The 57,671-nt window shown below is 38.3% G+C and carries 44 protein-coding genes and 1 riboswitch (2 of these 45 only partly in view); of the genes, 23 read left to right on the plus strand and 21 right to left on the minus strand.

The window, feature by feature from the left end; translation table 11 throughout:
• The 4 genes from AC1RJ8_RS10705 to AC1RJ8_RS10720 all read right to left on the minus strand — a co-directional run.
• Window positions 1-689: the 5' portion of a zinc ribbon domain-containing protein gene (locus AC1RJ8_RS10705; RefSeq protein ID WP_057930982.1), read on the minus strand. 55 nt of this gene lie to the left of the window's left edge; 689 of the gene's 744 nt are visible here — the first part of the coding sequence; the start codon lies at window positions 687-689; its stop codon lies off the left edge, out of view.
• Complete coding sequence (locus tag AC1RJ8_RS10710; protein ID WP_492953801.1) at window positions 689-1,786, minus strand: Nif3-like dinuclear metal center hexameric protein; 1,098 nt, start codon at window positions 1,784-1,786, stop codon at window positions 689-691. Before AC1RJ8_RS10710 ends, AC1RJ8_RS10705 begins: the two co-directional genes overlap by 1 nt.
• Before the next feature lie 178 nt (window positions 1,787-1,964).
• Window positions 1,965-2,333 (minus strand): TM2 domain-containing protein, encoded by a 369-nt coding sequence (locus AC1RJ8_RS10715; RefSeq protein ID WP_057930984.1) that lies wholly within the window; start codon window positions 2,331-2,333, stop codon window positions 1,965-1,967.
• Window positions 2,334-2,338: 5 nt separating this feature from the next.
• Window positions 2,339-2,641 (minus strand): DUF2752 domain-containing protein, encoded by a 303-nt coding sequence (locus AC1RJ8_RS10720; RefSeq protein ID WP_057930985.1) that lies wholly within the window; start codon window positions 2,639-2,641, stop codon window positions 2,339-2,341.
• 231 nt (window positions 2,642-2,872) lie between these two features.
• Between AC1RJ8_RS10720 and mfd the strand changes: the two genes are divergently transcribed.
• Window positions 2,873-6,211: a transcription-repair coupling factor gene (gene mfd, locus AC1RJ8_RS10725; protein WP_492953802.1), complete on the plus strand. Its 3,339-nt coding sequence runs from the start codon at window positions 2,873-2,875 to the stop codon at window positions 6,209-6,211.
• A gap of 98 nt (window positions 6,212-6,309) precedes the next feature.
• Entirely contained in the window at window positions 6,310-6,531 is a 222-nt protein-coding gene (locus AC1RJ8_RS10730; protein ID WP_492953803.1) for a DUF3820 family protein, read from the plus strand.
• 199 nt (window positions 6,532-6,730) lie between these two features.
• Here the strand turns inward: AC1RJ8_RS10730 and AC1RJ8_RS10735 are convergent, their stop codons facing one another.
• Together AC1RJ8_RS10735 and AC1RJ8_RS10740 are read right to left on the minus strand one after the other, a co-directional pair.
• Window positions 6,731-7,447, minus strand: coding sequence for a DsbA family oxidoreductase (locus AC1RJ8_RS10735; protein ID WP_492953804.1), 717 nt, complete (start codon window positions 7,445-7,447; stop codon window positions 6,731-6,733).
• Window positions 7,448-7,635: 188 nt separating this feature from the next.
• Window positions 7,636-10,329 carry a M14 family metallopeptidase gene (locus AC1RJ8_RS10740; protein ID WP_492953805.1) on the minus strand — a complete coding sequence of 898 codons (2,694 nt, stop codon included), beginning with the start codon at window positions 10,327-10,329 and terminating at the stop codon, window positions 7,636-7,638.
• Between the two features lie 125 nt (window positions 10,330-10,454).
• Window positions 10,455-10,662, plus strand: a riboswitch (cobalamin riboswitch).
• Between the two features lie 197 nt (window positions 10,663-10,859).
• Between AC1RJ8_RS10740 and metE the strand changes: the two genes are divergently transcribed.
• The 3 genes from metE to AC1RJ8_RS10755 all read left to right on the plus strand — a co-directional run bounded on the left by metE (window position 10,860) and on the right by AC1RJ8_RS10755 (window position 14,593).
• Window positions 10,860-13,193, plus strand: coding sequence for a 5-methyltetrahydropteroyltriglutamate--homocysteine S-methyltransferase (gene metE, locus AC1RJ8_RS10745; protein ID WP_492953806.1), 2,334 nt, complete (start codon window positions 10,860-10,862; stop codon window positions 13,191-13,193).
• Between the two features lie 283 nt (window positions 13,194-13,476).
• Window positions 13,477-13,863 (plus strand): acyl-CoA thioesterase, encoded by a 387-nt coding sequence (locus AC1RJ8_RS10750; RefSeq protein WP_025141655.1) that lies wholly within the window; start codon window positions 13,477-13,479, stop codon window positions 13,861-13,863.
• A 61-nt stretch (window positions 13,864-13,924) separates the two neighbouring features.
• Window positions 13,925-14,593, plus strand: coding sequence for a class I SAM-dependent methyltransferase (locus AC1RJ8_RS10755; protein WP_492953807.1), 669 nt, complete (start codon window positions 13,925-13,927; stop codon window positions 14,591-14,593).
• A gap of 322 nt (window positions 14,594-14,915) precedes the next feature.
• Here AC1RJ8_RS10755 and AC1RJ8_RS10760 read toward each other — a convergent pair whose 3' ends face one another.
• Genes AC1RJ8_RS10760 through AC1RJ8_RS10770 form a run of 3 tightly spaced genes read right to left on the minus strand, consistent with a single transcriptional unit; the run spans window position 14,916 to window position 16,882 of the window.
• Window positions 14,916-15,725, minus strand: a complete 810-nt coding sequence (locus AC1RJ8_RS10760) for a phosphatidate cytidylyltransferase (protein WP_492953808.1) — start codon at window positions 15,723-15,725, stop codon at window positions 14,916-14,918.
• A gap of 43 nt (window positions 15,726-15,768) precedes the next feature.
• Window positions 15,769-15,975 (minus strand): putative signal transducing protein, encoded by a 207-nt coding sequence (locus AC1RJ8_RS10765; RefSeq protein WP_184466133.1) that lies wholly within the window; start codon window positions 15,973-15,975, stop codon window positions 15,769-15,771.
• Window positions 15,956-16,882, minus strand: a complete 927-nt coding sequence (locus tag AC1RJ8_RS10770; RefSeq protein ID WP_492953809.1) for a CPBP family intramembrane glutamic endopeptidase — start codon at window positions 16,880-16,882, stop codon at window positions 15,956-15,958. The genes AC1RJ8_RS10765 and AC1RJ8_RS10770 overlap by 20 nt, the downstream gene beginning before the upstream one ends.
• Window positions 16,883-16,925: 43 nt before the next feature.
• Between AC1RJ8_RS10770 and dusB the strand changes: the two genes are divergently transcribed.
• Entirely contained in the window at window positions 16,926-17,933 is a 1,008-nt protein-coding gene (gene dusB, locus AC1RJ8_RS10775) for a tRNA dihydrouridine synthase DusB (protein WP_492953810.1), read from the plus strand.
• 36 nt (window positions 17,934-17,969) lie between these two features.
• On the plus strand, window positions 17,970-18,356 hold the full coding sequence (gene apaG / locus AC1RJ8_RS10780; protein WP_029274928.1) for a Co2+/Mg2+ efflux protein ApaG: 387 nt from the start codon (window positions 17,970-17,972) through the stop codon (window positions 18,354-18,356).
• A 516-nt stretch (window positions 18,357-18,872) separates the two neighbouring features.
• Here apaG and AC1RJ8_RS10785 read toward each other — a convergent pair.
• On the minus strand, window positions 18,873-19,568 hold the full coding sequence (locus tag AC1RJ8_RS10785; RefSeq protein ID WP_029274930.1) for a zinc metallopeptidase: 696 nt from the start codon (window positions 19,566-19,568) through the stop codon (window positions 18,873-18,875).
• A gap of 84 nt (window positions 19,569-19,652) precedes the next feature.
• On the opposite strand from AC1RJ8_RS10785, the gene AC1RJ8_RS10790 reads away from it, so the two are divergent.
• The gene (locus AC1RJ8_RS10790) at window positions 19,653-20,789 is read left to right on the plus strand and encodes an NAD(P)/FAD-dependent oxidoreductase (RefSeq protein ID WP_492953811.1); all 1,137 of its coding nucleotides are present in this window, start codon (window positions 19,653-19,655) and stop codon (window positions 20,787-20,789) included.
• A 248-nt stretch (window positions 20,790-21,037) separates the two neighbouring features.
• Here the strand turns inward: AC1RJ8_RS10790 and purU are convergent, their stop codons facing one another.
• Window positions 21,038-21,877 (minus strand): formyltetrahydrofolate deformylase, encoded by an 840-nt coding sequence (gene purU / locus AC1RJ8_RS10795; RefSeq protein ID WP_492953812.1) that lies wholly within the window; start codon window positions 21,875-21,877, stop codon window positions 21,038-21,040.
• A 118-nt stretch (window positions 21,878-21,995) separates the two neighbouring features.
• Between purU and AC1RJ8_RS10800 the strand changes: the two genes are divergently transcribed.
• On the plus strand, window positions 21,996-23,372 hold the full coding sequence (locus AC1RJ8_RS10800; protein WP_492953813.1) for a DNA recombination protein RmuC: 1,377 nt from the start codon (window positions 21,996-21,998) through the stop codon (window positions 23,370-23,372).
• 274 nt (window positions 23,373-23,646) lie between these two features.
• Here the strand turns inward: AC1RJ8_RS10800 and thiL are convergent, their stop codons facing one another.
• The 3 genes from thiL to nadA form a co-directional block, all read right to left on the minus strand.
• Window positions 23,647-24,687, minus strand: coding sequence for a thiamine-phosphate kinase (thiL, locus tag AC1RJ8_RS10805; RefSeq protein WP_138819278.1), 1,041 nt, complete (start codon window positions 24,685-24,687; stop codon window positions 23,647-23,649).
• A 122-nt stretch (window positions 24,688-24,809) separates the two neighbouring features.
• Window positions 24,810-26,048 (minus strand): dicarboxylate/amino acid:cation symporter, encoded by a 1,239-nt coding sequence (locus tag AC1RJ8_RS10810; protein WP_492953814.1) that lies wholly within the window; start codon window positions 26,046-26,048, stop codon window positions 24,810-24,812.
• 132 nt (window positions 26,049-26,180) lie between these two features.
• Complete coding sequence (gene nadA, locus AC1RJ8_RS10815; RefSeq protein ID WP_492953815.1) at window positions 26,181-27,179, minus strand: quinolinate synthase NadA; 999 nt, start codon at window positions 27,177-27,179, stop codon at window positions 26,181-26,183.
• Window positions 27,180-27,629: 450 nt separating this feature from the next.
• Here nadA and nadB point away from each other — a divergent pair, with 450 nt between their 5' ends.
• A complete protein-coding gene (gene nadB / locus AC1RJ8_RS10820) occupies window positions 27,630-29,216 on the plus strand; it encodes an L-aspartate oxidase (RefSeq protein WP_492953816.1) in 1,587 nt (528 codons plus the stop codon).
• 129 nt (window positions 29,217-29,345) lie between these two features.
• Complete coding sequence (locus AC1RJ8_RS10825) at window positions 29,346-29,858, plus strand: gamma carbonic anhydrase family protein (protein ID WP_492953817.1); 513 nt, start codon at window positions 29,346-29,348, stop codon at window positions 29,856-29,858.
• Window positions 29,859-29,954: 96 nt separating this feature from the next.
• Here AC1RJ8_RS10825 and AC1RJ8_RS10830 read toward each other — a convergent pair whose 3' ends face one another.
• The 7 genes from AC1RJ8_RS10830 to AC1RJ8_RS10860 form a co-directional block, all read right to left on the minus strand.
• Window positions 29,955-31,598, minus strand: coding sequence for an Ig-like domain-containing protein (locus AC1RJ8_RS10830; RefSeq protein WP_492953818.1), 1,644 nt, complete (start codon window positions 31,596-31,598; stop codon window positions 29,955-29,957).
• Between the two features lie 121 nt (window positions 31,599-31,719).
• Window positions 31,720-33,582 carry a tRNA uridine-5-carboxymethylaminomethyl(34) synthesis enzyme MnmG gene (gene mnmG, locus AC1RJ8_RS10835; protein ID WP_492953819.1) on the minus strand — a complete coding sequence of 621 codons (1,863 nt, stop codon included), beginning with the start codon at window positions 33,580-33,582 and terminating at the stop codon, window positions 31,720-31,722.
• A gap of 146 nt (window positions 33,583-33,728) precedes the next feature.
• Window positions 33,729-35,591: an ABC-F family ATP-binding cassette domain-containing protein gene (locus tag AC1RJ8_RS10840; protein WP_492953820.1), complete on the minus strand. Its 1,863-nt coding sequence runs from the start codon at window positions 35,589-35,591 to the stop codon at window positions 33,729-33,731.
• Window positions 35,592-36,350: 759 nt separating this feature from the next.
• Window positions 36,351-36,788 (minus strand): rRNA maturation RNase YbeY, encoded by a 438-nt coding sequence (ybeY, locus tag AC1RJ8_RS10845; protein WP_492953821.1) that lies wholly within the window; start codon window positions 36,786-36,788, stop codon window positions 36,351-36,353.
• 68 nt (window positions 36,789-36,856) lie between these two features.
• Entirely contained in the window at window positions 36,857-37,150 is a 294-nt protein-coding gene (locus tag AC1RJ8_RS10850; RefSeq protein ID WP_492953822.1) for a type II toxin-antitoxin system RelE/ParE family toxin, read from the minus strand.
• Entirely contained in the window at window positions 37,150-37,389 is a 240-nt protein-coding gene (locus tag AC1RJ8_RS10855; RefSeq protein WP_492953823.1) for a hypothetical protein, read from the minus strand. Before AC1RJ8_RS10855 ends, AC1RJ8_RS10850 begins: the two co-directional genes overlap by 1 nt.
• Before the next feature lie 211 nt (window positions 37,390-37,600).
• Window positions 37,601-40,918: a DUF4175 family protein gene (locus tag AC1RJ8_RS10860; protein ID WP_492953824.1), complete on the minus strand. Its 3,318-nt coding sequence runs from the start codon at window positions 40,916-40,918 to the stop codon at window positions 37,601-37,603.
• 309 nt (window positions 40,919-41,227) lie between these two features.
• Here AC1RJ8_RS10860 and AC1RJ8_RS10865 point away from each other — a divergent pair, with 309 nt between their 5' ends.
• The 12 genes from AC1RJ8_RS10865 to AC1RJ8_RS10920 form a co-directional block, all read left to right on the plus strand.
• A complete protein-coding gene (locus tag AC1RJ8_RS10865; RefSeq protein WP_492953825.1) occupies window positions 41,228-41,776 on the plus strand; it encodes a sigma-70 family RNA polymerase sigma factor in 549 nt (182 codons plus the stop codon).
• A 99-nt stretch (window positions 41,777-41,875) separates the two neighbouring features.
• The gene (locus AC1RJ8_RS10870; protein ID WP_492953826.1) at window positions 41,876-42,934 is read left to right on the plus strand and encodes a FecR family protein; all 1,059 of its coding nucleotides are present in this window, start codon (window positions 41,876-41,878) and stop codon (window positions 42,932-42,934) included.
• 41 nt (window positions 42,935-42,975) lie between these two features.
• Window positions 42,976-46,059, plus strand: a complete 3,084-nt coding sequence (locus AC1RJ8_RS10875) for a SusC/RagA family TonB-linked outer membrane protein (protein WP_492953827.1) — start codon at window positions 42,976-42,978, stop codon at window positions 46,057-46,059.
• Between the two features lie 11 nt (window positions 46,060-46,070).
• Entirely contained in the window at window positions 46,071-47,501 is a 1,431-nt protein-coding gene (locus tag AC1RJ8_RS10880) for a RagB/SusD family nutrient uptake outer membrane protein (protein ID WP_492953828.1), read from the plus strand.
• An 18-nt stretch (window positions 47,502-47,519) separates the two neighbouring features.
• Window positions 47,520-48,281, plus strand: coding sequence for a DUF4843 domain-containing protein (locus AC1RJ8_RS10885; protein WP_492953829.1), 762 nt, complete (start codon window positions 47,520-47,522; stop codon window positions 48,279-48,281).
• A gap of 24 nt (window positions 48,282-48,305) precedes the next feature.
• The gene (locus AC1RJ8_RS10890; protein WP_492953830.1) at window positions 48,306-49,829 is read left to right on the plus strand and encodes a PKD-like family lipoprotein; all 1,524 of its coding nucleotides are present in this window, start codon (window positions 48,306-48,308) and stop codon (window positions 49,827-49,829) included.
• A gap of 30 nt (window positions 49,830-49,859) precedes the next feature.
• On the plus strand, window positions 49,860-51,242 hold the full coding sequence (locus tag AC1RJ8_RS10895; protein WP_492953831.1) for a TlpA family protein disulfide reductase: 1,383 nt from the start codon (window positions 49,860-49,862) through the stop codon (window positions 51,240-51,242).
• A 54-nt stretch (window positions 51,243-51,296) separates the two neighbouring features.
• A complete protein-coding gene (locus AC1RJ8_RS10900; protein WP_492953832.1) occupies window positions 51,297-52,478 on the plus strand; it encodes a TlpA family protein disulfide reductase in 1,182 nt (393 codons plus the stop codon).
• Window positions 52,468-53,994, plus strand: coding sequence for a retropepsin-like aspartic protease (locus AC1RJ8_RS10905; RefSeq protein ID WP_492953833.1), 1,527 nt, complete (start codon window positions 52,468-52,470; stop codon window positions 53,992-53,994). The genes AC1RJ8_RS10900 and AC1RJ8_RS10905 overlap by 11 nt, the downstream gene beginning before the upstream one ends.
• A gap of 4 nt (window positions 53,995-53,998) precedes the next feature.
• Window positions 53,999-55,132 (plus strand): thioredoxin family protein, encoded by a 1,134-nt coding sequence (locus AC1RJ8_RS10910; RefSeq protein ID WP_492953834.1) that lies wholly within the window; start codon window positions 53,999-54,001, stop codon window positions 55,130-55,132.
• A 220-nt stretch (window positions 55,133-55,352) separates the two neighbouring features.
• Window positions 55,353-56,858 (plus strand): glycerophosphodiester phosphodiesterase family protein, encoded by a 1,506-nt coding sequence (locus AC1RJ8_RS10915; protein ID WP_492953835.1) that lies wholly within the window; start codon window positions 55,353-55,355, stop codon window positions 56,856-56,858.
• A gap of 133 nt (window positions 56,859-56,991) precedes the next feature.
• A protein-coding gene (locus AC1RJ8_RS10920) for a phosphocholine-specific phospholipase C (protein ID WP_492953836.1) crosses the window boundary here: on the plus strand, window positions 56,992-57,671 show its 5' end (the start). 1,693 nt of this gene lie beyond the right edge of the window; 680 of the gene's 2,373 nt are visible here — the first part of the coding sequence; it begins with the start codon at window positions 56,992-56,994; its stop codon lies off the right edge, out of view.

Below are 57,671 nucleotides of genomic sequence, written 5' to 3' on the forward strand. Positions count from 1 at the left end.
TGCTCGCAAACGATAATTTTTTTACGTTGGCGGATATCTAACTGACGTTGAGGTGGAATCTGGTTAAAGCAGCCTGAGCAAGAATCGCGGTCGATTGTTACTACAGCTAAACCATTTACAGCATTTTTGCGTAAACGTTTGTAGGCCACCAATAAACGCTCTTCGATTTGAGGCTCAGCTTTATCAGCTTTCTTTTGTAAATCCTGCTCTTCTTTTTCAGTTTCAGCAGTAATTACATCAAGCTCGCCTTTTTTAACTTCTAAATCTTTCTTTCTGCCATCTAACTCCGCTTTAGCAGCTTCGTAGATTTCAGTTTTAGAAGTGATTTCGAAACCGTGTTCTTTAATTTTCTTTTCAGAAACCTGAATATCTAAACCTTGAATCTCAATTTCTTTCGTTAAAGCATCGTATTCACGGTTGTTTTTAACTTCTTTTAATTGAGTATCGTATCTTTTGATGGCAGCTTGCGCATCTTTAATTGTATTTTTACGGGTTACGATTGAATCCTCAAGATCATCAAGTTCGCCTTTGATTTTTGCAATTCTAGTTTCTAATCCTAAAACGTCATCCTCAAGATCGGCAACTTCCATTGGTAATTCACCACGAACCTGGCGGATCTTATCAATTTTTGTGTGGATATTTTGTAATTCGTATAAAGCCTTTAGCTTTTGTTCTACGGTTTGTTCCATTAAAACAAGTAATTTATGGGGTTTGTATTTTGCTCCGTTAAACGGATTGCAAAGTTAGTAAATTTTTTCTGAATAATTTCAAGCAATAAATTTGAGGTAAATTGTTCAGTTTCAAAGTGTCCGATGTCGGCAATGATCAATTTTTCCTCTGCATCAAAAAACTCGTGATATTTAAAATCTGCGGTAATAAAAGCATCCGCTCCGGCAGCGATGGCCTCTTTTAACAGGAAACTTCCTGAACCGCCGCAAACCGCTACTTTTTTGATCCTTTTGCCAATTACCTCGGTGTGCCTAACCACTTTGGCCTGCATTCTATCTTTTACCAAATGTAAAAAATCATAAGCATCCATATCATATTCCAGCCAGCCCACCATACCCGAACCCACCAATTGGTGTTTATTTTCGAGTTTGTAAATATCGTAGGCCACTTCTTCGTAAGGGTGGTTCTCGAACAAAGCAACCAGAATTTTGCGTTCGGCCTGTGTTGGGTACACCATTTCAATCCGCACCTCAGCCTCCCGGTGGCGAACGCCTCTTTCTCCTACAAAAGGATCAGCATCTTCATTACCTTTAAATGTACCAAAACCATCGGCATTGAAACTGCATTCGCTGTAATTGCCAATATTGCCTGCTCCGGCATAAAACAATGCCGACCTCAATTGCTCGGCCTGTGCTTGCGGGCAATAGGTAACCAGTTTTTTCAAAAGGCCCGTTTTCGGCGAAAGCACTTTGGTTCCTGTTAAGCCCAAACGCTCACAAATTCTTGCATTTACTCCTGTGTGGATACTATCAAGATTGGTATGGATAGCATAAAGAGCAATATTATTCCTAATCGCCTTTAACACTACGCGCTCTACATAATTTTTACCGTTGAGTTTTTTTAACCCTTTAAAAACGATTGGGTGGTGGGTAATAATCAGATTGCAACCTGTTGAAATCGCTTCATCTACAATTTTTTCTACACAATCTAAAGCCACTAAAGCCCCACGGATTTCCATATTCGGATTACCTACAATTAAACCAGAGTTATCATAATCTTCCTGATAATTAAGTGGCGCTATGCTTTCTAAATAGTTCGTTATTTCGGCTAATTTCATTTGATAAATATAGTTAAACCTCGCAGGTTTTAAAAACCTGCGAGGTTGGAATGTCAAACAAAAAGCCCGTCTCGATATAAAATCGGGACGGACTTGTCGTGTACGGCGGGACGAACATTAAAAGCTGTTCTGTCTTTGCTTTCCAAAAGAAATATTAAGGATCGTAAAAATGAATGGTTTACTGAAAACCGCCCATTCTTACCATCTGCAAGCTTTCGAAAACCATTTTCTGGTTATGTTCAAAGGCAAGAGTCTTGTGGTTTACCACATCGATAATCGATCCGATAAAACATAAACCTGCGGTTAAGAGATATAAAATACCCATTCCGATCTGACCGATGATAAACCTTTGCAGCCCTGGAACAGCAAATAAACCGATTAAACAGAAAATGAGCATATCTGATGGATTTTTCCTTTTGCTGCTGTAAACCATTAAGAAGTTACGCAACTGTTGCTCGGTTAATCCGGTGGTAGCTTGTTGTAAGTATGAGAATTCTTCTGGCGTTATGCCTGGTAACGACATTAGAGGTGATTGATATATATCCATGGTTGCTATGTATTTGTGGTTGAAATTTTAAACTTGTTTTTATTTTTTATCAATGTGTAAATTCTATAAACTATTATTAAAAGTGCCGGAAACCCAAACCAATGTTCGGAAAAGCTTTCGGTAAACTCGCCATGTAAAATATGACTGATTGACCTGCCTATACCGCATCCCGGACACCAGTCTTTAAAGCCCAAATTGGCTAAAGGACAAAGTGTGAAGTGATGTTCGTGGCTATTCGCTGTTGCCAGTAATACTAAAGCTGCAACCCAGAAAAAAAGTTCTAGTGGAAAGCTTTTGATGTACTTCATTGTTTCACTTTTTATATGGTTTAGAGGTTATAGCGTACCCTTTGTTACATCAATTTGCCCCCTAATCGACGAAAGAGGGATATATTTCGACAAAACGAGTAATGGAATCTAAGAATAAGAACTTATTTCTTTTCCTTTTTTGATTTTCACCTGCAACCCAGCCAAAAATAGTTAAAAAAACCTTTACACAAATTGCAGGTTAATATTAAAAGATAAGCTTATTTTTGTGCCTTGAACATTCGCGATTTAATAAACAGATACAAAACCGACGATAGGGTAACCCAATTTACCAAAGCGTTGAATAGCAGCAAAAACCCAAAGATACAATTAAAGGGATTGGTGGGTTCGGCCGATGCTATTGTTGCCCTGTCTTCTTACTTTATATTACATAAACCCATACTATTCGTTTTACCGGATAGGGAAGAAGCCGCTTATTTTCAGTCTGACCTGGAGAGCGTTTTGGATAAACAGGTTTTATTGTTCCCATCCTCGTACCGTAAATCATTTGATTTTACACAGGTTGATACGGCCAACGTTTTGGCCCGTGCGGAGGTTTTGAACGAACTGAACCACGATTCGGAATACGGAAAAATTGTGGTTTCTTATCCCGAAGCCATCGCCGAAAAGGTTATTGACCGCTCTGCTTTAGAAAAAAACACTTTAGAAATTAGTCTGGGTGCCAAGTTGGGCATCGATTTTATCAACGAATTTTTAATTGATTACGATTTCGACAGAAGAGATTTTGTTTACGAACCAGGCCAATTTTCTATCCGTGGCGGTATTGTAGATATATTTTCTTTCTCATCCGATCTTCCTTACCGTATCGAGTTTTTTGGTGATGAGGTAGAAAGTATCAGGAGTTTTGAAATTGAAAGTCAGCTTTCGGTTGCCGATGTTAAGTCGCTTACCATTGTCCCGAATGTTCAGGCGAAATTTTTAACTGAAAGCAACATCAGCATCCTCGATTATATCGATCAGGATACACAGCTTTGGTTTAAGGATGTAGAATTTACCCTCGATATTGTTAAAGGGGGCTTTAAAAAGGCTGTTGAACTTTGGAAAGCACTACCAGCGGTAGATAAAAACCAAAATCCCGAATGGATTGATCCAAAATTTGCCTTTACTGACGAAAAGTTACTGGGCGATCATCTTCAGGATTTTCCAATCATCGAATTCGGGAAGCAGTTTTTTTATAAAACCGCCGACCGTTTTGAATTTGAAACCAAACCACAGCCATCGTTTAATAAAGATTTCAACCTACTCATTCACAACCTTAAGGAAAATGAAAAAGAGGGTATTGTTAATTTTATTTTTACTGATTCACCAAAACAGGTTGAACGTTTATATGCCATTTTAGAGGATATTGATAAAACGGCCAAGTTTACGCCGATCAATAGCATGTTGCGCGAAGGTTTTGTTGATCCACAGATCCAAACCGCATTTTATACCGATCACCAGATTTTCGATCGATATTATAAATACAAGCTTAAAAAAGGCTATCAGAAAAGTCAGGCCATTACCCTAAAAGATCTTCGGGAACTAAAATCCGGCGATTACGTTACCCACATCGATCATGGCATCGGCAAATATGCCGGGCTTGAAAAGGTTGAGGTAAATGGAAAAACACAAGAAATGATCCGTTTAATCTATGCGGATAACGACCTGCTTTATGTAAACATCAACTCGTTAAACCGCATTGCCAAATACAGCGGTAAGGAAAGCGGAGTACCCAAAATGAATAAACTGGGTACCGATGCCTGGGATAAGCTAAAAAAAACTACTAAAAAAAAAGTTAAAGATATCGCCAGGGATTTGATCAAGCTTTATGCTTTGCGCAAAACCCAGGCTGGAACGGCATTTTCGCCAGATAGCTATTTACAAACTGAATTGGAGGCTTCTTTTATTTACGAAGATACCCCCGATCAGTTAAAAGCTACCCAGGATGTGAAAAAGGATATGGAATCGCCGCATCCAATGGATCGTTTGGTATGTGGTGATGTCGGCTTCGGAAAAACAGAGATTGCAGTACGTGCGGCATTTAAAGCGGTAGCAGAAGGTAAACAGGCAGCGATCCTGGTACCAACAACCATATTGGCCTTACAGCATTTCAAAACTTTTTCGTCACGTTTAAAAGATTTCCCGGTTACGGTTGATTACATTAACCGTTTTAAAACCAGTAAACAGATTAAGGACACGTTAGCCGAAGCAGCTGCAGGCAAAGTTGATATTTTAATCGGCACACACCGTTTGCTGAGCAAAGATGTAAAGTTTAAGGATCTCGGCATCATGATTATTGATGAAGAGCAGAAATTTGGTGTTACCGCAAAAGAAAGGTTAAAAGCTGTAAGGGTAAACGTTGATACTTTAACACTTACCGCGACTCCGATCCCGAGAACGCTGCATTTTTCTTTGATGGGCGCAAGAGATTTATCCATCATCAGTACACCGCCACCAAACCGGCAACCGGTGAGTACTGAATTGCATGTTTTTAATGATAAACTGATTCAAGAGGCTGTTCAGTTCGAATTAGACCGCGGCGGACAGGTTTTCTTTATCCATAACCGCGTAAATGACCTGATGCAATTGGGTGGATTGATCCAGAAACTGGTTCCAAAAGCCAGGATCGGTATTGCACATGGCCAGCTAGATGGCGACGCACTGGAAGATGTAATGCTCGATTTTATTAATGGTGAAAAAGATGTTTTGGTGGCTACCACGATTATTGAGGCTGGTTTAGATATCCCAAATGCCAATACCATTATTATTAACCATGCACATATGTTTGGTTTAAGTGATCTCCATCAGATGCGTGGCCGGGTAGGCAGGAGCAACAAAAAAGCTTTCTGTTATTTACTTTCACCGCCACTATCTACTTTAACTTCTGAAGCCCGGAAGCGCTTAAGTGCCATTGAAGAATTTTCTGACCTGGGAAGCGGCTTTAACGTAGCCATGCGGGATTTGGATATCCGTGGAAGTGGAAATTTATTGGGCGCCGAACAAAGTGGCTTTATTGCGGAAATCGGTTTTGAGATGTACCACAAAATTTTGGACGAGGCTATTCAAGAATTAAAAGAAGCCGAGTTTAAAGGCCTGTTCGAAAATGAACCTGCCCGTCCGTTTGTGGGCTTTACGCAGGTAGATACCGATCTGGAATTGTACATTCCGGATGCTTATATCACCAATATTACCGAGCGTTACAATTTATATACCGAGCTTTCTAAACTCAATAACGAAGCAGAATTAGCTATTTTTGAAAAACATTTGGCCGACCGTTTTGGTCCGGTTCCGCCACAGGTAAAAACCATGCTCAGCGTGGTACGTTTGCAATGGTTGGGCAAGAAATTAGGCTTCGAGAAAATTAGTTTCAAGAAAAACAGCTTAAGAGGATATTTCTTAAGCGATAAACAATCTGCTTATTTCGATTCGAATACCTTTACCAAGATTTTAACTTTTGCACAGAACCATCCACGTATGTGTAATTTAAAAGAGGTAAAAAACACCTTAAGGATTGCTTTCGATAACATAAATACTGTTGAAGAGGCAATAGAAACTTTAGAGCTTATCGACTAAAAACATTAATTCAGTCAATAGACTGACTCAATTAACGTTAATTTGATCAACGAACTGACTGATTTAATGTTTTTAAACTTAGTTTATCTTAAAATGAAATGTTAGACCCTACCTTATTGCTCGATTTAGTGAAAATGCAAATGCCTTACGGAAAATATAAAGGTTATCTGATCTGCAATATCCCTGAAAGTTATTTGCTTTGGTATAAGGATAAGGGCTTCCCCAAGGGTAAATTAGGCGATTTAATGGCTACTATGTTTGAGATCCGAGTAAATGGATTAGAGTATCTGTTAACGCCGTTGAAGAACCAGCCACGGTAAATATCCCGAGCGATCGTCATCCTGAGCGGAGTCGAAGGACCGAAAACGATCGTCCTCCTGAACTTGTTTCAGGATCTAATTCATAATTAACGCAATAGATGCTGAAATAAATTTACTGCGTAGCTTTCCGCTGCGCTAAAGGTCAGCATGACGAGTTGGGTAAAATCTGCGTTGATCAGCTTAATCTGCGGGAAAAAGGCTATATCTCACACCCATTTTCATCACAAACTGCATCATCATTTTTATTTAATGAGGTTATTGTGGTTTTAGGTTGAGCTTCTTTCCATTCGGTAAAACTTTGAGTAAGTGCATCGGTAAATGCCTGAACAGGTTGAGCACCCGAAACACCATACTTGCGGTCCATTACAAAATAAGGTACACCGCGGATCCCTAAATTCTGGCTTTCATAAATATCGTAACGGACAGCTTCAGCAAACTCATTTCCATTCAAAACTGATTCAACCTCATCCTTATCCAAACCTATTTCTATAGCAAGATCAATCAAAACACTCGTTTCACCGATATTTTTACTGTTTACAAAATGCGCTTCAAACAGTTTTTCTTCAGCTAAATCCTGAAGATTATGTTTTGCCGCCAAATGGATCAAACGATGAGCATTAAAGGTATTGGCAGGAATATTCGTATCAAAATCTATCTTCAAACCGGCGTTTGCAGCCATATCGACCACCTGCTTGGTCATTTGTTTAGCCTGCTCAATTGGCATTCCCTTGCTTCGCGAAAGGTAATCGTAAACGGATTCATTATTGGTATTGTGATACTCAGGATTGAGCTGATAGCTCTTCCAATCGACTTCAATTTCATTTTTGAACGGCAATTTTTCTATCGCCTGCTCAAAATGTCTTTTCCCGATATAGCAAAACGGACACATCACGTCCGACCAGATTTCTACTTTCATAACACAAAATTAAGGTGATTAAAGTTGGGTAAAGTAAGATCAAAGTAAAAAGCCACTATCGTTTAGGGTAGTGGCTTTCTATATTAATATAGAACTGTCATCCTGAGCCTGTCGAAGGATAGAAATAATACGTTTTTAAGCGTTTCGACAAGCTCAACGTGACAAATCCGAGTAATTTATAGATGTGATTACTTATACAACTGGTTAAATATCAGCTTAAAAGTGCCATGTGTTTGTGCCCTAAAAGCAATTTCAGGTCCGAAAACAAGCAGCTTGCCTTTACCAACCTTTGCCTCGAAGGCCGTTACCCCATCTTGCAGGTAAGCCTGCCCCCAGGCCCAGCCGCTGCGTAGCGGGGTGGCGTTTTCGAACCACATTAAAGGTTTAATCTTTCCTGCTGCAATAGCGTCGCCTGTGAGCTTAAAAACAGGGCTATTATCAAAGTATACATCAGCCTCCTTTTCCATGCCCCAATTGCTTGGCAAAGTTGTATCTACGCCAACATTTAAAACACTTCCCGGGACATAATATTTTTCAGCTGGCAATCTCTTTTCCTCTCCATTTACGATTTCAACCATTGCATTGCGAACAGGGAGATTTAAATGATAGGCTAAATTGGTACTGCTACCAATAGTTACAATATTGCCGCCTGCCTCCAAAAATTTCTTTAATTCAGGGATTGATTTGTCTGCGGTGATCCTTCCCAAACGGTTTCTAAATTCCTGAGGAACTTCCTCTGCCTTTGGCCCAAAAAATCTGTTTCCAGCACCTCCCTGAACCGATGGGATCGCACCACCTACAAAAATAATTACATCATACTTAGATTTTAAGTTTCCGGCATCAATATCCTGCGGATAAATTACCGTTGCAGTATAATGATATTGTTCCATTAAAAAGCGCAGCCAGCCTGAAGCCATAGAGCCTCCATAGGTATCCCAAAGCGCAATTCTGCCAGCAGAAATTTTAATCTTATCCTTTGGTACGGCTGCAGTTTTGAGTTTAATGTTTGCTTTTTCCAATATTGCTTTCCCTGCTGACGAAACATAAAAATCGCCATTTTCAGTAGAACGGTGAACTTCAATTTTATTTTTCAAAAGATCGTTCACTGCAGTATAAGAATCGTTTTGTGCTGCACTTAACACATAATTTGATCCATTAGGCCATTTATTGTCTGGCTTTAATAATTCTCCGTAAGGGTTTTTCTCAAACGGCCCTGAAAAATCATTTAAAATCCGGTCGAATTTCACATCCATTAAATAAGCTAAAGTCCATCCGGCAGCATCGTATGGTGGAATTGGTGCACCCCCTTCGTATTTAAAATCGTTTGGATGATCTTGCGGCTCGAACATATCCAAAACGTGCGGACGGAAAGCCTGATCGGTTTTTATGACATAACTTCCGGCAGGATAATTTTTTCCCGCAACGGAAAATGAAGCGGTTGCTTTTTGAACCACAATACCCGTTCTGATCAAAGCGTTTAAAAATTTAACAGCAGAGTTAAAATCCGGTTGATCGGCACTTAAAATGTATCCGCGGGGATCTCTGTTTGCAGGAGCTTTCATTACCGTATCAAAAGCTTTCATACTGATCTGCCTCCTTGCCCCAAAATCTGCATCACCTCCGGCAATTGACGCCCCTTTTTCACCTTTAGCCGCGTTATTAATGGCTTCTATTTTTTTTGGAGAAAAAGACCAGGTATCTTTTTTACCACGTTCTATCGAATTTCTGCCCATCTGGTAAATGTTGTACAACAATTCGTCGCGATAGCGTTGCGCATAGTTTAAAACGGCATAGTTTAACGATACCGAATAATCGATCGAGTTTTTAAAGTACCACTTCCTCGGGGTAATCGGGTTTGGTGAATCGCCGTTAGGCAATAATCTCGAAGGAACTAACGGAATTTCAGAAGGCGTAGGGTTCCCGATAATCTCGGTCAGGAGCCCAATCATATTATGAAAATAAGTGGTGGTTCTTAAACCGCCATTGTACCAGGTAGAGTAAACCGATCCTCCACGCTGGGTATAACCAGGTTTGTTTTCTACATTCATTCGGTTGTGCATGGCCGCACCAACGGCATCCAAACTGGTTAACAACGTGGGGTCGAAAACATAATTAAAAGGATCGCGGTAGGGAGGCCCGGCAACAACGGTTCCCGCCGGACCAGCCTGATGGTGGTTATACATAATCTGCGGAATCCATTCTACAAAAAGCTGGCGTCCGATATTCTGCGTTTCTTTAAGGTTTAACATAAAGAAATCGCGGTTGTTATCATGGCCTGCATATTTTTCATACAAAACAGGCAAACCTGAGGTTGTTCTTTTTTTAGGGTCTTTCTCTCTCATGTACCAATTGCCCAACAGTTCTTGCCCATCAGGGTTGGCATGGGTAAACAAAATGATTACGTTATCCAAAATGCGCAGGGTTTCAGGGTCTTTTCTGGAGGCAAACTCATAAGCTGTTTCAATCAGCTGATGCGCACCCACTACCTCGTTGGCGTGCAGGCCACCATCTATCCAAACTACTGCTTTACCTTCCTGGGCCAATGCTTTTGCCTGCTCCGCTGTAATTTCTGCGTGTGCCAGCTGTTGCGAAATTTCCTTGTAACGGTCTAATTTCTTGAGGTTTTCTGGTGAAGAAACGATTAACATGTATTGACTTCTGCCTTCTTCGGTTTTGCCAATATCAACCAGTTTAATGCGGTCAGAACATGCCGCGAGTTTCTTAAAATAAGCTTCTGTTTGGGTATAATTGGCCAATTGATAATCGTCGCCGATATCAAAACCAAAATGCGATTTAGGCGTTGGCACTTCCTGCGCCAGCACCGCATAGCTATTTACCATTAAAAAAGCAATAAAAAGCCTTTTAAAGTAGATTTTTATCATAATAAAGTTTAGTTAGGTAATCAAATATAATAGAGAATAAGCGCTAAAAACGGCTTGCTGTAAATTTGTTACAAGTTTTAAATCCTAATCCATACATTTGCCTTGATGTAAGTTCTTAACTTTATTTTTCATCAACCGATACAGGTTCCCGGAATTACACCCGGGATTAATAGGGAATCGTGTGCAAATCACGAGCTGTCGCGCAACTGTAAATTCTGTCTTTTATTAAAAAGACAACGGTCTTATCATTCATGCCACTGTGCCGTTTACCGGGATGGGAAGGCGATAAGATCGGGAATAAGTCAGGAGACCTGCCTATATTGAATTGACGGTGCTTTCGCGTTATAAAGTAATTGGTCAGGTCTGATTGTACACCATAAAATTAAACATTTTATATGCTTGCTTTAAGCTTTTTGCTGATGAGTAGGCTGCTTGTGCGCGAACCTTTCCTCTTTATTTCTAACAAAAAACATTATAAAATATTGCTTTAAGGGCTTTTAAACGATTTATTTACTTAATCTTTAAAAGAGATGCTAACGCAAAATCTGGGCTATCCGCGAATAGGTAGCCAAAGGGAATTAAAGAAAATCTGCGAAAATTACTGGGCAGATAAAACTGGGTACAAAAATGTACTTCAGGTGGGAAAAAACATTCGCCACGAAAACTGGAACCTTCAAAAAGAAGCTGGAATTGACCTCATTCCTTCGAACGACTTTTCTTTTTATGATCATGTCCTTGATCATTCTTTAACTTTTGGGGCCATTCCGAAAAGGTATAACGAAGTGATATTGAAAAAAGGAAATTCAGAGCTTGATCTCTATTTTGCCATGGCAAGAGGTTATCAAAAAGAGGGATTGGATGTGGTAGCAATGGAAATGACCAAATGGTTCGATACCAATTACCATTACATTGTTCCTGAATTTTACAAAGACCAGCCTTTTAAACTTTTCTCTACCAAAATTATCGATGAGTTTTACGAAGCAAAACAATTGGGCATTACTACAAAACCTGTTTTAATCGGCCCGGTATCTTACCTTTTATTGGGAAAAGAAAAAGAAGCTGGTTTCGAAAAAATCGATCTGATCAAAAATCTCCTTCCGGTTTATATCGAGATATTATCCCGCTTAGATGCTTTGGATGTTGAATATGTTCAGTTTGATGAGCCTTTTTTGACTTTAGACCTTACCGAAAAAGACAAGAAAGCTTACGAATATGCCTATAAAGAGATCAGAAAGGCTTTTCCAAGGATAAAAATTGTTTTGGCTACCTATTTCGAAGGCTTGGGCAATAATTTAGCTTTAACAACTTCATTACCGGTAAATGTTTTACACATCGATCTGGTACGTGCTGAAGGTCAATTGACTGAGGCTTTAGCTTCACTAAAGGAAGATACTATCCTTTCGTTAGGTTTGGTAGACGGAAGAAACATCTGGAAAAATGATTTCGAAAAATCTGTTTCCATCATTAATCAAGTAGTAGAAAAAAGGGGCCTGGATAAAGTATGGATTGCCCCATCTTGTTCCTTAATCCACTCACCAGTTGATTTAGACAATGAAACCAATGAGCAAAACCTTTCGGCCGAAATTAAACAGTGGCTGGCTTATGCGAAACAAAAAATTGCGGAGGTAGCTACCCTAAAAAAACTGATCACCAACGAAAGCCCTGCATCTACCCTGCAAAAACTTGAGGAAAATAAGATCGCGATTGCTAACCGTAAAGTTTCTAAAATCATCCACAATCCCGAAGTTAAACAACGTGTTTTAGGATTAAAAGAGCAGGATGCAGAACGCTTAAGTCCATTTTCGAGCAGAAAAATTAAACAACAGGAACTCAATCTGCCAAGTTACGCCACTACTACCATCGGATCGTTTCCACAAACGGCAGAGGTAAGAAGCTGGAGAGCAAAGCTTAAAAACGGAACTTTTACCGTTGAAGAATATGATGATCTCATTGCGAAAGAAACTGCAAAAGCCGTAAACTGGCAGGAAGAGATCGATCTGGATGTTTTGGTTCATGGCGAATTTGAACGCAACGACATGGTTGAATACTTCGGTGAACAGCTAGATGGTTTTGCTTTCTCTAAAAATGGCTGGGTACAGAGTTATGGCTCACGCTGCGTAAAACCACCGATCATTTTTGGTGATGTTTCGCGGCCGAAACCTATGACGGTAAAATGGACCGCCTATGCGCAGTCGCTCACCTCAAAATATATGAAAGGTATGTTAACTGGTCCTGTAACCATCTTACAATGGTCGTTTGTACGTAATGATCAACCTCGATCAGAAACCTGCACTCAAATTGCTCTGGCCATCCGCGATGAAGTTTGCGATCTGGAAAATGCAGGCATAAAAATCATTCAGATTGATGAGCCAGCCATTAGAGAAGGTTTACCATTGCGCAAAGCTGATTGGCAAAACTATTTGAACTGGGCGGTTAAAGCCTTTAAAATTTCGGCGAGTGGTGTGAAAGACGACACACAGATCCATACCCACATGTGCTACTCGGAGTTTAACGATATCATCCAAAACATTGCCGATATGGATGCCGATGTAATCACCATCGAAACCTCACGCTCGCAGATGGAATTATTAGACGCATTTGCCGATTTTAAATATCCAAACGAAATTGGCCCCGGGGTATACGACATTCACTCTCCAAGGGTTCCGAAGAGGGAAGAAATGGTTCAGTTGCTCAAAAAAGCAAAAGCTGTTATTCCCTCCGAGCAACTCTGGGTAAACCCCGATTGTGGTTTAAAAACCCGCGGATGGGACGAAACCAAAAAGGCACTAATAGAAATGGTTGAAGCCGCAAAAGAAATGCGTAAAGCCGAAGAGGTACTTGCTGCAGATCTTCAGGTGAATTAGTTCTAATTTTGTCACACAGAAACCAATACTATTAAGTTAAGAATTCGATTGTTGTCAGTCTGAGCTTGTCGAAGACCCTTATCGTGAAATAACTAAAAAGACTGTCCTTCGGCAAGCTCAGGATGACATGTTTTTAGTTATTTCGCTACTTAATTGCATTACTGAAAGCACATTTTTTACATTTCAGTATCCATTTCTCAAGGCAAATCTTTTAATTTGGCAATTTTCTACTAAAAATAGCTAGAAAGTTGCCAAAGCTTTTTACAGCACCTATATTTAACCCATGACCCTAGAAGAAAGAATAGAAAATTCTAAAACCAGCATTTTTAAAGCCGTTTTCCCCAATACAACAAACCATTACGATACCCTTTTTGGCGGAACAGCCATGCATTTAATGGACGAAGTTGCTTTTATTACCGCAACCCGCTTTAGCCGTCAGATTATGGTTACGGTAAGCAGCGACCGGATAGATTTTAAAAAACCAATCCCGGCAGGCACTATCGTAGAGCTTATCGGTAAGGTAAACCATGTGGGGAATACCAGTTTAAAGGTTAATGTAGAAATTTATATCGAGCAGATGTATGCCGAGGGAAGAGAGTTGGCGGTGCACGGCGATTTTACTTTTGTGGCCATTGATGAAAATAAAAAGCCGGTTCAGGTAATTAAATAATCTTGTAAGCTTTGGCAAAAAAGATGTAAAAATCATAATGCCTAAATTTTTAAATTTGATTATGGAACAGCAACTTTCTGAAGAAGATTTAAAAAATATTGCCAAACAATTGGGTTGTCCTGAAGGTGAACACGGCATTAAAACAGGCGAAATGATGCATGCCAATAATATCGGTATGACGACCGCCGCAATTGATTCACTTGGTCTTCAAAACAATGAAACTGTTTTAGAAATCGGCCATGGTAACGGCGGGCATATTGCTCAACTCTTATCAAAAGCCGAAAACCTCCATTATTTCGGTGCTGATATTTCTGCAACCATTATTGCCGAAGCCGAAAAGATCAATCAGGATTTCATAACAAAAGGAAAGGTTCACTTTCAGCTAACAGATGGCATTACATTGCCCTTTGATGATGATCGCTTTGAAAAAATTTTTACGGTTAATACGATATACTTCTGGACAAATCCAAGTGAATACCTCAACGAAATTAAGCGAATATTAAAACCTAAGGGCACTTTAACTATATGTTTTGCTGATAAAACTTTCATGCAAACCCTCCCTTTTACCCCTTATGGATTTACACTTTACGAGGTAGAAACCGTAAAAGAATTATTAGAAAAAGCAGGTCTTACCATTAAAAATACCCTTAAAAAATTAGAGCGGATACAAAGTAAAACTGGCGAACAGTTAGAAAGATCTTACTATGTTTTAGTTGCCTCTGCTGAATAGAATTATAAAGAATATATAGAGGGCTGTCTCATAAATTGTATTTGCTTCGAATTTGTCACGTTGTCCAAAGGACTCCTACGGAGAGCCTGTCGAAACGTCTTGTTAGACATCTAAACAGGTCCTTCGACAAGCTCAGGATGACAATCTATATTTATGATACAGTTTCTTCGCAAGAATAGCGATTGTATCGTTTTGGGTGCAGCCACACTATAAATGTAATCTCATTCATTCCCGTTAAAACGACTATAATAGATAGGCTTAAACACAGTGTTCAAATCCGTGTTTATCGGTGTCCATCCGTGGCTAAAATTTTCTTTCATCTTTAATATAAAATCAAATACAGGTAGGCATAAACTACTGGAGCAGCCAATAACAATCCATCAAAACGATCTAACAAACCACCATGGCCCGGTAATAAACCACCACTATCTTTCGTATCCAAACTGCGTTTAAGCATCGATTCTACTAAATCGCCCAGTGTACCAAAACTAGCAATCAATACAGCCATGCCGATCCAAACCCAGGCCGGACTTTCGGTAAACAGAAATGATAAGCCAAAAGCGACCAAAACACTGGTGAACATCCCTCCGAAAAAACCTTCCCAGCTTTTCTTTGGGGAGTGGCGCTCGAACAATTTGCGTTTACCATACTTTACCCCAAAAAGATAAGCGCCTGTATCATTTGCCCAAAGCATCAGTAAAAATGCCAGCGGAAGATGAAAGTTATATTCGTTCCAGTTTTTCAAAAAGCCAAGGGCGTGAAAAAAACAGAAAGGAATGGTTACATAAACAAAACCAACAAAAGTATACGAGATGTTGGCAAATGGAATTTTGTTCTTTTTGTATAACTCTGTGATAAAAACCGAGAAAATTAAAGGGATACAAAGCAGCAAATACTTCACATCGTATTTAAGGTAGTGTAAGCCAGCTGCCATTAAAAATACCAATGAGCCAGCTGCCAAACCGATATTACGGTGTGGTCTTATTCCGGAGTTTTTAATCAGTTTGTAAAACTCAAACAATGCCAAAACACTTAAAACAAGATAAAAGATGGTAAAAGTGTAGCTCCCCAGAAGGATAGAGCCAAGCATTACAATGGTAAAAAAGAAAGCGGTTATTGCCCTGGTTTTCATTTAAGGTAAGCGATAAAGGGTGTAAGGTTTAAGATCATTTCTACTATTCAATTTCGTTTTCAACGATGTATTCTATGGCTTTATCGAAATCTACCTTATTCACCAAAACATTTATTTCGCCAATATTATATGCCGAGAGCTGTTTATTTATCGTTACCGCCAGAATTCCGGCTTCTGTTAATCCCTGTTTTAATACCTCGGCCGCAAAGGCATCGCTGGTGGTATATACTTTAACCCAATTTTCGCTCACGTGTTGCGTTATCTTTAAAAATTTTGAACAAAGCTATGGTAATTATTGCACTAATTAAATAGCCATACCATGGAAAACCGATCGGTTCGTCAGCTTTATCAAGTGGCATATGGTGTTTTTGCATATAAAAAGCGGCACAAACCGCATAGGCGTTGTTTATAAAGTGCGCCAGCATGGCATACCAGATACTTCCGCTATAATAATACAGGTAACCAAACCCTGCACCCAACAACATACGTGGCACAAAACCATAAAACTGCACATGGATGGCACTGAAAATTATGGCCGATAACCAAATAGCTAGATGTGGGTTTTCAAAAGCCCTGTTTAACGATCGTTGTACACCTCCACGGAACATTAATTCTTCGCCAATTGCAGGTATTACAGCAATCATAACGAGGTTTACAATGAAATCGAAATTACTGCGTACTGTGATCAATTGAATTGTCATTTTCATTGCAATAGCTTCTTTCTCCTTCATCCACTGTTCTATCTTGTGCAAAAAATCAGGCAAAACCATTTTTTGGTTCCATATTACGGTCCATTCCATAAATGGCATACTCAGTATCATAATTGCCAGAACGAGCACAATTAATAAGAATTTTGGTTGCTTGAAAAGATAAAATTCTGTTACTTTTTTCCTTTCTGTTAAGGCCAGGGCAATTGGAGGTAAAATAAATGTTCCGATCGAACTTAATATTTGTATCACTTTAAAACCAGCAATATACTTGGTATCGCCAGCTAAAAGCATGTCCAAATTACTTACTATTCCTAAGCCATACATGAGTAAAACAATGACAATAGCTATAATCCCAAACACAAGTCCACCTGTAACTGCGTAAAATAAAAGTAAAAGTAATTGTAAGAAAGGATTGATTTCCTCCTTGTTAGGTGTTACAAAATTCATTATTTGTACCTTTGTATGTTTTATTAATCGTTGAAGATAGAAAATGTCTGTTAAGATAGGAAATATAGATTTAGGTGAGTTCCCATTATTACTGGCTCCAATGGAGGATGTAAGCGATCCGCCGTTCCGTTATGTATGCAAAAAAAACGGGGCAGATATGATGTACACCGAATTTATTTCTTCGGAGGGCTTGATCCGTGATGCTGCAAAAAGCTTACAAAAGCTCGATATTTTCGAATATGAAAGGCCAATTGGTATCCAGATTTTTGGTGGTGATATCGATCACATGCGTGAAGCCTCAGAAATTGCCTCTGCAGCAGGACCCGACCTGGTTGACATCAATTATGGCTGTCCGGTTAAAAACGTAGTGTGTAAAGGCGCAGGTTCAAGCCTTTTACAGGATATCGATAAAATGGTAAAGATGACCGATGCTGTTGTTAAAGCTTCACATTTGCCAGTTACCGTTAAAACCCGCCTTGGTTGGGATGATAACACCAAAAATGTTTACGAAGTGGCCGAGCGCCTTCAGGATGTAGGCATTCAGGCACTTACCATTCATGGCAGAACAAGAGCGCAGTTATATAAAGGCGAGGCCGATTGGTCACTTATCCGGGAGATTAAGCGCAATCCACGCATCAAAATACCGATTTTTGGTAATGGCGATGTAGACAGTCCTGAAAAAGCGGCTAACTGGCGTATGGAATATGAGATAGATGGCATCATGATTGGCCGTGCAGCAATCGGTTACCCATGGATTTTTCGTGAGGTAAAACACTTTTTTAAAACGGGTGAACACCTTGCCGGACCAACTATTGAAGAACGTATTGAAGTTTGCCGTACACATTTAGATAAATCGCTGGAGTGGAAAGGTCCTAAAACCGGAATTTTCGAAATGCGCCGCCATTATGCAAACTATTTTAAAGGCCTGCCAGATTTTAAACCTTACCGTATGCGTTTGGTGGCCGAGCCAGATATCAACAACATTTACAATATTTTAGAAGAAGTGGCAGAAAAATTTGCCGACTACGACGCCACTAAAGTACTGGCTTGATTTTTGAAAGGTTTTTTTATACATTCGTAAATCATCATGGTTACAGCTATTACAGACGGGGTTAAGGTTTCAGTTGAAACAGTGTACCAGCCAGAATATTCAAATCCGGCCAACGAACATTATATGTTTGCTTATCGCGTAGAAATTTCTAATCTTTCTGATTATGCTGTGCAATTAATGCGCCGCCAGTGGTTTATTTTCGATTCGAACAGTAGCCGAAGAGAGGTAGAGGGTGAAGGCGTGGTTGGCTTACAACCTATTATTCAACCCGGTGAAACGCATGTATATGTTTCTGGCTGTAATCTGAAAACCGATATGGGCAGCATGAAAGGTGCGTACTTAATGAAACGCGACATTGACGGATCTGAATTCGAAGTTGATATTCCAGAGTTTCAGTTAATCGCTCCTTATAAACTGAATTAATTCTTTGAAAAATCGTCATTTCGACTGAAGTGAAGCGAAATGGAGAAATCTCTGAATCAAATTAATTCTATCGTTGTCTCAACAATGATGTAACAGCAACCAATCTCTTTTATCTATTCTTTAGAAAAGCAACTGCAGCATTCCATTTTAGTGGTAGTCCTGCTTTTTGTTTCAAGTCCTCGCTACATTCTTCGCTCCGGGCTTTTCACGTCAATCAGGTTTAATTTGCAATAATCCTGCTACTATTAATGTTTAATAGCATGGTCCGTATATCATAGTTTCTCTGCACCCTGCAACCCAAAATAGTACAACCTACCCTGCCACCTAAACCCGATCGAAGCGAGATGCCGATTTTTTCTATCGGCAGAAGCGGGAGCGGGACCGGAGCTCACCCAAGCACCACAAAACCTGCTTTACAGAAAAAAGAAAATCACTATTATTTTTTCCAAACTGATACAAACCAAAAACGGCCAGGATTACCCGGCCGTTCTGTGTTTTTCATATTTAGATATCTCTTTAATCTCTGCTTCTTCCAAAAAGCATCGATGCGTAATACAATAAGTTGGCTAATGCACCAACAGCTGCTACCACATAAGTCATCGCTGCCCACCAAAGTGCATCTTTAGCCTGCGCATTTTCTTCTTGCGTTTGCATTACACCATTATTATTTTTTAACCAGGCCAATGCACGGTTACTGGCGTCAAATTCGACTGGTAGGGTAATGATACTAAATATGGTTACCAGTGCTAAACCTACTACACCAATTGCCAAAACTATTGGATTTCCGGTAAAGCCTATTAACAATACACCAATTAATAATACCCACTGCAAAAGATTAGATGATATACTTACCACAGGAACCATACTGCTTCTTAAATTAAGCCAATTATATGATTTCGCCTGTTGCACGGCATGGCCACATTCGTGGGCCGCTACGGCCGCGGCAGCTACACTTCGGCTATAATACACATCTGTACTTAAATTAACGGTTTTATCTGATGGATTGTAATGATCTGTTAATTGTCCTTCGGTACTCATCACCTTCACGTCGTATATCCCATTATCATGTAACATTCTTTCTGCTACCTCTTTGCCCGATAAACCAGAGCTAAGTTGCATTTCCGCATATTTAGAAAACTTATTTCTAAATCGCCATTGTACAAACATGCTCAGCAATAATACCGGGATGATTAATATTAAATAAACTCCCATTTTCTTTCTGTATGTTTTTCATTTAACACATATCAAAAAGCGTTCCCATATTATTTGACTGTTAAAAAATGGTACATTTATACTATGCCAACAGCATTTTCATATTGGGAGAAGGAGTCATTTTTTACCTACGATATCATTATTATCGGTAGTGGAATTGTGGGTTTAAATGCTGCCATCCAGCTTAAAAAAACTGTTCCAACTTTAAAAATCGCTATACTCGAAAGGGGCTTTTTACCAACAGGTGCCAGCACCAAAAATGCGGGTTTTGCATGCTTCGGTAGTATTTCTGAACTGATTGAACAAGAAGAATGTGCCGGTTTAGATGGCTTGGCATGGCTTATAGAAAAACGCTGGAAGGGCCTACTTAAACTGCGTGATTTATTAGGCGATAAAACCATTGATTACCAATGTTTAGGCGGCTATGAATTATTTAAAAATGATGACATTTTTCTGGCCGACACATGTGTATCCAAAATTGAACATTATAACCGTCTTATTAACGATGTTGTTGGCCCCAACGCCTTTGGCCTTGCCAATAAGAAAATTACTTCCTTTGGTTTAGAAAGCATCGGTTCCTTAATCGAAAACCGATACGAAGCACAGATTGATAGTGGTAAAATGATGTTTGCTTTAATTCAATATGCACAAAAACTAGGTATTAGCCTATTTAATAATTGTACGGTTGATCAGATTCAACAAGAAAACAAGGGTACGCAATTGATAACCAAAAACGGAAAATTTTTCTGTAACCGCCTAATTGTAACCACCAATGCCTTTGTAAAAGATTTATTGCCCAGTGTTGATATTAGTCCCGGCCGTGGACAGGTTTTAATTACCAAACCCATTAAAGAACTAAAAATAGCAGGTACCTTCCATTACGATAAAGGTTATTATTACTTTAGGAATATAAATAATAGAGTTTTATTAGGTGGTGGCAGAAATATCGATTTTAAAGCCGAAGAAACCACTGAATTTGGTCAAACCGAGGCGGTTCAACTGGCGTTAGCAGATTTACTAAAAAATGTAATCCTTCCTAAAGGAAATTATGAAATCGATTACTGTTGGAGCGGCATTATGGCTTTTGGAAAAATTCTTGAACCACTTATAGAAGAAATTAAGCCAAATATTTTTTGCGCTACCAGGTGTAACGGCATGGGTATAGCAATTGGTGCACAAACAGGAGAAGATGTGGCGAATATGCTGCTGAAAAGCTTATAGTTTTTTTACCACAAAGAACACAGAGAAAAAACAACCAAGCACGCAGAGTTCACTGAGTTGGTTTTAATTTAAAAGATCCTTCTAACGGTTACGTCATCTCGACTGAAGCACAGTCCCGACGTTAAGTCGGGAGAAAGATCTGTAAAATAGATTTAGCTTCGCTGAGCACTTCGTGGTTCTCGACTTCGTTGCACCCTATAGCTATCGGGTCCGCTCGAAATGACGATTTGTGGAATAACGCCTATCAGTTATTTAAACACAATCGTCTTATTCCCACTCACAAAAACGCGGTCTTCGAAAATAAGCTCCAAAGCTTCTAACAATACTTTTTTTTCTATTTCTTTACCTGCACGAACCATTTCTTTTACCCCAAAATTATGATCTACGTGGTTAGTATGTTGCGTAATAATTGGCCCTTCGTCCAGGTTATCGGTAACAAAATGGGCAGTAGCGCCAATAATTTTTACACCACGTTCAAAAGCCTGGCGATAGGGGTTGGCACCTATAAAAGCCGGTAAAAAGGAATGATGGATATTAATGATTTTACCTGCATAATCTTTTACAAAATCAGCGGATAGAATTCGCATAAATTTAGCCAGCACCAAATAATCTACCTCGAACCGGTTGATAATTTCTTTTACTTCAGCTTCAAATACACTTTTATCCTTATTGGTATGATCGACATAAAAATAAGGAATGCCCAATTTTTCGGTAAAATCCCTCAGGCTTTCGTAATTGCCTATTACACATTTTACGTTGGCCCCTAAGGTTTTAAATTGGTTTTTGATCAGTATTTCTGCCAGGCAATGATACTCTTTGGTTACCAAAACGGCAATCTGTTTTTCCTGTTGGGTAATTAAATTTACCAAAGCAGCATTTGGCAGGTTTTCTAAAAGTTTTTCCTTTAATTTTTCAGTCTCCCCCAGGTTTCCGGTGCAGGCAATACGGGTAAAAAACGATTTATTCGCCTCGTCTACAAACTCGCGCATGGCGATAATATTCAATTGGTGAGCAGCCAGCACGCGGGTAATATTTGTAACTAAACCAACTTGATCGGGACAGGATATGAGGACTGTTAATGCGTTCATTTATAAAATACTAATGCCCAATTATAGAAATTTTTTTCCGTTATTTTCTGTTCACAATAACTAAAATTTTTTGGTATATCTATTTTAAATCTTCATTTTTGCTAAAATTTTTATCATTATGGAGATTGCGGGTATTGCTTTACTAATCGTTATTTTAATAGTCCTGGTTATTTTATTATTAAAGAAACCACAGGCTGCTCTTTCTATTATCTCGGTAGAAGACTTCGAGAGAACAAAAAGTGAAAATGAATCTTTAAAGATCAGCCTGGCCAAAGCCGATGAACGTGTTTCTAATTTATCTGCAGAAAAAGAGCACATTACCACATTGCTTAAACAAGAACAGCAACGCCTAATTGATGAGTTGCAGGCGGAGCGCGACCGGCTTGCCGATGCCAACAGAGAGTTGGAAAGTACCAGGTCATTTTACCTGGCCGAAAAAGAAAAACTTGCCGAACAAAAGCTAAGTTTTGAGCAGTCGCAAGAAAAACTGAACAAAGACTTTGAATTAATTGCCAATAAAATCCTGGAGGAAAAATCGAGCAAATTTATTGAGCAGAACCGCACCAATCTGGATATTATTTTAAATCCTTTGAAAGAAAACATTAAAGCTTTTGAAGATAAAGTAGAAAAGGTTTACAAAGCCGAATCAGATGAAAGAAATACACTGAAAGGCGTAATTTCACTATTAATGGATCAAAGTAAACAGATTCAGGAAGATGCCAATAATTTAACAAAAGCTTTAAAAGGTGATAGCAAAAAGCAAGGCAATTGGGGAGAGGTAATTTTAGAAAAGGTTTTGGAACGATCCGGTTTGGTGCGCGATCAGGAATACCGCATTCAAGCCTCGCATGTATCCGCCGAAGGCGGTCGCTACCAGCCCGATGTGGTGATAGATCTTCCAGACAACAAACATCTTGTAATTGATGCTAAGGTATCGCTGGTTGCTTATGAGCGTTCTGTATCCGCGGAGACGGATGAAGAGCGTGACGGCTTTGTAAAAGCCCATTTAGCCTCGATCAAGAATCACATATTAGAGCTATCTTCTAAAAATTACCAGGATTTATATAAAATCAATTCTCCTGACTTTGTTTTGCTGTTTGTTCCGATCGAATCTTCTTTCAGTATTGCTGTACAAAAAGATGCCGAACTTTTCAATTTTGCATGGGATAGAAGGGTAGTAATTGTGAGTCCATCAACGTTATTAGCCACCTTGCGTACCATTGCCAGCATGTGGAAACAGGAACGCCAAAACCGGAATGTAATGGAAATTGCCCGGTTAAGCGGAAGCATGTACGATAAGTTTGTAGGCTTCATTGCTGATATGGAAAATATTGGTAAACACATCAAAAACGGACAGGATGCTTACGATAAAGCCATAAATAAATTGTCGGTCGGTGCGGGAAATTTAACCAATACTTCAGAAAAGATTAAAAAATTAGGTGCAAAAACCACCAAACAGATTGATACAAAGTATTTAGATCTTAATGAAGATTAGGCAAATCTGTTTAATTTTTTAGCCTAAATTATAGCTAAAAACTTGTAAATTTAGTGATTTTTTTTGACGTACCTAGGACGATTTTTTTTAAATTTTCTCTTTTTCAGCGAATAGAGCTGTTGTTGATGGTGATTAGCGGCTAAGATAACTCCTTAAAAACAAAAAGTCGTCATTTCGAGCGAAGTGCAACGAGTCGAGAAATCTATGTAAACAGATCTCTCCATTTCGCTACGCTACAGTCGAGATGACGACGTATCGTTTTTTAAATTAAAGTTTATTTCTTAAAAGCATTCCATCCCTGGGCTTTCAACTCATGTACTTTTTCCGATTTTGAAACCATTTTGCAGCCCGAATTTTTATCGGTAACATGGCCAATCACAGTGATATCTACATCATGTTTCAGTTTTTTATAATCTTCCTGGCTGATGGTAAACAATAACTCATAATCTTCGCCACCACTCAAAGCACAAACTGTAGGGTCTAAACCTAACTCGCGGGCAGTTTCATAAGTCATTGGATCTAAAGGTATCTTCTCTTCGTAAATGGTTATTCCTTTATCTGATTGTTCTGCCAAATGCAAAATTTCGGAAGCTAAACCATCCGAAACATCAATCATCGAAGTTGGTTTGATGTTCATTTCATCTAAAAGCGCAACAATATCCATCCTTGCCTCTGGTTTCAATTGTCTTTCGATGATATAATCTTTCCCTTCTAAATCTGGTTGAATCTGCGGATTTTCCAGATAAATTAATTTCTCTCTTTCTAAAATCTGCAGGCCTAAATAAGCACCACCCAGATCGCCCGAAACACATAATAAATCATGTTCTTGAGCACCATTTCTGTATACCACTTTATCGGCATCGGCATAACCAATACTGGTAATACTAATCACCAAACCTTGCTTGCTTGATGATGTATCTCCGCCAATTAAATCGATGTTGTATTTGTTGCAGGCCAGTTCAATTCCTTTATAAATTTCTTCAACAGCCTCTAATGGAAATTTGCTCGACAAACCCAGCGAAACTGTAATCTGACTAGCTTTTCCATTCATCGCATAAATATCACTCAAATTTACCTGAACAGCCTTGTAACCTAAGTGCATTAAAGGCACATAAGCCAGGTCAAAGTGGATTCCTTCCAACAATAAATCGGTCGAAATTAAGGTTTGTTTTCCTTTAGCATCTAAAACAGCAGCATCGTCGCCAACACCCTTTACCGAATAATCGTTTTTAATTTTAAAATTAGTAGTGAGGTGTTTAATCAACCCAAATTCACCTAATTCATTAATATCTGTACGCTCTTTATTTTCAAACATATGCGATAGTTAGGGGCTAAGCCCCCGATTTTTATTTTTTAAAATTAATTGTCATTCTGAGCATAGCGAAGAATCTTTAACTACACCAGCTGGTATTTCATAGCTAGCAGATCCTTCCTGCGTCAGGATGACAAATCCTTACTCTCCATCCAGTTTTTACCTTCGGTAAACCGGGCAATTAACATGGCCGCAACATTATCACCAGTGGCATTTAACAAAGTAGCCATCGGATCGACCAATGTTCCTATAATCATAGCTGGTGGTAGCGCCTCTGGTGGTAATTGGTAAGCCGAAATCATTAATAACTCGCCAATATAACCTCCATTTGGTATTCCTCCCTCTACTATACTCACCAAAACAGTAATGCCTAAGGCCAAAATAATGGTATCAACATGTACTAAATCTTTACCAAAAATGGCAAAAACAACGGCAATTTTAACTATAGAGCTAATACTCGAACCATCCTTGTGCAAGGTTGAGCCTAATGGAATCGTCACATTGGTGATGTAATCGGGTACCCCCATTTTTCGTGCGCCATCTAAATTCGCCGGAATAGTGGCAATACTGCTACATGTCCCGATTGAAGTTAAAGACGGTACAATGTTATTTTTCCAAAATACTTTTATCGCTTTAAATCCACCCGCAACAAAAGCATATAGGGTGAAAAAAACGATAAAATAAAATGCACCTACGCCATAATATAGCCCTAATGCTTTTGCATAGGTTCCAAAAAGCTGTGGACCAAAAACTCCTACCTGATAGGCAAAATAAGCACCTAGACCAATCGGTCCTAGTTTCATAATTAAAATGATGAGTTTTTTCATCACTTCATTACCCGAAACCAGGAAGTTTTTAAAGCCATCGCCCTCTTTCCCGGAATACAGTGTAGAAAAACCCACTAATACTGAAAAAATAATCAGCGCCAGCATATTTTTTCTACTTCCAATCTCAAAAAATTCTCCTACGGTTAAAAGTTGGGTCATCTGTTCGCCAAACGACTGTATTTTTTCCGTTTCGGTTGGTAAAGGCGTATTTCCTAATTGCTGATGGATAGGAAAAATCCAGGTAGCAACCAAGGTTAAAACTGCAGAAATGAGTATGGTAGAAAGAAAAACCAAAACCATAATGGTTAATAACCTTCCTAATTTCTTTGTCCGGTCTATATTCGCAATTGCCGATGAAACCGCAAAAAATACCAATGGAATAACCGCGGTAAACAACAGGTTTAAAAATATATCGCCTAGTGGTTTAATACTTTCAACGCTTTTCCCAAAAATTAAGCCCACAATACTTCCAACAGTTATTCCTGCCAAAAGCCATAGTAAGCCCGAGTAATTTTTAAGAATGTTGTTTTTTTCCATGTAATTATTTTTCCGTCATTGCAAGGCACGAAGCAATCTCATAACTATCGCTACCTGCGAAGGCGTTAAGATTGCTTCCCCGAAAAGTCGGGACGGGCTGTCGTACCTCCTCGCAATGACGATTTTTATTTTTTACAAACCCAACTCTGCTGAAATATCCAGCATTCTTTGAATCGGTTTACGGGCCTGCTCTATAATGTGCTCAGGTACAGTTACTTCAGGTAAACCATTTTTAATACATAAATATAGTTTTTCTAAAGTATTTCTTTTCATATATGGGCAATCGTTACAAGCACAGCTGTTATTCGGCGGCGCCGGAATAAATGTTTTTGTCGGATTTGCCTTCTCCATCTGGTGGATAATTCCACTTTCGGTAGCCACAATAAATTCGGTAGCTGGATTGGTGATCGTGTATTTTAAAAGTCCTGTTGTTGAACCGATATAATCGGCCATTTTCAAAACCACTTCTTCACATTCCGGATGCGCAATAAATTTAGCATTCGGATGGCGTTCTTTTAACTTTGTAATTTTCTCCTGCGAAAAAATTTCATGTACCATACAGGCGCCATTCCACAATACCAAATCGCGTCCGGTTTTCTTTGCTACATAAGCACCTAAGTTCCGATCGGGACCGAATATTATTTTTTGGTCTTTAGGTAAACTCTCTACAATTTGAACCGCATTGGTACTGGTACAAACAATATCACTTAAAGCTTTTAATTCGGCCGTGCAGTTTACATAAGTGATCACCAGGTGATCTGGATATTTTTCTTTAAACTTTCTAAACAAATGGGGCGGACAACTATCTGCTAATGAGCAACCTGCTTTTACATCTGGTAATAAAACGGTTTTATCAGGCGATAAAATCTTTGCTGTTTCGGCCATAAAATGAACACCAGCAAACACGATTACATCAGCATCTGTTTTTGCAGCTTCTTGAGATAGGCCTAAACTATCGCCAATATAATCTGCAATATCCTGAATGTCAGGCTCTTGGTAGTAATGTGCAAGAATAATGGCATTCTTTTCCTTTTTTAACTTCTCAATCTCCGCAAAAAGATCAAGTGTAGGATCAATTTCTTCTTCTGCGAAACCTTTTTTATTGATTTCTTCTAAGACATCTATGTTCATTTTAAAATTTTCCTTTTTTGAATTTTGACGTTGGTCAAAGATAAAGCTTTCAACGTCTCAATAATTAATAAGTATTTTTAAATAAATAAATCTTGTTTGTTTATTAGTGTGTTAGTATTGTTGGCAAGTTTCGAAAAAAAGTTCTTTTATATAAGTTGTTAATCGTTTACTAACATTTAGATTACATTTCTCTAATATCATGAGTTTGATTTTCAGCACTATCGAAAAGTCGCTCAATTTTTATCAATACCCGAATGTTAATTGTTTATAAGTGGGTAAAAAGTTAATTACTTGTACAAAGGTGCTCAAAAATTACTTAAAAGATTGTGGCAAATTGTCTTTTTAGAGTAGCTTTAAACATTCAAATTTATTTGTTAGGATAATTTAGACACAGAGTTAACATTTATCAACTAGTTGTTAACATCGTGGATAAAGTAAATGTTTTTATTAATGAGGAAAGTAGATTTTCTGGTAATTGGTTCAGGTATAGCGGGTTTGAGTTTTGCACTTAAGGCAGCCAAGTTTGGTAAGGTTTTGATTGTTACTAAATCGAACGAAGACGAATCGAATACAAAATACGCACAGGGCGGTGTTGCGGTTGTGGTGGATAAAGGTGATTCTTTTGAAAAACATATCGATGATACTTTGATTGCCGGCGACGGATTATGTGATGAAAAAATTGTGGAAATCGTTGTAAAAGAGGGACCTCAGCGTATTCAGGAGATCATTGATTATGGTATAAACTTCGATAAAGATAATGCCGGTTTCTATGATTTAGCAAAGGAGGGTGGGCACTCTGAACACCGTGTTTTACACTATAAAGACATCACAGGATATGAGATTGAACGGGTGCTGCTGAATGAAATTCATGAGAATAACAACATAGAGATATTAACACATTACTTCGCACTGGAGTTAATTACCCAGCATCACCTGGGTGAGTTTGTGGATAAACGTACCGAAGATATTAACTGTTATGGCATATATGCCTTTAACACAGAGCTTAACGATGTGGAAAAGATTGTGGCAAATGTGACTGTGATGGCTTCGGGCGGTGCCGGACATGTGTATTCGGCCACAACAAATCCTGTTATTGCAACAGGCGATGGTATGGCAATGGTTTACCGCGCAAAAGGAAAAGTGAGGAATATGGAGTTTATTCAGTTCCATCCAACAGCTTTGTACCATCCTGGAGAGTACCCATCATTTTTAATATCGGAAGCTGTTAGGGGTTTTGGTGGTGTTTTAAGACGTAAAAATGGCGAAGAGTTTATGCATGAGTATGATGAACGTAAATCGTTGGCACCACGTGATATTGTAGCCAGGGCTGTGGATAATGAGATGAAGAAATCGGGTGATGATTTTGTTTACCTTGATATTACCATGCGCAAGAAGGCAGATATTCTGAAACACTTTCCTAATATATATGCCAAGTGTTTGTCAATTGGAATAGATATGACAAAAGATTATATCCCGGTTACACCTGCCTCTCATTATATGTGCGGTGGTATTCTGGTTGATGAATATGGCCGCTCTTCAATTAAAAATCTTTATGCCTGTGGTGAATGTTCTTCTACCGGTTTACATGGCGCTAACCGTTTGGCATCCAATTCGTTACTAGAAGCAACGGTTTTTGCTCACCGCATTTATCAGGATGCTATTGAAAACTTCAAGAATAATGTTATTCCAGATCACATTCCTGAATGGGATTCGAAAGGGGTTACGCAAAGTAACGAGGATGTATTGGTTACGCATAACCTTAGGGAATTGCAAAAAATTATGGGTGATTATGTGGGTATTGTCCGTTCCGATTTCCGTTTGGAAAGAGCACATCGCCGTTTATTTTTAATCTACCAGGAAACAGAAGAGTTTTATAAAAAGAATAAGGTTTCAGTTAAACTTTGTGAATTGCGTAATGTAATTCAAACGGCTTATCTGGTGATCAAATCTGCGATGCAAAGGAAAGAGAGCAGGGGATTACATTATACTACTGACTATCCTGAACATGCAAAAGAACTGGTAGATACTGTTTTTTAATGTGGAATCGTCATGCTGACCTGTAGCGCAGCGGAAAGCTACGCAGTAAATTTAGGTCAGCATCTACGTATCATATATACAATACATATAAGACCCTGAAATAAATTCAGGGTGACGTAAAATAATGTTATGCCTTTAATACTACCCGTAAAAGATAAATACCCTGAAATTGGAAAAGACAATTTTATTGCAGAGAACGCCACAATAGTGGGTGATGTAATAATAGGTGATAAATGTTCCGTATGGTTTAATGCCGTGATTAGAGGCGATGTAAATGCCATTACAATCGGAAATGAATCGAACATTCAAGATGGTGCCGTAATTCATGCAACGTACTTAAAAGCTTCTACACACATCGGTAACCGGGTATCTGTAGGGCACAATGCCATAGTACATGGTTGTACGGTTCAGGATAATGTTTTAATCGGCATGGGTGCCATTGTAATGGATCATGCGGTTATAGAAGCGTATTGTATTATTGCAGCTGGGTCTGTCGTATTGGAAAATACCATTTGTGAAACAGGTTATTTATACGCGGGTACACCAGCCAAAAAAATAAAGCCCATTACTGAGGAGCAAAGGGCTTTATTGAATAAATTGCCTGATAATTATATCATGTATTCGGGCTGGTTTAACCAATAGTTTTCGTCATTTCGACTGAAGTGAAACGGAATGGAGAAATCTGTTTCGAGATAGATCTCTCCATTCCACTGTGTTCCAGTCGAGATGACGGTTTTTTTACTTAGTTGGAGGTGCAGGTATCACCAGTGGATCTTCACGTTCCCAGTTCGGTTTTAAATCCATTAAAGCTTTTAAATACCAAACCTTTTCGGGTTGGTATCCTTCCTTAACATTTCCCGTGTCCCAGATTCCGTTTTTATTGTCATCGTAAATTACCCTGAGCATATATTTGCCTGCTGGATATTTAGAAAAAGTAACCTTCGAATTCTTGCTAACCGGAAAAGATTTTATAATATCCTTTTTTTCACTTAAAAACTGCACAACATATCTTTTCGAAGTATCCGGAACAGTTACATTTAATACCAGGGTGGTATAAGCATCCGGGCTTTCGAGTGAAAAACGTTTGGTTACATCTTTGTTTTTAGCGTTAAATATAGCAGTAAATGCACCTGCAGCTAATTTTAAATCATAAGTTCTTTTATTTTTCCAGGGGTATTTAATGTAATATTTAAGAAAATCTACGCTGTCTTTTACCACCTCAAAAGTTGTTCGTTTCACAGAATCTTCTAAAAGCGTGATTTTAGATGGATCTGCAGCAGTCATCGGAAAAGGAAAGCTTAGGGTTAACTGCTGGAAAGGGTTTAATTTACCGCCCGATAAATTATCAGAAATCGTTACATCGCGTGTGTAGGTGTCTTTTTTGCCCCTGGTAAAATTTAAAGTCTGTAAAACCTTGCCCTGATCTTGTATGGCAACCTTAACTGAATCGAAACTTAAATCCTTTAGCCAGATTTTGGCAGTATCATTGTTTTTAGAAAAATGGACAAACTTACCTACATCTACAGCTGGTGGGTCTGTAATGGTTATTTTAGGACTTTTAAGCTGCTGATTTAAGCTGATTGATATACTTCCGTCGTTATTTAGTTTTCGGTCTAATACCCGGAATTCTGGTGCCAGTTCTTTAAATATCTGCAGATCTATGTTCTCTATATTTTTATCTATTACAACAGGCTCTTTTACAAATCCAACTTCGTCCGAAATCTGCTGGTATATTTTATCACCTCCTCCGCTACTTTCTTTTACCGCATATACTTTATAAGTACCTTTTCTTAAATTATTTAATTTGTACGTTCCGGCACTATCGGTAGTGGTATAAATTGATGGACGTTTTTTTCCAAAAATGGTATCTCTTTCCAAAGGCAGAATAAATACGGTAACTTCCTTCTCAGGTTCGTCTGTTAGCGAATTAATTACCTTGCCACTTAACGATAACGAATCTATTTCTGGGCCGGTAGAAAAAACATAAGATAAATTTTTAACTACGTTTCCCTCGTTAACATCAGCCACAGACTTTCCGAAGTTTAAGGTATAGGTCGTATTTTTTTCTAAAGAATCCTTAAGATTGATTTCTAATCTTTTTTGTCGCTTTTTTAACTCTGGAAGTTTTTCCTGATCGGGTGAAATAGAAAATTCTTTAAACTCATCTTTAAGATTAAAATATTCATCAAACTCGATTACAATTTTTTTAGCATTAAAATTCCTCGTTTGATTTTTTGGGGTCATGCTTAAAACTTTTGGTGGCTTCGTATCTTTTGGTCCACCTTGTGGTGTTTGGATACTTGCACAACCAAAAAATAGGAGCAAGGTTGTAACAACCGCTAAATTTTTAAGGTTAAAATACTGAGCTTTTAAATTTGGCATATTTTAAACGTTCTGACGAATTTTTATATTTTTTGGAACCGTAACATTAAAAAATCTTTTTTTTAGCTTATATCGCTTTATTTTAAGTCTGTTTTTAAATAGTTAAAGTATTGACTATCAATTACTTATTAATATAAACCATTAAAACAGATATATCGGAAGGTGAAACGCCCGAAATCCGCGATGCCTGACCCAAAGTCCGTGGTTTGATCTTAAATAATTTTTCTCTGGCCTCTTTTGAAATGGAAACAATTTTATTGTAATCGAAATCTGGCTTAATTTCTTTGTCTTCCATCTTCAGCATTTTAGCTACAATTTCATTTTCCTTTTCAAAATAACTTTCATATTTGATTTTGATTTCTGCTTGCTCAATCGTTTCGTTGTCTAAATCTTTTGTCGCATCAGCAAGAGGTTTGCTTACTTTAATCAGATCGGGTAAACCAACATGAGGTCTGCCAACCAAACTATGTATTTTAACATTTTGATTTAAAACACTCGATCCTAAACTTTCGAGCATTGGATTGGCATCACTCATTTCAATACCTTGGTTTTTGGTAAACTTAACCAAAGCATCGGCATTTGCAATTTTCCGATTTACCTTTTCTAAACGCTCATCAGAAATTAAACCCAGTTCATGTCCGATAGGAGATAAGCGGATGTCTGCATTATCCTGTCTTAATAACAAACGGTGTTCGGCTCTTGATGTAAACATGCGATAAGGTTCTTCCGTTCCTTTAGTTACCAGGTCATCAATTAAAACACCAATATAACTGTCAGATCTTTTCATGATCAGTTCGTGTTTATCAGTGATTTTTTGGTGTGCATTTATACCAGCCATGAAACCTTGACAAGCCGCTTCTTCATATCCTGTGGTTCCATTAATTTGTCCTGCCAAAAATAAATTGCTGATCAATTTAGTTTCTAGTGTTAACGATAGTTGAGTTGGTGGGAAGAAATCGTACTCGATGGCATAACCTGGTCTGAACATTTTGGCCTGTTCAAAACCTGGTATTAACCTTAAAGCTTTAAACTGTACATCTTCCGGAAGTGAGGTCGAAAATCCGTTTACATAAATTTCGCAAGTATTCCATCCTTCTGGTTCAACAAAAATCTGATGTCTGTCACGCTCCGCAAAACGGTTAATTTTATCTTCAATGGATGGACAGTACCTCGGCCCTAAACCTTTAATTCTTCCGGTAAACATTGGCGACTTTTCGAAACCTTCTTTTAAAGTTTCATGAACATCTCCATTGGTATAGGTGATCCAGCAACAACGTTGATCGGTTGAAACTTCAGTATCTGTGTAGGAGAATTTACCTGGGTTTTCATCACCCCATTGTTCTTCCATTTTGGTATAATCCAAACTTCTTCCATCTACGCGCGGGGGAGTACCGGTTTTCATTCGGCCTGCTTCCATGCCCAATTCTACCAGCTGTTCGGTAATTCCGGTTGAAGCTCGTTCGGCGGTTCTGCCTCCTCCAAATTTCTTTTCTCCGATATGCATTACACCGTTCAAAAAAGTTCCATTGGTAAGGACTACTGCTGTACTTTCTATTTCGATACCTAAAGAAGTTTTAACACCATATACCGTATTATCTTTCACTAATAAACCTATAACACTATCTTGCCATATATCAAGATTAGGTGTTCTTTCTAGTGCTAAACGCCACTCTTCTGCAAAGCGCATTCTATCAATCTGTGCTCTTGGGCTCCACATGGCGGGACCTTTTGATTTGTTGAGCATTCTAAATTGAATAGTAGATTTATCAGAAATGATGCCTGAGTAACCACCCATTGCATCCACCTCGCGAACAATCTGTCCTTTAGCTACGCCACCCATGGCAGGGTTACAACTCATCTGGGCTATGGTGCCCATATTCATTGTGATTAATAAAACAGATGATCCTAAATTGGCAGCAGCAGCAGCAGCTTCACAGCCTGCGTGACCAGCACCAACAACAATCAAATCGTATTTTGAAAACATTTTATTTTATATTTCTTTAATTGTTCCACGTGGAACAATTGGTTTTTATTTTAGTATTACGAGATGCTGAAACAAGTTCAGCATGACGATTTGTTGATGTTCCACGTGAAACATAACGCGGAAAACATCTTTGAATTGCGCTTTTGTTATTCTGAAAGTTCTAGCCAACGCATGGTGAGATCGTCAAGCTTTGCTTGAAGTGATTCTATCTCGGCGGAAACTTCCTGAATCTTTATATAGTCGGTCGCGTCAATTTTAACTAAGCTTTCGTTAAGCAAAGCTATTTTGTTTTCTGTTTCTGCAATACCTTTTTCGCTATCTTCTAATTCTTTTTGCTCCTTGAAGCTTAATTTCTTTGCCGTTTTGATAGGTGATTGTTCTACAACAGGAGCAGGGGTTTTCTTGGTTTCTGCTTTTACTTTTGGTTGTTCTAAACTTAAACGGTACTCAGAATAATTACCATTATAAATTTTAACTACACCTTCACCTTCCATGATAAATATTTGATCGCTCATTTTATCGAGCAGGTATCTATCGTGAGAAACCAGCATTAATATGCCGGGAAAGTTTTCTAAAAATTCTTCAAGAACATTTAGTGTGTCGATGTCAAGATCGTTCGTTGGCTCATCCAAAATTAAAAAGTTTGGATTTTGCATCAGTACTTTCATCAGGTTCAAACGCTTCTTTTCGCCACCACTTAATTTCTCAACCATGCCATGTTGTTTCTTGGGCGGGAATAGAAATAAGGTTAATAGGGCAGAGGCAGTAATCACCGAACCGTCAGCCATCTTAATATATTCGGCATCAGACTTTACAATATCAATTACTCTTTCCTTTGGATCGAAGGTTAATCCGCCCTGCTTATAGTAGCCGAAAACAGTAGTTTCACCTGTGTCTACTTTACCTGCATCTGGTTTTAATTGGCTGGTAATAATATTTAATAGAGTAGATTTTCCGGTTCCGTTTTTTCCAGCCAAGCCAATACGATCACCTTTTTTAAAGGTATAACTAAAATCGTTGATGATTGGACGTCCGTCAAAAGCTTTTTGAATGTGTTCTAGCTCAATAATTTTCCCACCTTGACGAGACATCTTCATTTGGAGGTTAATGCTCTGATTATCAGTCTTTTTCTTGGTTTTTTCCTCTAAATCGTAAAAAGCATTAATTCTTGCGTTAGATTTCGTTGCCCGGGCCTGTGGCATGCGCCTCATCCACTCTAATTCTTTCTTTAATAGCTGTTGGTTCTTGTGTAAAACCGTTGCGTCTAAAGCCTCCCTTTCGCTTTTCTTTTCTAAGAAATAAGCATAATTTCCGTTATAGTTAAATATTTTTCCTCGATCTAACTCTACAATGGTATTGCAAACATTATCTAAAAAGTACCTGTCGTGCGTAACGAGTAAAATTGTTTTTTGCCCTGTAGTTAATAATTTCTCCAGCCATTCAATGGTATCAATATCCAAATGGTTGGTTGGCTCATCAAGCACCAAAATTTCCGGATCTTCAATTAAAAGCTTAGCCAGGGCCAAACGTTTCTTTTGCCCACCAGACAGGGTAGATATTTTCTGTTGAAGATGAGTAATACCCATTCTGTTTAAAATGGTTTTAATCTCATGTTCATATTCCCAGGCATTGTGTTCGCTTAATTCTTCATACAACCGATTAAGCGTTTTTTCATCTGGATTAGGGTCTTCAATTAATTCTTCATATTCCTTAATCAACTGTTGTTGTTTATTCTCTAGCGAGAATATGTGGTCGCTAATAGAAAAGCCTTCAGTAAATTGGGGTTCTTGATCGAGAAAACCGATTTTAACAGCTTTATTTTTAACAATTTTACCTTCGAGCGGAGGGAACCTTTCTGCCAATAATTTCAAAAGTGTACTCTTACCTGCACCATTAATTCCAACCAACGCCACGCGCTGACCAGAGTTAATACCTAAGGTTAAATTTTTAAATAGCCATTCGTCATGATAACCATGCCCTAAGCCTTCTGCCGCAATTAGTGTGCTCAATTTTTTTGTATTTCGGATTTATAAAGGAAAATTAGTGCAAAAGTAAGTATAAAATATTTGGAACGGCATAATCAAATTGTAAAGGGCTTCTGTATCAGCTAAAAATGGCAGAATATTGATGTATTGGATTGTCTGTTCTTAGTTCATATGGCATTGCTGCATCATCTCAGTAAAAAGAAAACAGCGGTCGGACTCGCTCCACCGCTGCTTCAATCATTAACTAAAACTAAACTTTATCTTGATATAATGCACAGGATATAAATTCCAGCGCATTATGTAATTGCCGTTTTTTGAATATAAGACTGCAATTGGTTGAAAATGTTGCAGGGAATTTCGGTGTATTATACCAGTATAGTCTAATTGTCGACGAACGCCCATAACTATTAGACGAACGGGAAACAAGCGCAGGGAGGTATTCCAAACAAAATTGATAACAATAGATTTAAAATTAGCTGTTAAAATGTACTATACAGCAAAGTCTGATTGAAAGAGCTGGCAAAAAACTTATGGAAAATTAACGGTTGAGACGGGTTTGGTTCGGAGTTAGTTCGGACTTAAGACAGAGTTGTGACAATGGTACCCGAACAAAGCCCGTTTAAACCCCGAAATTTATGCATTAAAAAATGCTAGTAGTGGTTTACTTGAGTGGAAGTAAATAAAAGGGGAGTCATTTGCTGTGGTCAGTTGGTTCTGCCACGCGAATGATAAAAGGCCAGTGGATAACCTGAAAATGAATGTAATGTGTAACTAAAAAGAAACTTAGATCAGGCCAGCTTCTGCTCTATAGCTTAAATACTCATCTTCTTTTTGCGTCATGAGGCTTTTAGCGGCTTTTCCTTTGTCTTTGTAACCCAGTAAATGGAGCGTACCATGGATCATAATGCGGCAAACCTCATCAAATTCGATTGTTTTGAAGGTTTTGGCGTTTTCTTTAACGCGCTCTATGCTGATGAAAATATCGCTTACAATCTGTTTTTCTTCTTCTGAGTTATCGAAAGTGATGATATCGGTATAAGTATCATGGTTTAAATATTGCTGGTTGATACCCAGCAAGTATTCGTCGCTACAGAAAATAAAATTAAGCTCCTGCAACTTAAAGCCTTCTTTTTCAATCGTAGCTTTAATCCACTTCTTTACCTTAAGCTTCTGAGGAAGATTATAGCTAACTGATTCTGTGAAAAATGATATTGCAGGCATATTGTGGTGTTTATGGCCGCAAATTTAAGAAAATATTAAACGTTAAAAGGCATCTGCTGATTAGGAAGTTATTTCCTTTTGAATTTTAGTTTGGGGCTTCTTGCTGTATGAAAAACTGCGAAGATGATGATATCATTTTCAATAAGCTCAAATATTAGCACATATGGAAATTTGCTCAGGACTAAATGGCGGTAATTCTTTTTTAGCTTTTGATAGAAGAGCGGATTCTTCTCTAACTTGGTATAACACCTGCTTAGTTCTGACAGAAATAAATCTCCTAACCCTTCTTTTTGTTCTTCATACCAATCATAAGCATCTTTTGCCATTTGAACAGCAATGGGCTTTATCTGAATGGTGTACATTACAGTGTTTTAAGGCCTTTAATGATATCCAGAGAATCCTGTTTACTGTAAGATTTGGTTTCGCCCTTTAGGTGCAGTTCCCGTTCTCTATCAAGTATATCCAAGTGTTCATCAGACAAGTTAAATGATTGCCCATCTTCAATTTCTCTTTCAAGAAGCGTATAAATTGCTCTTATTTTATTATCCTCTGCATCAGATAGGTAAGTAATTAATCTTTGTCTTATGGCTGTGCTTGTCATGATATCAAATATAATAAAAAAACTCGATGAGTCTATGTCTTCCTAAGCTATGGTTCGTATCCTCAGGAATCACTTCTATTATTTCGAACGTGTTTCAGCACCTTTTTGATAAGGACCCTGAAATAAATTACCTTCAGTGAACTCGCTTAAGGCTAGGTTTGCTCCGTAGCTTTCCGCTGCGCTAAAGATCAGGGTGACGCAACTCCTAACATCATCGCACCATATTCAACGATTTTAAATATTCAGCGATCTTGTTTTTATAGTAATAATTTAAACTAGGAGGCATTTTTTGCAGCATCTCATTACCATTTTGTTGCTGTTTTTTAAACTGATCGACCATTTTTTGATAAGATGGAGGGAACTCTTTAGCGGCTTTACTTTCCCGTTTAGCATCTTCTTCCTGATCGCGTTCGGCTTTTTCTGCCTCTAATAACTTTGTTAAGAGGTCTTTTTGCCTGTTTAGGGTTTCTTGTTGCAAACGTTTGTTAACCAGATCGCTCTCGGTTTGTTTCATTTCTTTAATGGCTTCGTTTAGGTTGCCCATTTTACCTGTGCCATCCTTGTTCTCTTCACGGTTAATCTTCTCGAGCGCCTGACGGATCATTTGTTGCTGTTGAGCCATCTTACCAAACTCCTGGCTCATTTGTCCTTTGCCAACTTTACCTTGATTATCGCCCGATTTTTGCATTTGCTCCCGGGCTTTTTGCATGCTTTTATTCAACTGTTCCTGCATCTGCGAAAGCTGCTTCATCCCTTGTTTTTGTTTCTTTCCGCTACCGCCCTTACCGTTTTTCTGCATGTTTTGCAACTGACTTAGGGCTTCGCTCAACATCAAGGTTAGATTATTGATAGAAGTCATGGTAAACTGCTGAAAACGGTTAGCTTCAGGTGTTCTCCTATCACCCAAACTTTCCAAACTTTTATCCAGGTTGAAATTGATTTTGTTCATCTCCTCGTTAACTGTCGATTCTATCTGTGGAACGCGTTTGCTTAAACTATATAAGCTATCGGCAATAGTTTTAAGGTTGTCTTTAATGCTACGCTGTTTCTGAACGTTGCTGGTATAAGAAGGATCGGCCGCGGTCATTTTCTTTAAAGCAAGCATTACTTTTTCCTGATCAAAAGAAGTGGTCAATAAGTTTTCCAAGAGGCGGCGCAACTCTTTGGCATTCAGGTTGTTTTCCATTTCTTCGCCCTGTTGCTGCATATCACTCATTTTTTTAGAAAGTTTTTCCATCTGCTCACCAGCTTTTTGCTGTTTCTGGCTTGCATTTTTCGAATCCTTTTTATCTAAAGCGTCTTTACTGTCCTGCTGTTCTTTTTGTATATCCTGCACCTCTTTTTCAGGATTTTCGAAAGGATTTGGCCTTTCAAGTGATTGATTTTTTTCTTCCAGTTTTTTTAGATCGTCTTTCAGGTCTTTCATCTCTTTGTTAAGTACATCCTGTTTTTGCTTTAACGATTCATTATCCTGTTTTTTATCTTTGGTTTGCTCAGCAAGTTCCTTTTGTTCTTTAGCCAGCTCATTTAAACGATCGATATCGGTTTGAAGGTTTTGTTCAAACTCGAGTTGTTTGTAGAGTTCTAAAATCCTGTCGAGTTCATTTTTGAGGGTTTTATTATCCAACTGCATTTTCGAGAGCTCATTCTGCGTTTGGTCTTTATTTTTCTCATTCATCAGATTTTGCAGCTTTTGCAAAAGTTCTTTTGTTTTCTCATCCAGTACATTATCAAACAGGTCTTTAATCTGTTTCTGTTTTTCTAACAGCTCTTCGGTTTGCTTTTGGTCTTCCTGTTGCTGAATATTTTTATCGTTCTGTTCTTTTATTTCCTTAACAGCCTCATCAAGCTGTTTCTGCTTGTCTAAAAGGGCTTCAATCTGTTTTTTATCTTCGAAAGAAATCTGTTTTTTATCGATGAGGCTTTCGGCTACCTTTTTACTTTCTTTTTCAATGGTATTGGCGAGGCGTATGGCCGATTGCATTTTTTGTTTTAATGCCTGGTTGCTGGCATTTACCTGTTCGGCAGTTTCTTTTTTAGTAGGCTGTTTAAAGGTTTTAATTTCCGATCGGGTAACTTTTGCGCCATTTACACCATCATTATCGGCTACTTCAAAATAATATTCAATTTCCTGACCAGGTTTGGCAGCCGCAGTTTTTAAATCCCAGAAATAGAAAAAGCTATTTTCTGTCGCATTGCTCTTAATGGCAATATTTTTGGTAACTGTACCCACAATACGATTATTTTCTTTGAGATGGTATTTAAAACTTAATCTACTAAAACCATAATCGTCAGTTACTTGTCCGCTAAAATATAAAGCTTTATTGCTCGCAGAGTCGGGCTTTTCTTCAACGTTGATACCTGGTGCCTGATCTTTAACTACGGTAATTTGGTGTGAAAGCGAATCTCTAATGGTAACGTATTGGTTTTTAGGGGTAACGCTATATTTTGAATTGTTCCTGATGGTTGCATTAAAGGCCGATTCATTATCCTCAACTTTTAAAACATTTTCGGTTCCATTTAAAATGAACAGGAGTGAACTGCTCTGGCCAGTTTTAAAGTTCCAGGTAACTTTTGTGCCTTCGGGTAGGAGCATATCGCCAACATTGGCAATCAGTTCCTGTTTTTTGCCTAAATAGGCCGGATAATTTAAGGTTGCGGAGGCATTAAGTAACTCGGGACGGGGTTTCACAGAAATAGTAAACACAGCTGAACTAAAACCACCTCCTTTAAAAACCAATTTTTTATCGCTCTGTATATTTTTGATGTTGTAATTAAATTTACTGATGCTCTCTTTTTCGAGTTTATAGGTGTTTTTTCCGTCTTCAACGTAAATTTCGGCAGGGAGTTCGTCGCCGGCCAGTTTAACGTTTAGGGTTACATCATCACCTTGTGTAGCTGTTAAACTCTTATTTAAAACTGTGAAACTGAAAGGTGCTTTAGGTGCAATGTACTCATCGTACTTAAAAAAACTATTCGTGCCCTCGCGTAAAATAGTGGGTGCAATAATGGCAATTAACAGAATAATAGAAAGAGGAACAAAAAGATATTTTAGATATTTCCGGTTATCGTTAATGCTAACAGCGGTGTAAAAGGGGACAGGTTTAAGTTCAAGGATCTTTTGATCGATACTGGCGAGAATAAGGTGATTGTTTTCAGGATGATTTTCGGATAAATGATGAAGTTGTAAGGTATTCAATAATTTATCCTTAATATCGGAAAAGTGATTTCCAATGATAACCGATGCTTCGTCGAAAGTGAGGTGTTTACCCAGTTTGAGCATAGAAAGCAGAGGTTTGATGATTAAAAAGCCAACCAGTAGAATACCAATGAGGAGATAGGCAAAAAATACAAAGGTTTTAAAGCCGGCAGTTGGATTGAGGTAATACAGACTTAGGAAAACAAGGAGATACAGCCCTAAAAGTATGGCTGCAGCGTAAATACTGCCCCGCAAAATTTTATTCAGGTAAAATTTGCGGATAAACTCGTCTATCTTCCGTAATAGATCATTGTAATTATTGCTCACCATATCACTGTAAATGTAAAAATAGTTCTAATCAATTGAAAGAAATCTGATATTAGGATAACGTGTTTATTACAAATTGGTTATCAATTTTAACTATTTGCCGGTTTTCAATTGAAATTCTTATAAAATGATGAAAATGGTAAAAATAAGACAAACGTTTGTTTAAGAACGAAAAGCCTGTTTTTTCATTAAAATGCATGAAAAACTTAACAATGGGTTGATTCTTATTTAATGAAAAAATATCTTTGGCCTATCATCCGCTCCGAATAACTAGTAAAATCACCCTTTTTATTTTCTCAGGAATCCCTATTAATGGACTATGTTGTTGATTTAGCGTCGGGTTGCTTACAAACTTTTCAAACAGTTTACCGTTTGTTCAACCAAAAACTTTACGCTTATGTACTGAAAAAAACAGGTTCAGTTTACATGGCCGAAGAGGTGGTGCAGCTTACTTTTATCAAACTTTGGGAAAAGAGAGAAAGTCTTTCTTCGGAATATAGTTTATCAGCTCAGATTTTCCGCATTGCGGGTACAATCCTTATCGATCAGCTTAGAAAGGAGGCAGTTGGCAAAAAACATTTGACTATAGTGGAAAATGATTATGCTTTGCAGAATGAAGTTGATCAACCAGAAATGCACCATGCACTTGAGCAGGCCATCGAACAAATGGCACCTGTTAGAAAAAAAGTATTCAAATTAAGTAAGGTAGAGGGCTATTCTTATAGAGAAATTGCAGAAATGCTTTCTATTTCTCCAAAAACAGTCGAAAATCATATATCACAGGCATTAAAGCAGCTAAGAGCTGCGTTTTCTTCTATTATTTCGTTGGCCATCATCATGTCGGCCATTATTAACAAATAATTATTGCCTTTTTTGGTTATAAAAATCGTTTTTTCAGAAATTATATAAAATAATTTCAACCCTATAGGGGTAAAGCGCTTTCAAAAACGTAATGTAGTTATGCAAATCAACCAAAAGCTTGTTGAGAAGTTTTTTGCCGGCCAGTGTACTGCCGAGGAAGCCCGCATGGTAAGTAAATTTTTAGCTGATGGAGATAACCGTGAAATTTATTTAAACAGCGAGGAGTGGGCGCATTTTGAACCGAATGAAAAAGTTGATGGCGACGTATCAGACCGGATTTATGTAAATGTGTTAGACCATATCCACGATACTATAGAAATGAAGAGAAGCCGGTTGCGTTATTTGGCTTATGCCGCCTCGATCGCATTGATTGCTACTATAGGGTTGGTGGTTTATAAATTTAACAGTAATCAGGTTTCTAAATCTAATGTTACTGCTTTAACTAAAACGAGGGTGCCTGCTAGAGTTGCTAAGTTTGTGACCAATACCTCTCCTATAAAACAGACGCACACGCTTCCGGATGGAACTATTGTTGAGCTTGATCCAAACAGTGAGGTGAGTTATTTTCCATTTGATCAGGGAAAAAGAGATGTGGTTTTAATCGGACAGGCATTATTCAGGGTGCATAAAGACAAGACCAAACCTTTTACGGTTTTTGCCAACAACTTGGCTACTACTGCTTTAGGAACAGTTTTTAAAATAACCGCCTTTAAAAAAGGGCTTTACACTAAAGTGAGATTAATTGAAGGAAAGGTAGTGGTTAAGGCTCAACATAAATTGCTGGCAGCAGGTGTTAAAACAGTGTATTTATTACCGGGGAAAGTATTTACGGTAAATATGCAAACCTATGCTGCAAATGTGAAAGAGGTTAATATGCTGCCAGTTAAGAAACTGGAAACTTTAGACCAGAACAAGGCTATCTTTACCGAAAACGCCATTATTTTCGATAACGAATCTTTAGCCGGCGTTTTTGATGCACTTGAAACGAAATTGAACATTAAAATAAAATATTCTGCAGGTCAGTTAAACAAAAAAGTATTTACTGGACAATATGAATTCGGACGCGATGACATTGACTCTTTCTTAAATATGCTTTGTTCGCTCAATAACCTGACCCCAGAAAAAACAGCCGTGGGATATAATATAAAGAAGAAGTAAACAAAAAACCTAAACACAACTAGACCAAACTAACTAACTTCATGATTAAAATTTTTACTAAAAGAAACGTTCCAAAACGTGTCTTACTGCTACTGCTTTGCCTTTATCTGGGCTTAAGCGCCTATGCACAAACGCCATCTGTTAAAGGGGTTATTAAAGACGCAAAAGAAACCATTGTAGGCGCAACTGTTATCGCTCAAAATGTACAAACGGGGGTTAAAACAACAACCTCATCTGATAAGAACGGTGTATTTAGCTTTCCAAGACTAGTGGCAGGGCCATACAGGTTCACCATCAATTTTATTGGTTACGAAACAAAAACAGTTACCGGCCAAGTTAAGGACGGAGGAACTTTCTCGCTTTCTATTGAACTACGAGAAAGTAATACGTTGCTTGATAAAGAGGTCGTTGTAACAGGTACAGGTATCAATAGGAATAGAAACACCTTTACTGGGAGTACAGCCACATTTTCTGGTGATGACTTAAAAATTGTTGGGAATAACAACATTATCCAAAGTTTAAGAACATTAGATCCTTCTTTTTTATTGATAGAAAATAATTTAGTGGGTTCTAATCCAAATGTTTTACCTGTTATTGAGGTAAGGGGTAAAAGTAGTGTACCAAGTGCCAGTTTAAGAGATCAGTTTGGAGGAGATCCGAACCAGCCATTATTTATTTTAGATGGTTTCGAATCAACTTTACAAACCATTGTGGATTTGGATATTAACAGAGTGGGATCGGTTACGATATTAAAAGATGCGGCATCAACAGCTCTTTATGGGGCCAGGGCATCAAACGGCGTGGTTGTTATTGAAACCATCAGACCAAAATCGGGAGAACTTCAGTTTACTTATTCAAATGATTTCAGGGTAGAAAGTCCTGATTTATCTGGTTACAATATGATGAATGCAACCGAAAAGCTAGAATTCGAAAGGTTATCGGGAAGATATTCTGCAGCAGACGGAAACCCAACGCAACAGGTTTATTTAGATCAACTGTATAATTCGCATTTAGCCAAAATTAAAAGAGGGGTTGATAGTTATTGGCTAAGCGAACCTATACAAACGGGCTACAGCAACAACTCATCCGTTTTTGTACAGGGGGGGGATAATACTTTTACTTATGGCGTAGGGATGAATTATAAAACCCAAACCGGTGCGATGAAAGGCTCAGGAAGAGATAGCTATAGTGGAAGCATTAATCTTACTTACAGGAAAAACAAGTTAAACGTTAATAATATTACCTACATCAGGGGTTATTCTGCTTATAATTCTCCTTATGGTTCCTTTTCAGATTATGTAAATGCAAATCCATATTTTGAAAAGAACTACACCGACCGGTATTTAGAGGTTTCGAGACAGTCAAACGGTGTGGAGATTAAAGTTAGGAATCCGTTGTATGATGCCACTCTTCCGCAATACGACAATACTAAAAATTTAGAGGTTCAGAACAATTTAAATATCAATTATGATTTAACGCCCGATTTAAGATTAAATGGTGCGGTTCAAATTACAAAGGGTAATAAAAAAGGAAAGATTTTTAGGGCACCAGAAAGTAGCGATTTTGAAGATGTTACTTTATTAAGAAAGGGAACTTATCAGGATAGTAGTTCGAATAATTTATCTTATCAGGCAAATGTGTTGCTTACCTACTATAAAGCAATTGCCCAAAAGCATGTTTTGAATGCAAATTTTAGGGCAACAATTAATGAAAAGCAGGATGATAGTTTTATCACCCTTTCTGAAGGTTTCCCGCAAGGAAGCAATGGGAATCCGCGGTTTGCCTACGGTTATGCCGAGAACGGAGCGCCTAAAGCTGCATCTAGTATTTATAGAACACTAAACGGAACTCTTTCTGCAAACTATGCTTACGATAATAGATTTTTGGCGGATGCTTCTTACCGTTTGGATGGTTCGACCGCTTTTGGAAGAAATAAGCAGTTTTCGCCATATTATTCGGTTGGTTTAGGCTGGAACATCCATAACGAAGAACTTTTTAAAGGAAAAAATTGGATAAACAGATTAAAGTTATTCGGGAATATTGGAGTAACGGGTAATCAGAATTACGGAAATGTAACCTCTGTATCCGTTTATAATTACAACAGTAATAGCAATTACAATCAATTTGGACAAGGCATTGATTTAAGCACTCTTGGAAACCCAGATTTAGCCCCACAAAAAACAAGACAAATTAGTGGAGGATTAGATTTTATGCTTTTTAACACCAGGTTTACGGGTTACATTAATGCCTACACTAAAAAGACAGACCCATTAGTGGTAGCGGTTGATTTACCCTCATCAACAGGTGTTTTTAGCTATCCTTTAAATGCGGGTACCTTAACTTATAAAGGGGTAGAAGTGAAATTAAATTATTCGCCCATTTATAATACCGCAAAAAGAGTTGTATTGATGCTAGGTCTTACGGGCTCGATGTTTAAGAGTAAATATGCAGGCTTTGGAAACACATTGAACTCATTAAACAAACAACAGGAGTTAAATAAAAGTATTTTGAGATTTACAGATGGGTATAGTGCCGAAACCATTTGGGCTGCCAAGTCTTTAGGTATCGATCCGGCAACAGGAAGGGAAGTATTTTTAACACCAAGTGGCCAATACTCATTTGATTATAATGCCGCTAATATATTGCCGGTAGGAAATACAACACCAACGGTTGAAGGCGTATTTACCACAAACCTAATGTTTAAAGGATTTACTTTTGGCGTTAATGTAAGGTATAAGCTCGGGGGAGATGTATTTAACAGGGTTTTATTTGATAAGGTTGAAAATATCAGCTTTTCGAATATAACGCTTAACCAGGATAAAAGAGCCTTGTATGACAGGTGGCAAAGCCCTGGAGATGTGGCACAGTTTAAATCTATATCGCAAACCGCTACCACTCCGATTTCTTCAAGATTTGTACAAAAGGAAAATATAATAACTGGTGAGGCCATCAATATTGGCTATACTTTCGACAATAAAACCTGGGTTAAGAAGTTGGGCATGCGCTCTTTCGCCGTTAATGCACTGGCAAACGATATTTTCACCGCATCGACCATTAGGCAGGAGCGAGGTATAGATTATCCTTTTGCCAGAACCGTATCATTTAGTTTTAGGGCCTCATTTTAATAAATATATAGATGAAAAAGAATTGTATAAAATTATCTGTAGCAGCAATTGTATTGACGCTGTTATTGGGCGCTTGCAAAAAATTCCTTAACGTTCAACCAGAAGATAAGGTTATAGAAACGCAGGTATTTTCAAGCAGAAGCGGAATTAATACGGCATTAAATGGCTTGTATATAAACCTGGCTAAATCTAATCTATATGGAGAAAACCTTACCCTTTCTACAGTGGAGATTTTAGCACAGCGATATAATGTGCCATCAACGCATAGTTTATATAAAATTGCCTCTTATGCCTATGGGGATAAACCCGCAACCACCAAATTCGATGCCATTTGGACTGACGCCTATTCTACGATTCTAAATATCAATAGTTTTTTAGAAAATCTTGAGAAGTATACTGGCGTATTGGATACGAAAACGGAATCTCTTTATAAGGGAGAGGCTTTGGCCATGAGGGCTTTACTTCACCTGGATCTTTTAAGACTATATGGCCCTAAATACAATTCAGCAGATTCGACCAAACAATCTATTCCATATTACGAAAACAGTCAATCGAAAATTAATCCGCTTTTGCCCGCAAATCAAATCATGCAAAAGGTTTTGAGCGATCTTCAGCACGCAGAAGAATTACTCAAAAATGATATCATTATTACTGCAGGGATTAATCCTCCCGCTGCAAATGCGGAGGTTGATTTTGTTAACAATAGTCGCAACTACCGCTTAAATTATTATGCTGTTAAAGGTTTATTGGCCAGAGCCTACCTATATCGCGGAGACAAAGTATCGGCACTCGCGGCAGCGAAATCAGTTATTCAGCAGGCCGATAAATTTAAGTGGACTACCACCACCAATGCCTTAAGTGAGAAAGTAAATCCTGACCGTGTATTTTCTACTGAAATGATATTCGGGACAATGAATACCCAGCTTTATAACAATTACCTTGCGCTGTTTGATCCGGCGGTTACAGAGGGCAACATTTTGGCGCCTGCACCAGCAAGATTAACAGCCGTTTTCGAATCTAATGAAAGCGATTATAGGTATAACTTAAATTGGCAGATCCCATCAACTGGTATAAAAAGCTACAGAACCTTTTATAAATACGCAGATGTTGTAGATAAAACCAAAATTTTCAGGTTTACTATTCCACTTTTAAAAATTAGTGAGATGTACTACATCGCTGCTGAATGTGAACCAGTTGCTGCAGACGGGATTAACCAATTAAATGTGGTGCGTCTTAACAGGGGCTTAGCTAACCTAGCTACTACCGTGAATGTAAATACCGAACTACAAAAAGAATATCAAAAGGAGTTTTTTGGAGAAGGACAGCTGTTTTATTATTACAAACGCCGGAATGTAACCTCGGTAGGAAACGGAACCGGCAGTGGCAATATTACCATTGTTCCAGTAGTGCCGTTACCATTATCAGAAAGTCAATATCGTTAACCAAAAAAAATTAATCCAATGAAAGAAATTAAATTTTATACTGCAGGTTTACTGATATTGATATTGGCAAATTCTTGCAAAAAAAACCTGGAAACCTACAGTGGTAAAAACAATATCTATTTTAATGAAGCTGGGAGATTGCCCGCTTTTACTGGCGAAGTAATTAGGGATTCGACCGTGATGTCTTTTTCCTTGGCGAAAAGTACAGATTCAGTTGTAAATATGATAATCAAAACAACTGGTACAGTAAGCGATAAAGACCGTTCTTATAAACTGATAATCGATCCGGTTTCGACGGCCATAGAAGGAAAACATTACGATGCTTTACCTCAAACATTCAGTATCAAAAAAAATAAACTTCAGGATACCGTTAAGATTAAATTTCATAGATCTGTTGATATGCAGGCACAGAATTTTACACTGTTTTTTAAGCTCGAGGCCAACGAAAACTTTAGTGCCGATATGGTAGATAAATTAATTAATGCTACCACGGGGCAAAGACTAAGCTTTATCAGATACCGGTGGTTTATAAATGATATTATTAAAAAACCAGGTAGGTGGTTAGATGGGTACCTGGGTACTTTTACTAGGAAAAAATTGAGTTTGATTGTTCAGGTATTGGGAATAGACCCGGCCTACATGGATACCTCGATGTCGATTGCAGAGCTTACTGCATATGGAAAATTTATGCAACGTTATTTAAACGAACAAAAAGCAGCAGGAAAAACCATTTACGAAGAAGACGGATCAGAAATGATTATGGGTTCTTCTGTTCAATAAATCTATCTCTTAAATTAATTGATTATGACTTTCAAGAAATATATATTAATAATTGCGCTTTGCATTACAGGAGGGTTTAATGCCTGTAAAAAAGACCTGGGCAATTACAATTATAATGATATAAATGAATTATCTGCTGTTGGGGGTATTGCGCCAGATTTAACGGCAATATATAGTAAACAATTCGTTTTAAAACCTGATTTAAAGTTTACACAGGACGCTGGAACAGACGAATCCAAATACAGTTACGAGTGGTCTTACATTGGGCCGAATGGATTAGGCGGTTCAAAGCTTTTTACCTTGGCCACAACAAGGAACCTCGATTTAAAAATGACAATTATTGCGGGTACTTATCAGTTCTATTATTCTGTTACTGATAAAAATACCGGAGTCAAATTCAGGTATCCTTTTACATTAAAAGTGGTAAATGAGATCAATGAAGGCTGGATGCTGATGTGTGATGTATCGGGAAAAGCCAGAGTAGATATGCTTTCGTTAAATACCAACAATGCCTTCGACTTGATTATAGATTTATTGGCCACAACTGGCTCAGACCTAAAATTAGATGGAAAACCCGTAATGGCCTATACCTATAACACAGGTCTTTTACTTGGCCCCGATCAAATTAGTTATGGTGTTTATTTCGGTACTGATAAAAGCACTCAAAAGGTTGAGCCTAATACATTTAAATGGACAAAAACCATGGGGTTAACCTATGAGATGTACGGAAATATTCCTGAGGGTTTTTATGCAGATGTTATTAAACAACGTGCAGGAAGCGCCGCATATATGATTGGAAATCAGGATGCTTATTATTACGAGCGAGTACAGAGCATATATTATTCTGCGCCCATAAATTATATAACAGCCGAGCAAAAAGGATTTAAGGTTGCTCCTTTCATTGCAGGAAATCCGGCTATTGTGAGTAACGCACATGCTATATTTTACGATACCACCAACCGTAGATTTGTAAAACATACTGGTTCAGCGGCAACTTGTACAACATTGCCAAACCCTCCGGATGCACAGAAGTTGTTCAATTTTACTACCGGAATGGATTTGGTTTATATGCAATGGGTAGCCTTTAATGGCGGTGAGGTATTTAGTGTGCTCAAAGATCCCAGCTCATCAAAACGCTACCTGGCCCGATTTAACAGTGGTAACAATGCCCAGTCTTACTATGCCGAGATTTTAGCAACAGATTTTACCAATGCGGAATTTTACGCGGTAAGCCCTGATTTGGGTTATATTTTTTATAGCGTTGGGGGTAAGGTTTACGAATACGATATGTCTTTAAAATCGACCAAACTGATGCTTGATATGGGAACGAAGAAAATTTCTTTCTTACAGTTTTATGAGTTTAAGAATATCACAAAATACAAAGACTCAAATAAGTTAATGGTTGCTTCATACGATCCGGCATTACCTGAAGGTCAAAACGGAAGCCTTAACGTTTATACCGTTCCACCTGTAAATGGCGATTTAATACCATATACCAATTATAGCGGCTTCGGAAAAATTAAGAGTTTAACTTATAGAGAGCGTTAATCAAAATTCTTCAACATACAAATTAAACCAATGAAAATCAAAACATTACTGAGCGCACTTTTGTGCATCACTACACTTACTGCAATGGCACAGGCGCCAGTAGAAGTAAAAGGCCTTTTAAAAAAGAAAAGATCATCAGCCGTTAAACTGTTTAAGGTAAAATACGGAAAGAGCATAGAAATTGCGAATGCCAGTCCGAGTGCCAATGGCCAGTTTGGTTTTTTGTTCTATCCGGAGTACGAAGGTTTATATGTAATCGGTACTGGAAATGAAGGAAGCCCGAACGACAACTATAAATTCTATTTCAAGGGTGGTGAGCAGTTATCCGTAAGCCTATTAGATTCGAGCTATGTGCTAACGGGTAAAGTAAACTCTAAAGAAAACACAGTACTTACCCAATGGCACGACCTTACTTTCCCGCTTGAGCAGAAAGCCGTGAACTTTATGAAAGTGCAAAGTACTTTTGTCGATTATTTTCCTGAGCAAGAAGAAATTGTAGCGAAGAGCAAAACTTTCTTAAACGGAAAAAGCACAGGTAATGCAAAATTTGATAAACAGATTAAAGATATCATGGCTTTAGATCTGGCCAGCTACGCAACTAACTTTTTAAATACACCACGTTCTGCACATCCTTCGGTTGAAGAGTACAGCAATTTTTACAGCAGTTTAAAAGCAGTAGATTTTGCAAAAACAACCGATAAGGTATACAATTACCCATGGGGTTACCGCACCCTTTCGGGCATAATTAGTGTAAATATGCGTCAGGATGGCAAAGCCTATAAAAGAGGAATAGAGGGAGTAGATATTTTTGCTTCTTATCTTCCAAATGATACTTTAAAGGGTGATTTGGCTTTAGAAAATGCTGCCGGTTATAAAACAATAGGTGATTATCAAACCTTAATGGCAAAATATAATAAATACGTGATTACCAAAGCACAAAAAGAGCGTAGCAGCAACATTATGAACCCCTTGTTAACCTATAAACCAGGTACCGATGCTTACGAATTTTCTTATGCAGACAACAATGGTAAAATGCATAGCTTGAAGGATTTTAAAGGAAAGGTGGTGTTGGTTGATACCTGGGCAACCTGGTGCGGACCTTGCAAAGCCGAAATCCCCTTTCTTAAAAAATTAGAAGAAGAAATGAAAGGGACAGATGTGCAGATTATCAGCTTATCTACCGATGCAGAAAAAGACAAGGAAAAATGGCTTAAAATGATCAAAGATGAAAATTTGGGCGGCTTACAGCTTTTTGCAGGTGGACCATCCAATGAGTTTTCTAAATACTATAAAATTAATACCATTCCCCGTTTTTTGGTTTTCGATAAACAGGGCAAAATTGTAACCGTTGATTCACCCCGTCCTTCTCAGCCAGAGTTAAAAGCTTTATTGCAAAAAACGCTAGCCAATTAGGTTATTGCTTTGCCGCTATCTCGGCGGCAAAGCTTTTACATTTTCTTTTACCAAATGATAACAATAAAAAAACTATTGCTGGCTACGCTTTTGCTCTTTTTTTTACCCAAGGCATATTGCCAAAATGATAGCATACAAATTAGCGGGCAACTTAAAGGCCTGGGAAATAAATCGGTTTGGATTTCTTTTGCTGATGACGCTGGTGTATCCAGAAGCTATAGAGCAAATGCCAATAACGATGCTTTTTCTTTAAAAGTGCCCCGCTTGCAAAAACCAGCCATTGCCCGTTTTGATGTTTCGGTATCAAGGGGTTTAAATGCTACGAAAAATGACAAAACCGTTTCGAATCCATCTCCCGTTCTTGATTTGTTCGTTTTTGATAAAGGGATTAAAATAACTGGCGATGCCTTATTGGTTCAGTTTGCAAAGGTAAGCGGCGATGAAGAAAACAATGTGCTTGACAGCTATAAACAGCTGGTAAAAAAAGATGAAATGCGTAATTACGAAATTATGCAGTTGCTTTTTAATGGAGAAAAAAACACGAATGCGGTGCAATCAAAGGCGCTCAGTGCTGAGGCTACTGCAATAAACAGAAAATTGGTTAACGTAAAGCGCGACTTTGTTAAAAACCATCCGGACGCCTTTGCTTCTGTGTTTTTATTAACCCGAATGCAAAACCTGTATACCGCAGGCGATTTTATTTCCACTTGGAACAGTTTATCCAACAAGTATAAAAACCACCCCGCTGCAGAGCGCATTAAGGAGTACATCAAAAAAATAAGCGCTACACCAGATGGTTCATATGCCATAGATTTTCAAAAAGCAGATGTTAACGGAAAGGACATTCGTTTAAACGATTTTAAAGGCAAAACTGTGCTGCTCGATTTTTGGGGCAGCTGGTGCGGGCCTTGCCGGGCCAGTAACCCACATCTTAAGGCATTATACGCAAAATACCAATCCAAAGGTTTTGAAATTATAGCCATAGCACAAGAGCAGAAAAAATTACTTAGCGAGGCACGCACAGCCTGGCTCAAGGCTATTGAAGAAGATGGACTCACCTATATCAATGTGCTCAATAATGAGGATATGGATAAGCATAATTTGGTAAAAGACTATAACATTATGGCTTTTCCAACCAAGATCCTGCTCAGCAGTGAGGGTAAAATAATACTCCGTATTACCTCGAGTGCTACTGATGATATTGACCTGGCCCTCGAAAAAATTTATGGATTTTAAATCCACCTACTCAGATAAAATGAAAATTAAAGTAATACTGTTTTTGGGCGTCTTGGTATCGGCGTTAAATGTGCAGGCACAAAACGCCAAAACGATAATCGAAAGCATGAACAAAATGTTCGCTCAAAAATCTATCGATCCCATAATGGAAAACTTAAGTAGCAATTTTTCTGTTGCTGCTTATTCCAGACCCTCAACCGATAGGATGCTAAAAGCGATTTTGGAGCGTTATACCTGCGATTCGCTACAGTTGAAAAGTGAGGCAAAACAAAACGGAAATGTTCAGCTTACCGTACTTCCGTTTAATAAAGGAAAGGCAGGAAAGGAAAGTTCGGTTTATACGGATAACCAATATAAGCTCCTTTATACTGATATTTTCGATCAGCTTTATGGCATGAACCGGTATAAAAAATCGGTATTGATTGCTAAAATCCCCTTCGAAGTACAAGATGGTTCAATCATTTTAACCGTTAAGGTAAACAATAGCTTGCGACCGCTAAAACTGCTTTTTGACACCGGAGCTGATGGAATGGCCATTACCAAAGCCCTTGCCGATTCTATAGGTATAAAAGCTACCCGCCAGCAAAGTACCTCTGTAGTGGGGGGGAATATGCAGATATTGGTTTCAGAAGGAAATACCGTTCAGCTAGATACTTTTAAGCTAAAAAACCAAAGTTTTGCTATTTTTCCTGAAATGCATAAAGGAAGTGATGGCATTATTGGCAATAGTATTGCCAAAAACTACATTACCAAAGTAGATTTCGATAAAAAAGAACTCTCGCTCTATAATTTTGGGGATTATGTCTATCAAGACCAAGGTAAATCTGTTCCTGTTACTGTGCCTGCCGGGTTATTTATTATTCCGGGTGAGATAAGCATAATGCCTGGACAGGAAAATGCAGGAGAATTTGTTTTCGACACAGGTGCTTCATATAATCTCATTTGTTTTAGGCCATTTGTAAAAAAGAATAAACTATTGGTAAGCGGTTTCAAACCAGAATATAATGGTACCACAACCAGTATGGGTATCAGCACACCTACCTACAGTGGGAGGGCGACATCGTTTTCTTTTTCAAATATGCCTAAGCTAACCGATTTTCCGGTTACCCTCATGGCAGGTGGAGGCCAGAGCGAAAACTGGAATCCGGGCTTCGATGGATCAATCGGCATCAGAACCATAGGGCGTTATAATTTCACCATTAATCTGCAGAAAAAGGAAATCCATTTTGTACCAAACCATACGCTAAATTTCCCTAACGATTTTGTTTTGGGCGCTTATTTATTCGGCTTCGATCAGGATGGAAAATTAAAGTTGTTAAGTGTAGTTGCTCCGGTTGAAAGCGAAGCAATAAAAGCAGGGCAGACAATTGAAAGTATTGATGGCGTCGCCGCATCAGTTCTACTTAAAGACAGCAAGAAAATGCTTGCGGTTTTAGCAGCACCCTCAGGTAAAAGCTTCAAAATTGCCTACACTGCAAATGGAGAAAAACAAAATATCTCAATAACCAAAAAATAGATTTATGAAAAAAATAATCCATACCATTTGCCTGATGTTCGCTGTTATAGGCTGCCTGGCACAAAATCAATCCTTAAACAGCGTATTGAAACAAGCCAAAAAAGAAAATAAACTCATTTTTGTTGATTGTTATTTCACAGGCTGTATCCCATGTGCTCAAATGGATGAAAATGTTTTTCCAAATGCGCTTGTTAAAGCAGAAATGGGCAAAAATTTCCTGATGCTCAAAGTAGATATTTTTAAGGATAAGCTTGGCGATACCTTAAAAGTGCAGCATATTTTAAATGGATTCCCAACTTTCTTGGTGTTAAACGGTGATGGAAAATTAATCAGCTCCTCATCTGGCTACAAAGATCCGGGGAATTTGCTCGCATTGTTTGCCGATGCACGCCAAAAAGCAAACAAACAGCAGTTTTTAACTGGTTTTTCTACGCAATATGATGAAAAAAAATATCCATCGTTTTATGTAGAATTCTGTAAAACCCGGAAGGGAATAAGCCCAGCTATCTTAGCAACCTATAGCGATACTTTAAAAAACTTTAAAGCTGAGAATGCCTTGTTGCCTTACCTGGTTAACAGATCGGCTGATGAAAAGGCTATTGAAACCATCTTTGCTGATTACAATGGTTTTGTATCGCTTTATGGAGCCGATGTATTGCAGCCTGTAATCGATTATGGCTTAAACCTAAAGTTGGCCAAAGCACTAAAAGCAAATTTGAATGATGCTGCTTTTGAAGACTTTTTAGGGGGGCAGAAAAAATACTTCTCAGAAAAAACATGGAAAATATGCCTGCAAACTTTGGGCAATAAATATTTCCTGGCGATGAAAAAAGATACCGTAGGTTTTCTGAAATTCTCGATAAAAAATCCAGTTTTATATCAATACCACTTTAATGCGCTTTATAGCACATTATTGGTTAAAAATGGTTTTACTCCAGAAGTGGTGAAGCTCTTTTGTAAATGGGCTGATGCCATTGTTACAGATGATAGTGGTCTTGAGTTTATGAAAACGGCTGCCGCGGTAAATAAACGTGCGCAGGACGAAGTTGGTTATAACAGATTTGTGAAAATGGCTACTAACTATGCCAGTAAGTATAAAATGAAAACGGAACCCATTAATGAGAGCGGTTCAAAATAAATAAGAATTACACCTTGTAGAAGGGGTGCATGTTAAATAGTTAATGATCGAAAAGCTTATCTGGATGGATAAGCTTTTTGTTTTTGTTCATATAATGGTTACATTAACTTTATTTTGTTTTCGGGCTAAAAATCTACTTTTGATCTTCCATTTTATAAAATTGTTTTCAATTGAGATGGAACGATCATGATTTTCAGGTCAATCATCATAAAACCAAAATATGAAACGAGTATTTATTTCTGCACTAATGTTGTTCATTTTTACCGCCTCTTTTGCTCAAAAATTTAACTGGAACAAAAACCAGGTAATTGCCCATCGTGGCGCATGGAAGAAAAATAATTTTCCTCAAAATTCTATCGCTTCATTAAACGAAGCGGTAAAGCTGGGCTGTTATGGATCGGAATTCGATGTGTGGATGACCGCAGACAATGTTTTGGTCATTAATCACGATCCCGAATTTCAGGGTTTGGTTATCGAGAAAGTAAATTATGCTGATTTATTGACCAAAACGATGAGCAATGGCGAAAAAATCCCAACGCTCGAAGCTTATTTATTGGAAGGTAAAAAGCAAAGAACTACCAAACTGATTTTAGAGATCAAACCTTCGTTAATCAGCAAAGAACGAGGAATCGAGGTGACCAATAAATGTGTTGAAATGGTTCAGAAACTCGGGGTAACGGAGTGGACGGAGTATATCAGTTTCGACTACGATTACTGCAAACGCATTTTAGCGTTAATGCCGAAAGCAAAGGTAGCTTACCTAAAAGGAGATATAAGTGCCGAACAAATGAAAGCCGATAAATTAACCGGTGTTGACTATCATTTTAGCGTTTACCAGAAAGATGGGTGGATTGAAAATGCCCACAAATTAGGATTAACGGTAAATGCCTGGACCGTAAATACTGTTCCCGAAATTCAATGGCTTTTGGCGCATCAGGTTGATTATATCACTACTAATGAGCCGGAATTAACTTTCGAAGAGCTCAAAAAAACGCCTGTTGCAACGGGCTGGAAGCTGAAATGGGCTGATGAATTTAACGACGCCGGATTACCTTTAGCAAAAAACTGGAGTTACGATGTAGGTGGAAAGGGTTGGGGCAATAATGAGCTTCAATATTATACCGATGCTGATAGCACAAACGCAATTGTAAAAAAAGGGAGTCTGAATATTACTGCAGTAAAAGCAGATAAGGAAAACAACCATTATACTTCGGCCAGATTGGTAACGAAAAATAAATTCGATTTTAAATACGGAAGGGTAGAAGTTCGCGCCATGTTGCCAAAAGGCAGGGGCTTATGGCCTGCCATATGGGCTTTACCAACCGAAGGGAAATACGGTGGCTGGCCAAAGAGCGGCGAAATTGATATTATGGAACATGTAGGTTACGATCCGGATAGCGTTCATGGAACGGTACATACCGAAAAATTTAACCACGTAATCAAAACGCAGATTGGAAAGGCTTTAAAGGTTGATCATCCTTATACCGAATATCATATTTATGCAGTAGAGTGGTTTACCGATAGAATAGATTTCTTTATTGATAACCAAAAATACCTCACTTTTAAAAATACTAAAAAGGGATCTGGCGATTGGCCATTCGATCAAAACTTCCACCTTATTTTAAATGTAGCCGTAGGTGGCGGTTGGGGCGGAAAAAAAGGAGTAGACGATGCTGTATTCCCTGCAAGTATGAAAGTAGATTATGTTAGGGTGTTTCAGAAGTAATGGTTTGTTAGTTCAATAGTTCATTGGCCATTAGTTGATTGGTTTATCGACTATGGATCCCAGGCCTATGACTGATTTAAAACTGTCAACTGAAAATTATAACTTGCGTTATCTAAGCTATATTGTATAATTTATGGATTCACGTAGAGAATTTCTAAAAAAGGCGGCCTTGTTTGCCGGAGCTACTGGTATGGCCAATACCTTGCCTGGTTCGGTGCTAAAAGCCATGTCGATTAACCCTGAACCCGGTAGTACATTTTACGATGCAGAACACATTGTTTTCCTGATGCAGGAAAACAGATCTTTCGACCATATGTTCGGTAAAATGAAAGGTGTGCGCGGGTTTAATGATCCCCATCCACACATTCAGCCCGATGGAAACAAGGTTTGGTTGCAAAAAGATGGCCAGGGTTATACCTATGCGCCTTTTCATGTAGATATAAACAAAACGAAAATAACCTGGCAGGGCGGTTTACCACATTCGTGGAATGATCAGGTTGCCGCCAGGAATGGTGGCCGTTATGATAAATGGTTACCTGTTAAAACACCAATGACACTGGCTTATTATGATCGGAATGATGTTCCTTTCTATTACGCCATGGCTGATGCTTTTACCATCTGTGATCAGCATTTTTGTTCATCGCTAACCGGAACAACGCCAAACAGACTGTTCTTTTTTACAGGAACCGTTCGCGGAGAAAAAAGTGCAAACCGGGTTGCGGTGGTGAATAATGATCAGGCCGAATCGCAAAATAATGTATTTGTAGATTGGCCAACTTTTCAGGAAACATTAGAAGATAATGGTATCGATTG

The organism is Pedobacter sp. GW822-FHT03F06, assembly GCF_058801365.1.

What these genes read in the sequence shown, in the direction of transcription:
- AC1RJ8_RS10890 (WP_492953830.1), top strand. Translation starts at nt 48,306, where the DNA reads ATGACTTTCAAGAAATATATATTAATAATTGCGCTTTGCATTACAGGA.
- mnmG (WP_492953819.1), bottom strand. Translation starts at nt 33,582, where the DNA reads ATGTTTTCAAAATACGATTTGATTGTTGTTGGTGCTGGTCACGCAGGC.
- purU (WP_492953812.1), bottom strand. Translation starts at nt 21,877, where the DNA reads ATGAACGCATTAACAGTCCTCATATCCTGTCCCGATCAAGTTGGTTTA.
- apaG (WP_029274928.1), top strand. Translation starts at nt 17,970, where the DNA reads ATGGTTACAGCTATTACAGACGGGGTTAAGGTTTCAGTTGAAACAGTG.
- AC1RJ8_RS10730 (WP_492953803.1), top strand. Translation starts at nt 6,310, where the DNA reads ATGTTAGACCCTACCTTATTGCTCGATTTAGTGAAAATGCAAATGCCT.
- AC1RJ8_RS10760 (WP_492953808.1), bottom strand. Translation starts at nt 15,725, where the DNA reads ATGAAAACCAGGGCAATAACCGCTTTCTTTTTTACCATTGTAATGCTT.
- AC1RJ8_RS10735 (WP_492953804.1), bottom strand. Translation starts at nt 7,447, where the DNA reads ATGAAAGTAGAAATCTGGTCGGACGTGATGTGTCCGTTTTGCTATATC.
- AC1RJ8_RS10790 (WP_492953811.1), top strand. Translation starts at nt 19,653, where the DNA reads ATGCCAACAGCATTTTCATATTGGGAGAAGGAGTCATTTTTTACCTAC.
- AC1RJ8_RS10875 (WP_492953827.1), top strand. Translation starts at nt 42,976, where the DNA reads ATGATTAAAATTTTTACTAAAAGAAACGTTCCAAAACGTGTCTTACTG.
- nadA (WP_492953815.1), bottom strand. Translation starts at nt 27,179, where the DNA reads ATGAACATAGATGTCTTAGAAGAAATCAATAAAAAAGGTTTCGCAGAA.
- AC1RJ8_RS10755 (WP_492953807.1), top strand. Translation starts at nt 13,925, where the DNA reads ATGGAACAGCAACTTTCTGAAGAAGATTTAAAAAATATTGCCAAACAA.
- AC1RJ8_RS10830 (WP_492953818.1), bottom strand. Translation starts at nt 31,598, where the DNA reads ATGCCAAATTTAAAAGCTCAGTATTTTAACCTTAAAAATTTAGCGGTT.
- AC1RJ8_RS10900 (WP_492953832.1), top strand. Translation starts at nt 51,297, where the DNA reads ATGATAACAATAAAAAAACTATTGCTGGCTACGCTTTTGCTCTTTTTT.
- AC1RJ8_RS10770 (WP_492953809.1), bottom strand. Translation starts at nt 16,882, where the DNA reads ATGAATTTTGTAACACCTAACAAGGAGGAAATCAATCCTTTCTTACAA.
- AC1RJ8_RS10855 (WP_492953823.1), bottom strand. Translation starts at nt 37,389, where the DNA reads ATGACAAGCACAGCCATAAGACAAAGATTAATTACTTACCTATCTGAT.
- AC1RJ8_RS10750 (WP_025141655.1), top strand. Translation starts at nt 13,477, where the DNA reads ATGACCCTAGAAGAAAGAATAGAAAATTCTAAAACCAGCATTTTTAAA.
- AC1RJ8_RS10905 (WP_492953833.1), top strand. Translation starts at nt 52,468, where the DNA reads ATGGATTTTAAATCCACCTACTCAGATAAAATGAAAATTAAAGTAATA.
- AC1RJ8_RS10710 (WP_492953801.1), bottom strand. Translation starts at nt 1,786, where the DNA reads ATGAAATTAGCCGAAATAACGAACTATTTAGAAAGCATAGCGCCACTT.
- ybeY (WP_492953821.1), bottom strand. Translation starts at nt 36,788, where the DNA reads ATGCCTGCAATATCATTTTTCACAGAATCAGTTAGCTATAATCTTCCT.
- AC1RJ8_RS10810 (WP_492953814.1), bottom strand. Translation starts at nt 26,048, where the DNA reads ATGGAAAAAAACAACATTCTTAAAAATTACTCGGGCTTACTATGGCTT.
- AC1RJ8_RS10910 (WP_492953834.1), top strand. Translation starts at nt 53,999, where the DNA reads ATGAAAAAAATAATCCATACCATTTGCCTGATGTTCGCTGTTATAGGC.
- AC1RJ8_RS10740 (WP_492953805.1), bottom strand. Translation starts at nt 10,329, where the DNA reads ATGATAAAAATCTACTTTAAAAGGCTTTTTATTGCTTTTTTAATGGTA.
- AC1RJ8_RS10720 (WP_057930985.1), bottom strand. Translation starts at nt 2,641, where the DNA reads ATGAAGTACATCAAAAGCTTTCCACTAGAACTTTTTTTCTGGGTTGCA.
- thiL (WP_138819278.1), bottom strand. Translation starts at nt 24,687, where the DNA reads ATGTTTGAAAATAAAGAGCGTACAGATATTAATGAATTAGGTGAATTT.
- dusB (WP_492953810.1), top strand. Translation starts at nt 16,926, where the DNA reads ATGTCTGTTAAGATAGGAAATATAGATTTAGGTGAGTTCCCATTATTA.
- nadB (WP_492953816.1), top strand. Translation starts at nt 27,630, where the DNA reads ATGAGGAAAGTAGATTTTCTGGTAATTGGTTCAGGTATAGCGGGTTTG.
- AC1RJ8_RS10785 (WP_029274930.1), bottom strand. Translation starts at nt 19,568, where the DNA reads ATGGGAGTTTATTTAATATTAATCATCCCGGTATTATTGCTGAGCATG.
- AC1RJ8_RS10880 (WP_492953828.1), top strand. Translation starts at nt 46,071, where the DNA reads ATGAAAAAGAATTGTATAAAATTATCTGTAGCAGCAATTGTATTGACG.
- AC1RJ8_RS10860 (WP_492953824.1), bottom strand. Translation starts at nt 40,918, where the DNA reads ATGGTGAGCAATAATTACAATGATCTATTACGGAAGATAGACGAGTTT.
- AC1RJ8_RS10825 (WP_492953817.1), top strand. Translation starts at nt 29,346, where the DNA reads ATGCCTTTAATACTACCCGTAAAAGATAAATACCCTGAAATTGGAAAA.
- AC1RJ8_RS10885 (WP_492953829.1), top strand. Translation starts at nt 47,520, where the DNA reads ATGAAAGAAATTAAATTTTATACTGCAGGTTTACTGATATTGATATTG.
- AC1RJ8_RS10915 (WP_492953835.1), top strand. Translation starts at nt 55,353, where the DNA reads ATGAAACGAGTATTTATTTCTGCACTAATGTTGTTCATTTTTACCGCC.
- AC1RJ8_RS10870 (WP_492953826.1), top strand. Translation starts at nt 41,876, where the DNA reads ATGCAAATCAACCAAAAGCTTGTTGAGAAGTTTTTTGCCGGCCAGTGT.
- AC1RJ8_RS10865 (WP_492953825.1), top strand. Translation starts at nt 41,228, where the DNA reads ATGGACTATGTTGTTGATTTAGCGTCGGGTTGCTTACAAACTTTTCAA.
- AC1RJ8_RS10715 (WP_057930984.1), bottom strand. Translation starts at nt 2,333, where the DNA reads ATGGATATATATCAATCACCTCTAATGTCGTTACCAGGCATAACGCCA.
- AC1RJ8_RS10800 (WP_492953813.1), top strand. Translation starts at nt 21,996, where the DNA reads ATGGAGATTGCGGGTATTGCTTTACTAATCGTTATTTTAATAGTCCTG.
- AC1RJ8_RS10850 (WP_492953822.1), bottom strand. Translation starts at nt 37,150, where the DNA reads ATGTACACCATTCAGATAAAGCCCATTGCTGTTCAAATGGCAAAAGAT.
- AC1RJ8_RS10895 (WP_492953831.1), top strand. Translation starts at nt 49,860, where the DNA reads ATGAAAATCAAAACATTACTGAGCGCACTTTTGTGCATCACTACACTT.
- metE (WP_492953806.1), top strand. Translation starts at nt 10,860, where the DNA reads ATGCTAACGCAAAATCTGGGCTATCCGCGAATAGGTAGCCAAAGGGAA.